At 54.8% G+C, this 55976-nt stretch carries 56 protein-coding genes and 2 tRNA genes (2 of these 58 cut by a window edge); 33 read left to right on the plus strand and 25 right to left on the minus strand.

From position 1 onward, the window contains the following. On the minus strand, positions 1–724 hold the start of the coding sequence (gene gltB / locus ACOTX1_RS15485) for a glutamate synthase large subunit (protein ID WP_003860454.1). The gene continues 3737 nt to the left of window position 1, outside the view; the window shows 724 of its 4461 coding nt (coding positions 1–724); the start codon lies at positions 722–724; its stop codon lies off the left edge, out of view. A 687-nt stretch (positions 725–1411) separates the two neighbouring features. Here gltB and ACOTX1_RS15490 point away from each other — a divergent pair. Then, positions 1412–2353: a TIGR01212 family radical SAM protein gene (locus ACOTX1_RS15490; RefSeq protein ID WP_096888951.1), complete on the plus strand. Its 942-nt coding sequence runs from the start codon at positions 1412–1414 to the stop codon at positions 2351–2353. On the opposite strand, the gene ACOTX1_RS15495 is transcribed toward ACOTX1_RS15490, so the two are convergent. Beyond that, positions 2333–3835, minus strand: coding sequence for a helicase HerA-like C-terminal domain-containing protein (locus tag ACOTX1_RS15495; protein ID WP_022651918.1), 1503 nt, complete (start codon positions 3833–3835; stop codon positions 2333–2335). The two genes, ACOTX1_RS15490 and ACOTX1_RS15495, sit on opposite strands and share 21 nt — an antisense overlap. 137 nt (positions 3836–3972) lie before the next feature. Between ACOTX1_RS15495 and ACOTX1_RS15500 the strand changes: the two genes are divergently transcribed. Continuing rightward, on the plus strand, positions 3973–5619 hold the full coding sequence (locus ACOTX1_RS15500) for a dihydroxyacetone kinase subunit DhaK (protein WP_022651917.1): 1647 nt from the start codon (positions 3973–3975) through the stop codon (positions 5617–5619). Between the two features lie 147 nt (positions 5620–5766). On the opposite strand, the gene ahr is transcribed toward ACOTX1_RS15500, so the two are convergent. The 5 genes from ahr to pepA form a co-directional block, all read right to left on the minus strand. Then, complete coding sequence (ahr, locus tag ACOTX1_RS15505; protein ID WP_003861889.1) at positions 5767–6786, minus strand: NADPH-dependent aldehyde reductase Ahr; 1020 nt, start codon at positions 6784–6786, stop codon at positions 5767–5769. 83 nt (positions 6787–6869) lie between these two features. Further along, positions 6870–7373 carry a GNAT family N-acetyltransferase gene (locus tag ACOTX1_RS15510; protein WP_003861887.1) on the minus strand — a complete coding sequence of 168 codons (504 nt, stop codon included), beginning with the start codon at positions 7371–7373 and terminating at the stop codon, positions 6870–6872. Between the two features lie 123 nt (positions 7374–7496). Next, entirely contained in the window at positions 7497–10352 is a 2856-nt protein-coding gene (locus tag ACOTX1_RS15515; RefSeq protein ID WP_263522393.1) for a valine--tRNA ligase, read from the minus strand. Further along, positions 10352–10795 (minus strand): DNA polymerase III subunit chi, encoded by a 444-nt coding sequence (gene holC / locus ACOTX1_RS15520; protein WP_003861884.1) that lies wholly within the window; start codon positions 10793–10795, stop codon positions 10352–10354. Before holC ends, ACOTX1_RS15515 begins: the two co-directional genes overlap by 1 nt. A gap of 68 nt (positions 10796–10863) precedes the next feature. Then, entirely contained in the window at positions 10864–12375 is a 1512-nt protein-coding gene (pepA, locus tag ACOTX1_RS15525; RefSeq protein WP_023314911.1) for a leucyl aminopeptidase, read from the minus strand. A gap of 265 nt (positions 12376–12640) precedes the next feature. On the opposite strand from pepA, the gene lptF reads away from it, so the two are divergent. The 5 genes from lptF to mtgA all read left to right on the plus strand — a co-directional run bounded on the left by lptF (position 12641) and on the right by mtgA (position 18902). Next, the gene (gene lptF / locus ACOTX1_RS15530; RefSeq protein WP_059288128.1) at positions 12641–13741 is read left to right on the plus strand and encodes an LPS export ABC transporter permease LptF; all 1101 of its coding nucleotides are present in this window, start codon (positions 12641–12643) and stop codon (positions 13739–13741) included. Then, on the plus strand, positions 13741–14823 hold the full coding sequence (gene lptG, locus ACOTX1_RS15535; RefSeq protein WP_001147540.1) for an LPS export ABC transporter permease LptG: 1083 nt from the start codon (positions 13741–13743) through the stop codon (positions 14821–14823). Before lptF ends, lptG begins: the two co-directional genes overlap by 1 nt. A gap of 137 nt (positions 14824–14960) precedes the next feature. Next, complete coding sequence (gene arcB, locus ACOTX1_RS15540; RefSeq protein ID WP_000809803.1) at positions 14961–17294, plus strand: aerobic respiration two-component sensor histidine kinase ArcB; 2334 nt, start codon at positions 14961–14963, stop codon at positions 17292–17294. Positions 17295–17526: 232 nt separating this feature from the next. Further along, entirely contained in the window at positions 17527–18180 is a 654-nt protein-coding gene (elbB, locus tag ACOTX1_RS15545) for an isoprenoid biosynthesis glyoxalase ElbB (RefSeq protein WP_023314910.1), read from the plus strand. Then, complete coding sequence (mtgA, locus tag ACOTX1_RS15550) at positions 18177–18902, plus strand: monofunctional biosynthetic peptidoglycan transglycosylase (protein ID WP_003861874.1); 726 nt, start codon at positions 18177–18179, stop codon at positions 18900–18902. Before elbB ends, mtgA begins: the two co-directional genes overlap by 4 nt. A 39-nt stretch (positions 18903–18941) precedes the next feature. Here mtgA and npr read toward each other — a convergent pair whose 3' ends face one another. From npr to ACOTX1_RS15605, 11 genes are all read right to left on the minus strand, one after another. After that, positions 18942–19214 carry a PTS phosphocarrier protein NPr gene (npr, locus tag ACOTX1_RS15555; RefSeq protein WP_003861872.1) on the minus strand — a complete coding sequence of 91 codons (273 nt, stop codon included), beginning with the start codon at positions 19212–19214 and terminating at the stop codon, positions 18942–18944. Then, positions 19211–20065, minus strand: coding sequence for an RNase adapter RapZ (rapZ, locus tag ACOTX1_RS15560; RefSeq protein WP_003861870.1), 855 nt, complete (start codon positions 20063–20065; stop codon positions 19211–19213). The genes npr and rapZ overlap by 4 nt, the downstream gene beginning before the upstream one ends. A 45-nt stretch (positions 20066–20110) precedes the next feature. Further along, a complete protein-coding gene (ptsN, locus tag ACOTX1_RS15565; protein WP_003861869.1) occupies positions 20111–20602 on the minus strand; it encodes a PTS IIA-like nitrogen regulatory protein PtsN in 492 nt (163 codons plus the stop codon). 82 nt (positions 20603–20684) lie between these two features. Next, on the minus strand, positions 20685–20972 hold the full coding sequence (gene hpf, locus ACOTX1_RS15570) for a ribosome hibernation promoting factor (protein WP_003861866.1): 288 nt from the start codon (positions 20970–20972) through the stop codon (positions 20685–20687). Positions 20973–20994: 22 nt separating this feature from the next. After that, on the minus strand, positions 20995–22428 hold the full coding sequence (gene rpoN / locus ACOTX1_RS15575; protein WP_003861864.1) for an RNA polymerase factor sigma-54: 1434 nt from the start codon (positions 22426–22428) through the stop codon (positions 20995–20997). A 47-nt stretch (positions 22429–22475) separates the two neighbouring features. After that, positions 22476–23201, minus strand: coding sequence for an LPS export ABC transporter ATP-binding protein (gene lptB / locus ACOTX1_RS15580; protein WP_003861862.1), 726 nt, complete (start codon positions 23199–23201; stop codon positions 22476–22478). Between the two features lie 6 nt (positions 23202–23207). Next, entirely contained in the window at positions 23208–23762 is a 555-nt protein-coding gene (gene lptA / locus ACOTX1_RS15585; RefSeq protein WP_003861860.1) for a lipopolysaccharide ABC transporter substrate-binding protein LptA, read from the minus strand. Beyond that, complete coding sequence (gene lptC / locus ACOTX1_RS15590) at positions 23731–24306, minus strand: LPS export ABC transporter periplasmic protein LptC (RefSeq protein WP_003861858.1); 576 nt, start codon at positions 24304–24306, stop codon at positions 23731–23733. The genes lptA and lptC overlap by 32 nt, the downstream gene beginning before the upstream one ends. Further along, the gene (gene kdsC / locus ACOTX1_RS15595; protein WP_003861856.1) at positions 24303–24869 is read right to left on the minus strand and encodes a 3-deoxy-manno-octulosonate-8-phosphatase KdsC; all 567 of its coding nucleotides are present in this window, start codon (positions 24867–24869) and stop codon (positions 24303–24305) included. The genes lptC and kdsC overlap by 4 nt, the downstream gene beginning before the upstream one ends. 14 nt (positions 24870–24883) lie before the next feature. Next, the gene (gene kdsD, locus ACOTX1_RS15600) at positions 24884–25870 is read right to left on the minus strand and encodes an arabinose-5-phosphate isomerase KdsD (RefSeq protein WP_003861853.1); all 987 of its coding nucleotides are present in this window, start codon (positions 25868–25870) and stop codon (positions 24884–24886) included. A 13-nt stretch (positions 25871–25883) separates the two neighbouring features. Continuing rightward, positions 25884–26861 (minus strand): calcium/sodium antiporter, encoded by a 978-nt coding sequence (locus tag ACOTX1_RS15605; RefSeq protein WP_003861852.1) that lies wholly within the window; start codon positions 26859–26861, stop codon positions 25884–25886. Positions 26862–27088: 227 nt separating this feature from the next. On the opposite strand from ACOTX1_RS15605, the gene mlaF reads away from it, so the two are divergent. The 7 genes from mlaF to murA all read left to right on the plus strand — a co-directional run bounded on the left by mlaF (position 27089) and on the right by murA (position 31882). Beyond that, entirely contained in the window at positions 27089–27901 is an 813-nt protein-coding gene (gene mlaF / locus ACOTX1_RS15610; RefSeq protein ID WP_003861850.1) for a phospholipid ABC transporter ATP-binding protein MlaF, read from the plus strand. Between the two features lie 7 nt (positions 27902–27908). Continuing rightward, a complete protein-coding gene (gene mlaE / locus ACOTX1_RS15615) occupies positions 27909–28691 on the plus strand; it encodes a lipid asymmetry maintenance ABC transporter permease subunit MlaE (RefSeq protein ID WP_003861848.1) in 783 nt (260 codons plus the stop codon). A gap of 4 nt (positions 28692–28695) precedes the next feature. Further along, entirely contained in the window at positions 28696–29244 is a 549-nt protein-coding gene (gene mlaD, locus ACOTX1_RS15620; protein WP_003861847.1) for an outer membrane lipid asymmetry maintenance protein MlaD, read from the plus strand. 18 nt (positions 29245–29262) lie between these two features. Beyond that, entirely contained in the window at positions 29263–29898 is a 636-nt protein-coding gene (mlaC, locus tag ACOTX1_RS15625; RefSeq protein WP_003861845.1) for a phospholipid-binding protein MlaC, read from the plus strand. Then, positions 29898–30191, plus strand: coding sequence for a lipid asymmetry maintenance protein MlaB (gene mlaB / locus ACOTX1_RS15630; protein ID WP_003861843.1), 294 nt, complete (start codon positions 29898–29900; stop codon positions 30189–30191). The genes mlaC and mlaB overlap by 1 nt, the downstream gene beginning before the upstream one ends. 126 nt (positions 30192–30317) lie before the next feature. After that, entirely contained in the window at positions 30318–30572 is a 255-nt protein-coding gene (gene ibaG, locus ACOTX1_RS15635) for a BolA family iron metabolism protein IbaG (RefSeq protein WP_003861840.1), read from the plus strand. 50 nt (positions 30573–30622) lie between these two features. Beyond that, positions 30623–31882, plus strand: coding sequence for a UDP-N-acetylglucosamine 1-carboxyvinyltransferase (gene murA, locus ACOTX1_RS15640; protein ID WP_006812128.1), 1260 nt, complete (start codon positions 30623–30625; stop codon positions 31880–31882). Positions 31883–31945: 63 nt separating this feature from the next. Here the strand turns inward: murA and sfsB are convergent, their stop codons facing one another. Together sfsB and ispB are read right to left on the minus strand one after the other, a co-directional pair. Beyond that, positions 31946–32233: a DNA-binding transcriptional regulator SfsB gene (gene sfsB / locus ACOTX1_RS15645; protein WP_017382732.1), complete on the minus strand. Its 288-nt coding sequence runs from the start codon at positions 32231–32233 to the stop codon at positions 31946–31948. A 228-nt stretch (positions 32234–32461) separates the two neighbouring features. Beyond that, the gene (gene ispB, locus ACOTX1_RS15650) at positions 32462–33433 is read right to left on the minus strand and encodes an octaprenyl diphosphate synthase (RefSeq protein WP_023314908.1); all 972 of its coding nucleotides are present in this window, start codon (positions 33431–33433) and stop codon (positions 32462–32464) included. Between the two features lie 257 nt (positions 33434–33690). On the opposite strand from ispB, the gene rplU reads away from it, so the two are divergent. From rplU to cgtA, 4 genes are all read left to right on the plus strand, one after another. Beyond that, entirely contained in the window at positions 33691–34002 is a 312-nt protein-coding gene (gene rplU / locus ACOTX1_RS15655; protein WP_003025032.1) for a 50S ribosomal protein L21, read from the plus strand. A gap of 19 nt (positions 34003–34021) precedes the next feature. Beyond that, positions 34022–34279 carry a 50S ribosomal protein L27 gene (rpmA, locus tag ACOTX1_RS15660; RefSeq protein ID WP_003861831.1) on the plus strand — a complete coding sequence of 86 codons (258 nt, stop codon included), beginning with the start codon at positions 34022–34024 and terminating at the stop codon, positions 34277–34279. Positions 34280–34374: 95 nt separating this feature from the next. Then, positions 34375–35340 (plus strand): DMT family transporter, encoded by a 966-nt coding sequence (locus tag ACOTX1_RS15665; RefSeq protein ID WP_003861826.1) that lies wholly within the window; start codon positions 34375–34377, stop codon positions 35338–35340. A 15-nt stretch (positions 35341–35355) separates the two neighbouring features. Then, entirely contained in the window at positions 35356–36531 is a 1176-nt protein-coding gene (gene cgtA, locus ACOTX1_RS15670) for an Obg family GTPase CgtA (protein ID WP_003861823.1), read from the plus strand. Positions 36532–36564: 33 nt separating this feature from the next. On the opposite strand, the gene pmrB is transcribed toward cgtA, so the two are convergent. From pmrB to dacB, 3 genes are read right to left on the minus strand one after another with little or no spacing between them, the layout of a single operon-like run. Further along, positions 36565–37608 carry a two-component system sensor histidine kinase PmrB gene (gene pmrB / locus ACOTX1_RS15675; protein ID WP_003861821.1) on the minus strand — a complete coding sequence of 348 codons (1044 nt, stop codon included), beginning with the start codon at positions 37606–37608 and terminating at the stop codon, positions 36565–36567. Further along, complete coding sequence (gene pmrA, locus ACOTX1_RS15680) at positions 37605–38267, minus strand: two-component system response regulator PmrA (RefSeq protein ID WP_003861819.1); 663 nt, start codon at positions 38265–38267, stop codon at positions 37605–37607. The genes pmrB and pmrA overlap by 4 nt, the downstream gene beginning before the upstream one ends. Positions 38268–38269: 2 nt before the next feature. Next, on the minus strand, positions 38270–39703 hold the full coding sequence (gene dacB, locus ACOTX1_RS15685; protein WP_003861817.1) for a serine-type D-Ala-D-Ala carboxypeptidase: 1434 nt from the start codon (positions 39701–39703) through the stop codon (positions 38270–38272). 228 nt (positions 39704–39931) lie between these two features. Here dacB and greA point away from each other — a divergent pair, with 228 nt between their 5' ends. Further along, positions 39932–40408: a transcription elongation factor GreA gene (greA, locus tag ACOTX1_RS15690; protein ID WP_003861815.1), complete on the plus strand. Its 477-nt coding sequence runs from the start codon at positions 39932–39934 to the stop codon at positions 40406–40408. Between the two features lie 151 nt (positions 40409–40559). Here the strand turns inward: greA and yhbY are convergent, their stop codons facing one another. Then, a complete protein-coding gene (gene yhbY / locus ACOTX1_RS15695) occupies positions 40560–40853 on the minus strand; it encodes a ribosome assembly RNA-binding protein YhbY (protein WP_003861814.1) in 294 nt (97 codons plus the stop codon). A 127-nt stretch (positions 40854–40980) separates the two neighbouring features. On the opposite strand from yhbY, the gene rlmE reads away from it, so the two are divergent. The 6 genes from rlmE to ACOTX1_RS15725 all read left to right on the plus strand — a co-directional run bounded on the left by rlmE (position 40981) and on the right by ACOTX1_RS15725 (position 46572). Further along, positions 40981–41607: a 23S rRNA (uridine(2552)-2'-O)-methyltransferase RlmE gene (rlmE, locus tag ACOTX1_RS15700; RefSeq protein WP_003861812.1), complete on the plus strand. Its 627-nt coding sequence runs from the start codon at positions 40981–40983 to the stop codon at positions 41605–41607. A gap of 102 nt (positions 41608–41709) precedes the next feature. After that, positions 41710–43644, plus strand: coding sequence for an ATP-dependent zinc metalloprotease FtsH (ftsH, locus tag ACOTX1_RS15705; protein ID WP_003861810.1), 1935 nt, complete (start codon positions 41710–41712; stop codon positions 43642–43644). A 98-nt stretch (positions 43645–43742) separates the two neighbouring features. Then, complete coding sequence (folP, locus tag ACOTX1_RS15710; RefSeq protein WP_023314907.1) at positions 43743–44591, plus strand: dihydropteroate synthase; 849 nt, start codon at positions 43743–43745, stop codon at positions 44589–44591. Continuing rightward, positions 44584–45921, plus strand: a complete 1338-nt coding sequence (gene glmM / locus ACOTX1_RS15715) for a phosphoglucosamine mutase (protein WP_003861804.1) — start codon at positions 44584–44586, stop codon at positions 45919–45921. The genes folP and glmM overlap by 8 nt, the downstream gene beginning before the upstream one ends. 222 nt (positions 45922–46143) lie before the next feature. Beyond that, positions 46144–46476, plus strand: coding sequence for a preprotein translocase subunit SecG (gene secG / locus ACOTX1_RS15720; protein WP_003861803.1), 333 nt, complete (start codon positions 46144–46146; stop codon positions 46474–46476). Between the two features lie 9 nt (positions 46477–46485). After that, positions 46486–46572 (plus strand) — tRNA-Leu (locus tag ACOTX1_RS15725). A gap of 187 nt (positions 46573–46759) precedes the next feature. Here ACOTX1_RS15725 and argG read toward each other — a convergent pair. Further along, positions 46760–48106, minus strand: coding sequence for an argininosuccinate synthase (gene argG, locus ACOTX1_RS15730; RefSeq protein WP_022649518.1), 1347 nt, complete (start codon positions 48104–48106; stop codon positions 46760–46762). 286 nt (positions 48107–48392) lie between these two features. Between argG and ACOTX1_RS15735 the strand changes: the two genes are divergently transcribed. The 8 genes from ACOTX1_RS15735 to pnp all read left to right on the plus strand — a co-directional run. Then, positions 48393–48469 (plus strand) — tRNA-Met (locus ACOTX1_RS15735). Between the two features lie 207 nt (positions 48470–48676). Next, the gene (rimP, locus tag ACOTX1_RS15740; RefSeq protein WP_014833432.1) at positions 48677–49129 is read left to right on the plus strand and encodes a ribosome maturation factor RimP; all 453 of its coding nucleotides are present in this window, start codon (positions 48677–48679) and stop codon (positions 49127–49129) included. A 28-nt stretch (positions 49130–49157) separates the two neighbouring features. Continuing rightward, positions 49158–50660 carry a transcription termination factor NusA gene (nusA, locus tag ACOTX1_RS15745; protein ID WP_003861798.1) on the plus strand — a complete coding sequence of 501 codons (1503 nt, stop codon included), beginning with the start codon at positions 49158–49160 and terminating at the stop codon, positions 50658–50660. A gap of 24 nt (positions 50661–50684) precedes the next feature. Next, the gene (gene infB, locus ACOTX1_RS15750) at positions 50685–53372 is read left to right on the plus strand and encodes a translation initiation factor IF-2 (RefSeq protein WP_003861796.1); all 2688 of its coding nucleotides are present in this window, start codon (positions 50685–50687) and stop codon (positions 53370–53372) included. A gap of 106 nt (positions 53373–53478) precedes the next feature. Next, positions 53479–53883 carry a 30S ribosome-binding factor RbfA gene (gene rbfA, locus ACOTX1_RS15755; RefSeq protein WP_003861793.1) on the plus strand — a complete coding sequence of 135 codons (405 nt, stop codon included), beginning with the start codon at positions 53479–53481 and terminating at the stop codon, positions 53881–53883. Beyond that, positions 53883–54833: a tRNA pseudouridine(55) synthase TruB gene (gene truB / locus ACOTX1_RS15760; RefSeq protein WP_003861791.1), complete on the plus strand. Its 951-nt coding sequence runs from the start codon at positions 53883–53885 to the stop codon at positions 54831–54833. The genes rbfA and truB overlap by 1 nt, the downstream gene beginning before the upstream one ends. A 154-nt stretch (positions 54834–54987) precedes the next feature. Continuing rightward, positions 54988–55257, plus strand: a complete 270-nt coding sequence (rpsO, locus tag ACOTX1_RS15765) for a 30S ribosomal protein S15 (protein ID WP_003861789.1) — start codon at positions 54988–54990, stop codon at positions 55255–55257. Positions 55258–55499: 242 nt separating this feature from the next. Then, positions 55500–55976 carry the 5' portion of a polyribonucleotide nucleotidyltransferase gene (pnp, locus tag ACOTX1_RS15770; protein ID WP_003861786.1) on the plus strand. Its footprint extends 1662 nt past the window's final position, so only the first 477 of its 2139 coding nucleotides appear in the window; it begins with the start codon at positions 55500–55502; its stop codon lies off the right edge, out of view.

The raw sequence follows: 55976 nt of genomic DNA on the forward strand, positions 1-55976 counted from the left end.
TGATCTCACCGTTGTGCGCCAGGTAGCGGAACGGCTGAGCCAGCGGCCAGCGTGGAACGGTGTTGGTGGAGAAGCGCTGGTGGAACAGGCAAATGGCCGATTCCAGACGCAGATCCGCCAGGTCCAGATAGAAGCGCGGCAAGTCAGCCGGCATACACAGACCTTTATAGATGTTCACCAGGTTAGAGAGGCTACAGACGTAGAACTCTTTATCGTCCTGGAGACGTTTTTCAATGCGGCGGCGTGCGATAAACAGACGGCGTTCCATATCACGCGGACGCCAGCCCGCAGGCGCGTTGACGAAAATCTGTTCAATACGAGGCAGCGAGGAGAGGGCGATTTCACCGAGCACCCCTTCGTTGGTTGGCACATCGCGCCAGCCGACAATCGACAGGGTTTCACGCTGAAGTTCTTCTTCAACGATGCGGCGTGACGCGGCAGCTTTTTCTGGATCCTGATTCAGGAACAGCATACCGACAGCGTAGTTTTTGGCTAAACGCCAGCCGCGCTCTTCCGCCACGATGCGGAAGAAACGATCCGGTTTTTGCAGCAGCAGGCCGCAACCGTCGCCGGTTTTACCATCGGCAAGGATGGCGCCACGGTGCTGCATACGGGCCAGTGCGTGAATAGCAGTACGCACTACCTTGTGGCTAGGTTCGCCTTCTATGTGGGCGATCAGGCCGAAACCACAGTTATCCTTCTCAAGGGATTTATCGTACAACATATCAGTGAACCTCCCCAGGCTCGTCGGGCTTCCCACTGAACTTTACCGTGGCGCACAGGCGCAGAAAGAGCATGGCGACGGGGTTAGCGTTTCATACGCGGACCTCGCATTCGCCCTCTTTTTCATCCTTTTGCGCAGGTAAACAAGTTTGAGGACTTGCTTCAGAGGGAATCTCAATTACTGCATAAATATGATGAGCAGGCCGCTCATCCAGAAAGCTTCCAGCGGATTTCCAACTTATCGGGAATTGGTACACAGGTCAAATGGCAATCTTATTTATACAAAAATGTGCTAAAGAGTGATTATCTAATTGTTTTTATTGTGTATTTAACTATTTTTACAACCGCTTAAAGCACCGGGCAGGTGCAGGGGAGTGTGATCTGACTCACTATATGAAAGCGGTATTATCGATGCAGCGTGCTGAAATGCAGATTTATAGCAGAATATTAATCTGGTGTTGCATTCAATGCCGCATAAAATCACTGTTTTTCAGTCCTGGCGCTATAAATGAAAAAAACCATCAGAACATAAGGAAAAGTAATTACGTTCAGGGTGAATGAAATGTCGGTAATCGTGATTATTTATTCAAATAGATAAAAGCCGTCCAGGGCGATTGATCCAGGTCATCGCCGACAGAGGCTAAAAATGGCAGGCTTGTCCCCTTTCTTCGGGACGGTCTATCAGATTATGCAGTTACAGAAATTAGTCAATATGTTTGGTGGGGATCTTTTGCAGCGCTACGGACAAAAGGTTCATAAACTGACGCTGCACGGCGGCTTTAGCTGCCCGAACCGCGATGGCACCATCGGGCGTGGTGGCTGCACCTTCTGTAACGTGGCCTCGTTTGCTGACGAGGCCCAGCAGCATAAATCTATCGCTGAACAGCTCGCCCATCAGGCGAGTCTGGTGAACCGCGCGAAGCAGTATCTGGCCTATTTCCAGGCCTATACCAGCACGTGGGCGGAGGTGCAGGTGCTGCGCTCGATGTATCAGCAGGCGGTTGCTCAAGCGAACATTGTCGGGCTGTGCGTGGGGACGCGTCCGGACTGCGTGCCGGACGCCGTGCTGGATTTACTTAGCGAGTACAAAGAGAAGGGCTACGAGATCTGGCTGGAGCTGGGCTTGCAGACCGCGCATGACAAAACCCTGCACCGTATCAATCGCGGGCATGATTTCGCCTGCTATCAGCGCACCACGCGTCTCGCCCGCGAGCGTGGATTAAAAGTCTGCTCGCATCTGATTGTCGGCTTGCCGGGAGAAGGGCAGCAGCACGGGCTGGAAACGCTGGAAAAAGTCGTTGAGACCGGCGTGGATGGCATTAAGCTGCATCCGCTGCATATCGTGAAGGGCAGCATAATGGCGAAAGCCTGGGAAGCGGGGCGGTTATGTGGTATCGAACTCGACGAGTATACGGTGACTGCGGGGGAAATGATTCGCCATACGCCGCCGGAGATTGTTTACCACCGCATCTCGGCAAGCGCCCGCCGTCCAACGCTTCTGGCACCGCTATGGTGTGAGAACCGCTGGACGGGGATGCTGGAAATCAACCGCTATCTACAGGAGAACGGCGTACAGGGGTCGGCGCTTGGCCGCCCGTGGGTTCCCCCGCTACCGGCGACGGCCGCCTAGCAGACTTCCCAGCATGCCGCGTACTATCTGGTTGGTAATCTGACGCGTCGCGCTTTTTGCCATGGTCTGAACCACGCCATCGCGTTTGCCACCGCGTGGCCCGGTGCTGCCGAACAGAATATCTTTCAGCCCGCCGAGAATGCCGTCGTCCACGGCAACAGATTGCCCTTTTGCGGCAGGCGCATCCTGCGATTCGGCAGTCGCTTGCACCCCTTTTTGCAGCATCTCGAACGCCGATTCGCGATCCACCTCGTCTTCATACTTTCCGTACACCGGGGAGTGGTTAATCAGGCCGTTGCGTTCATCGTCCGTTACCGGACCCATGCGCGAGCAGGGCGCAATCACCATCGCGCGCTCGACAACTGTCGGGCTGCCTTTTGCATCGAGGAACGAAATCAGCGCTTCACCGGTGCCCAGCGCCTGAATGGCGGTTTCGGTATCAAAGGCCGGATTGACACGCATGGTTTGCGCCGCGGCTTTCACCGCTTTCTGATCTTTCGGCGTAAAGGCGCGCAGGGCGTGCTGCACGCGGTTACCCAACTGCCCCAGTACGTTGTCCGGAATATCCGACGGGTTTTGCGACACAAACCAGACCCCGACGCCTTTGGAGCGGATCAGGCGGATAACCTGTTCAATTTTATCCAGCAGCACCTGCGGCGCGTCGTTAAACAACAGGTGCGCTTCGTCAAAGAAGAACACCAGTTTGGGTTTTTCCAGATCGCCTGCTTCCGGCAGTTGTTCGTACAGTTCAGAGAGCATCCACAGCAGGCTGGCGGCGTAAAGCTTCGGCATCTGGTAGAGCTTCTCTGCGCTCAGAATGTTGATGATGCCTTTGCCGCTGCTGTCGGTACGCATCCAGTCTTTGATATCCAGCATTGGCTCGCCGAAGAAGTGTTCGGCGCCCTGTTGCTCCAGCGTCAGGAGCCCGCGCTGAATGGCGCCCACTGAGGCGCTGCTAATATTGCCGTACTGGTTCTGGAAGGATTTGGCGTTATCGCCAATGTACTGGGTGATGGCGCGCAGATCTTTGAAGTCGAGCAGCAGTAGCCCCTGATCGTCGGCGATACGGAAGATAATGTTCAGTACCCCGGACTGCACGTCGTTGAGGTTAAGCAGACGAGCCAGCAGCAGCGGGCCGAGGTCGGAGACGGTGGCACGCACCGGATGCCCTTTTTCGCCGAAGATATCCCAGACCACCACCGGATTACCGTGCGGCGTCCAGTCCGTGATACCGATATTTTTCAGGCGCTCAAGCAGTTTTTCTGACGCTGCACCTTCCTGAGCCACCCCAGTTAAATCGCCCTTCACGTCAGCCATAAAAACCGGCACGCCAGTCTCTGACAACGACTCAGCCAGCTTTTGCAGGGTAACGGTTTTTCCCGTCCCGGTCGCGCCGGTGATCAGGCCATGACGGTTCGCCATCGCGGGCAGTAAAAACAGCTCTTTTTCCAGCGTCCTGGCGATTAACAATGGTGTACTCATGATGCACGTCCTCTCGTAGTCCTGGGTGGAGTATAGGCAACCTGACGGCAAAATGTCTGCGTAAATTCCTCACTTTGCGGCGCATTATCCAGTGCGGACTATGCTTTTGCATACGGTAAACAAAATTTTGGGAAACTATGTCCAGATTCTTTTTTAACGACCGCAAACAGCTTGTCAACGATGCCATTGAAGGCATACTTCTCTCCGCGCCGCACGGTAATCTCGTCAAACTGGATATCGATCCGGCCATCCGCGTGGTGGCTCGCGGCGACTGGGATAAAAGCCGCGTGGCGGTGATCTCCGGTGGCGGCTCCGGCCATGAACCGGCACATGCCGGGTTCGTTGGCAAAGGCATGCTTACCGCAGCGGTGTGTGGCGATCTGTTCGCCTCCCCAAGCGTGGATGCGGTCCTCAATGCCATTGTGGCGGTGACGGGCGACCGTGGCTGCCTGCTGATTGTGAAAAACTACACCGGCGACCGGCTTAACTTTGGCCTGGCGGCGGAAAAAGCCAAACGCTACGGCCTGAAGGTCGAGATGGTTATCGTGGCGGATGATATCGCCCTGCCGGATAACAAGCAGCCGCGTGGTATCGCGGGAACGGCGCTGGTGCATAAAATTGCGGGATATGCGGCAGAGCAGGGGAAATCGCTAAACGACGTGCGGGATATTGCGCAACAGGCCTGCGATAACCTCTGGAGCCTGGGCGTGGCGATGCAAACGTGCAACCTGCCGGGCAGCGATGATGAAGGGGGGCGCATTAAACAAGGCCATGTCGAGCTGGGTTTGGGCATTCACGGCGAGCCGGGAGCTTCCGTCGTGGATACGCAAAACAGCAAAGCCATTATCGACACGCTGGTGACGCCGTTACGCGCGCAGGCGGGGGAAGGGCGTTTTGCGGTGCTGATTAACAATCTTGGTGGCGTATCGGCGTTGGAGATGGCGCTGCTGACCAAAGAGCTGGCGCACTCGGCGCTGAAAGAGAACATTGCGTATCTGATTGGCCCGGCGCCGCTGGTGAGTGCGCTGGATATGAAAGGCTTTTCGTTAACGCTGCTAAAGCTCAACGATTTCTTCGAGAAGGCGATTCACGCCGAGGTCGAGACGCTGGGCTGGCAGAAGCCCGTGGCGTTCGCGCCCCTGCGTACCGTCCCACATAGCGCCCTTCATGATCGCGTGGAATATGCCCCGTCGGACAATACGGAGGTGAGCGAGGCCGTCGCCTCGGTAACGAAAACATTGATTCAGCTGGAAAACCGCCTTAACGCGCTGGATGCCAAAGTAGGCGATGGCGACACGGGCTCCACTTTTGCGCAAGGGGCGCGGGATATTGCGCAGCGACTTGAGGAGAACAACCTGCCCCTTAACGACGTGCCGACATTACTCCTGCTGGTAGGCGAGCGGCTGGCAACGGTGATGGGCGGATCGAGTGGGGTGTTGATGTCGATCTTCTTCACGGCGGCAGGACAAAAGCTTCACGATGGACAGCCGCTACCTGAAGCCTTGCTGAGCGGACTTGCGCAGATGAAGCAGTATGGCGGCGCGGATCTCGGCGATCGTACGCTGATCGATGCGCTGCAACCGGCGCTGGAGGCGTTACAGAAAGGCAATATTCAGGCGGCAGCGCAGGCCGCGCAGCAGGGCGCCGAAGCAACGGCAAAAATGGCGAAAGCCGGCGCGGGACGCTCGTCGTATGTGAATAAAGAGAATCTGGACGGGGTGATGGATCCGGGGGCAGTCGCGGTGGCGGAAGTTTTTAAGACCATGGTAGATGCAAAACGGTAACAACCGTTACCGTTTTTAGTGTTTGCGCCCTCTCCCTGTGAGCTGAGGGATCCCCACAAAATAATGCCTGCACAGACGGCCCCCTCTCCCTTGAGGGAGAGGGTTGGGGTGAGGGCATCAGGCCGCACATTCCCCGGCAATGTCACATCAAAAATCCGCTTTCAACACCACGCGGTAGCGGGCTTTGCCGTCGCGCACGTGCTGGATCGCTTCGTTGATTTTTGACATCGGGTACAGCTCGGTGGTGGGTGCCACTTTTGTGCGTCCGGCAAACTTCATCAGCTTGCGCAGCTCGTACGGTGTACCGGTCGCGGAGCCTGACACGCTGCGATCCCCGCCGATCAGGGTAAACGCCGGAACCGGCAGCGGCTTCATCACCGCACCCACGGTGTGGAAGTTACCGCCGTAGGCCAGCGCTTCAAAGTACGGCTGCCAGTCGAGATCGACGTTTACCGTGTTGATGATCAGGTCAAACTGGCCTGCCAGGGCGGTGAGTGCCTGAGGATCGCGGCTGTTCACCACTTTATCCGCACCCATCGCCAGCACTTCCTGCTCTTTCGCCGGGTTAGAGCTGAACGCCGTCACTTCACAGCCCATCGCATGCAGCAGTTTGATGGCAATATGCCCCAGACCGCCAATACCGATCACGCCCACGCGGCTGGTGGCAGTGATGTGATGCATCAGCAGCGGTTTAAATACGGTGATACCGCCACACAGCAGCGGACCTGCGGATTCAATATCAATGCTGTCCGGCAGCGGGATAACCCATTGCCAGTCGGCGCGCAGCTTATCGGCGAAACCGCCCTTGTTAAGGATGGTCGGCGTTGCGCCCTCAAGGCAGTTGATCTGGTTGCCGCTGATACAGGCATCGCAGTGACCGCAGCTGCGTGCCGTCCAGCCGATACCCACGCGCTGGCCCACTTTCAGCCCTTTGTCCTGCGCGGCGCTGCCGAGCGCCACGACGCGGCCAATGACTTCGTGCCCGGCAACCAGCGGATAGCTGGAAAAGCCCCATTCATTGTCGATCATCGAGAGATCCGAGTGGCAGATCCCGCAGTAATCAACCTGTACTTCGACGTCTTCCGCTTTTAGTTCGCCCGCATCGTACTCGTACAGCTCAAGTTCTGCACCCGCCTGCGGTGCGGCGTAGCTTTTTATCTTCGACATCGCGTTTCCCCTGTTTTGGTGTGAACTGTGAGTGTAGAGCATTCAGTTTACAGACGCTTAACAGAAGACGGCAGGAACGAAACTTACAGACTTTTCAGCATCCTGACTTCGCAGTCCACGTGGCCCGTGCAGCCCAGTGGCGCATCGATATGCTCAAAGCCCAGATGCTCATACAGGCCAATGGCCTCTTTAAGGAAAGCGGTGGTTTCGAGGTAGCAACGTTTAAAGCCCTGTGAGCGTGCATGTTCCAGGGCGACCAGCGCCAGCTTTTTCGCCAGGCCTTGTCCGCGTATCGTTGGCAGGAAATACATTTTCTGAAGTTCACAGATATCCGGCTCGCTGCAAAGCAGTGGGGCAATGCCGCCGCCGCCCACGACCTGGCCGTCCTGTTCAATGACCCAGTAGGCATGACCCGGCTGGCTGTACAGCTGAAAAAGTTCGTCCAGATTGGGGTCGGCCACGGTGTAGCCTTTGTCGGCGGTCAGGCCATATTCGGCAGAAACCGTGCGGATAACTGCGGCGATAGCCGGGTTGTCCTGCTCAGTGATCCGACGCATTGTCGTCGCGACGGGGGTAATCACGCTCATAGCTTTACTCATGACAAAAATTGACACACAACTGCTGTTAATAGCACCGCAGAAAGGGGAGTGCAAGCGAGGAGTTTTCAGGAAGGATACCCCTTACGCCCTGAAGCGTAAGGGGTAAAAGCATTACAGGGCTGCGATAACCGCCTGCTGCTCGATCAGTTTGGTCTTCGCATCGGCGAAGGCAACCAGACGCTCACGCTCTTTGGCGATGACCGCTTCCGGCGCGCGGGCCACAAAGCCCTGGTTCGCCAGTTTGCTTTCGATTTTGCCAATTTCCACGTCGACTTTCGCCACTTCTTTCGCCAGACGCGCCAGCTCCGCGTCTTTGTCGATCAGGCCCGCCATCGGGATCAGCAGCTCCGCGCCGTCGATGATTTTGGTCACGGAAACCGGACCTTTGTCATCGGCAGGCAGCACGGTGATGCTTTCCAGACGCGCCATGGTTTTCAGGAATGTGTTGTTCTCGGTGACGCGACGAACGGCAGCTTCGCTGCAACCGCGCAGCAGCAGTTCCAGTGGTTTACCCGGAGCGATATTCATTTCCGCGCGGATGTTACGTATCGCAACGATCGCCTGTTTCAGCCACTCGGTATCCGCAGACGCGGCTTCATCCACTTTCGCGGCGTCGAATGCCGGGAACGGCTGGAGCATGATGGTATCGGCATTAATACCGGCAATCACCTTCACGCGCTGCCAGATGGTTTCGGTGATGAATGGAATGATCGGGTGCGCAAGGCGCAGCAGACCTTCCAGAACGGTAATCAACGTATTACGCGTGCCGCGCAGTTCCGCTTCAGAACCACCGTTCATGACCGGCTTCGCCAGCTCCAGGTACCAGTCGCAGAACTGGTTCCAGGTGAATTCGTACAGGATGCCTGCCGCGATGTCGAAGCGGTAGCTGTCCAGCGCGTCGCGGAACGCTTTCACCGTCTGGTTAAATTCCGCCAGGATCCAGCGGTCTGCCAGGGAGAGGGTCATCTCGCCGCCATTGAAGCCGCAATCCTGATCTTCGGTGTTCATCAGCACGAAGCGGCTGGCGTTCCACAGCTTGTTACAGAAGTTACGGTAACCTTCCAGACGCTTCATATCCCAGTTGATGTCACGGCCGGTGGAGGCCAGCGCCGCCAGGGTGAAGCGCAGGGCGTCGGTACCGTGAGATTCGATCCCGTTCGGGAACTGCTTCTCGGTACGCTTGCGGATTTTCTCCGCCAGCTGCGGCTGCATCATATTGCCGGTACGTTTTTCCAGCAGCTCTTCCAGAGAGATACCGTCCACCATATCCAGCGGGTCGATAACGTTACCCTTGGATTTGGACATCTTCTGGCCTTCGTCGTCGCGGATCAGGCCGGTCATGTAAACGGTATGGAACGGAACCTGCGGCTTGCCGTCTTCGTCTTTGATGAAATGCATGGTCATCATGATCATGCGGGCGATCCAGAAGAAGATGATGTCGAAGCCGGAGACCATCACGCTGGTTGGGTGGAACTGACGCAGCGCGTCGGTGTTTTCCGGCCAGCCGAGGGTAGAGAAGGTCCACAGCGCGGAGGAGAACCAGGTATCCAGCACGTCTTCGTCCTGGCGCAGGGCAACGTCAGCGCCCAGGTTGTTTTCCTGACGCACTTCCTCTTCGGTGCGGCCAACGTAGACATTGCCTTCGTTGTCGTACCACGCCGGGATACGGTGACCCCACCACAGCTGACGGGAAATACACCAGTCCTGAATATCGCGCATCCAGGAGAAGTACATGTTTTCGTACTGCTTCGGCACGAACTGAATGCTGCCGTTCTCAACCGCTTCCACAGCCGGTTTCGCCAGCACGTCGGCACGCACGTACCACTGGTCGGTCAGCATTGGTTCGATAACTACGCCGCCACGGTCGCCGTACGGCACGGTCAGATCGTGAGGCTTAATCTCTTCCAGCAGGCCGAGCGCGTCAACGGCGGCTACGATGGCTTTACGCGCGGCAAAGCGCTCTAGCTTCTGGAACTCAGCCGGGATGTCGCTGGAATAAACGTCGGACTCGTTGCCTTTGGTGTCATACACTTCTGCGCTTTCGCGGATATCGCCGTCGAAGGTCAGAATGTTGATCATCGGAAGTTGATGACGACGACCGACTTCATAGTCGTTGAAGTCATGCGCTGGGGTGATTTTCACGCAGCCGGTGCCTTTTTCCATGTCGGCGTGTTCGTCGCCCACAATCGGAATACGGCGGTTCACCAGCGGCAGCACCACGAATTTGCCGATCAAATCTTTATAACGCGGATCTTCCGGGTTAACGGCCACGCCGGTATCGCCCAGCAGGGTTTCCGGACGGGTGGTCGCCACCACCAGGTAATCTTTACCGTCGGCGGTTTTCGCACCGTCTGCCAGCGGATAGCGGATGTGCCACATGGAGCCTTTAGACTCGCGGTTTTCCACTTCCAGGTCAGAGATGGCGGTACGCAGTTTCGGGTCCCAGTTGACCAGGCGTTTGCCGCGGTAAATCAGGTCTTCTTTGTACAGACGGACGAAGACTTCTTTCACGGCGTTGGACAGGCCTTCGTCCATGGTGAAGCGCTCGCGCTCCCAGTCCACGGAGTTGCCGAGGTGGCGCATCTGACGGGTAATGGTGCCGCCGGATTCTGCCTTCCACTGCCAGATTTTGTCGATGAACGCGTCGCGACCGTAGTCGTGGCGGGTTTTACCCTCTTCAGCGGCAATTTTACGCTCAACCACCATCTGGGTCGCGATACCTGCGTGGTCAGTCCCCGCCTGCCACAGGGTGTTTTTACCCTGCATGCGCTGGTAGCGGATCATGGTATCCATGATGGTCTGCTGGAAAGCATGCCCCATATGCAAACTGCCGGTGACGTTCGGCGGCGGGATCATGATGCAGAAGGACTCTTTGCTTTCGTCGCCGTTAGGCTTGAAATAGCCCTGCTGTTCCCAGTGCTCGTAAAGCGGCTGTTCGATATCGCGTGGGTTATATGTCTTTTCCATTATTTCCAGGTTGCCGTATTCAGGTTAAAACCGGCCAGGCGGTACGCTTTGTAGCGTTCGCGCGCCAGTTGTTTCAAAGATTCTTCGTAAGGGACAAAGTCTACCACTTCTGTGAAAGCGGTGGCAAAATCTGCAAAGTCTGTCCGCAGGCTAATGAGAATGTCGCGCGCGCTGCTGTTGCGTTTTTGCGGCCAGGCAATCTCCACCGGTGCCCCACCGCGTGGACCTTCGCCCGACAGGTTATGCGGAACAAAACTCTCCGGCGGGCGCGCCCATAGCGCTTCATCCAGGCGAATCGCTTGCTGCTCATCTTCACAGGCAATCAGGACGCGTTTACCTGCGCGCCAACGTTCTGCGGCAATTTCACACACCAGTTGTTCAACGGCGCTGAGGCCATCCTGATGGGTGTCATTGTCCAGAAGGTAGAACGTTGCATTCTTCATATATGGGGTTTCTTGTCGTGGATTTAAATGCAAAGCCGGGTAAGCGTAGCGCCACCCGGCGTTTATCATTACTCGTCGCCGTTAAAACCCGCACGATTGAGCAGGAACTGCGACAGCAGCGCCACCGGACGTCCGGTCGCGCCTTTGGCTTTACCGGAGCGCCATGCGGTCCCCGCGATGTCCAGGTGCGCCCAGTTGTACTTGCGGGTAAAGCGCGCCAGGAAGCAGCCCGCGGTAATCGCCCCGCCAGGACGACCGCCGATGTTTGCCATGTCTGCGAAGTTAGACTCCAGCTGTTCCTGGAACTCGTCCCCCAGCGGCAGACGCCACGCGCGGTCGCCGGCCTGTTCGGACGCGCCGATCAGCTCATGCGCCAGCGGGTTGTGGTTCGACATCAGGCCGGTGATGTGATGCCCCAGCGCAATCACGCAGGCGCCGGTCAGTGTAGCCACGTCAATCACCGCTTCAGGTTCGAAACGCTCAACGTAGGTCAGCACGTCGCACAGTACCAGACGACCTTCGGCGTCGGTGTTCAGCACCTCAACGGTCTGGCCGGACATGGTGGTCAGCACATCACCAGGACGATAAGCGCGGCCGCCAGGCATGTTTTCGCAGCCCGCCAGCACGCCGATCACGTTGATGGGCAACTGAAGTTCCGCGACCATGCGCATAACGCCGTAAACCGCCGCCGCGCCGCACATGTCGTACTTCATCTCATCCATGCCTTCTGAAGGCTTGATGGAGATACCGCCTGAGTCGAAGGTCAGCCCTTTACCAACGAGCACGATCGGACGCGCATCTTCAGACGAATTGCCCTTGTACTCAATGACTGACATCAGGGATTCGTTCTGGGAGCCGTTACCGACCGCCAGATAAGAGTGCATCCCCAGCTCTTTCATCTGCTGTTCGCCGATAACGCGGGTGATAACGTTCTTGCTGTAGGCGTCAGCCAGCTGGCGCGCCTGAGACGCCAGGTACGCGGCGTTACAGATGTTTGGCGGCATATTGCCAAGATCTTTTGCCGCTTTGATACCGGCGGCAATGGCCAGACCGTGCTGAATGGCGCGCTCGCCGCTGGTCAGCTCGCGACGGGTTGGCACGTTAAAGACCATTTTACGCAGCGGGCGACGCGGCTCGCTTTTGGTGGTCTTCAGCTGATCAAAGCTGTAGAGGCTCTCTTTTGCGGTTTCGACGGCCTGGCGCACCTTCCAGTACGTGTTGCGGCCCTTAACGTGCAGCTCCGTCAGGAAGCAGACGGCTTCCATCGAACCAGTATCATTCAGTGTATTAATGGTTTTCTGAATAACCTGCTTGTACTGGCGCTCATCAAGCTCACGTTCTTTACCACAGCCAATCAGCAGAATACGCTCGGACAGGACGTTCGGAACATGGTGCAGCAACAAGGTCTGCCCTGGTTTGCCTTCCAGTTCGCCACGGCGCAGCAGGGCGCTGATATAGCCGTCGCTGATTTTATCGAGTTGCTCGGCGATCGGGGAGAGTCGGCGTGGTTCAAAGACGCCCACAACGATGCAGGCACTCCGCTGTTTCTCCGGGCTACCGCTTTTTACACTGAACTCCATGCACTACGCTCCTGAATCTTAAAGACAACGGCGGCGGCTACGGATAGAATTGAAACCTTTCGTAACTCATGTCCGCCGTTGTGGTGACTTCGTGTTAATCTTACGTTACTACGGTTTCGACACGTCAATAAATGTCATGAAGCGCGAATCCGCCGGGTTTTTTAATCTTAGCGATGATTTCGACGACTCAAGAGAATAAATGACGTTTAAGCCATGAAACAAGCTAAATTCCTGCATAAGACGAGTTTTAACGGGCGTATTTAAAGTGATAATCATAAGATATCTGGTTCGGGAGACGCTGAAGAGCCAACTGGCGATCCTCTTTATCCTCCTTCTGATCTTTTTCTGTCAGAAGCTGGTCAGGATCCTCGGCGCGGCGGTTGATGGCGAAATCCCAACGAATCTGGTGCTTTCCCTGCTCGGGCTTGGCGTGCCGGAAATGGCGCAGCTTATCCTGCCGTTAAGCCTGTTCCTTGGTCTGCTGATGACCCTGGGTAAGCTCTATACCGAAAGTGAAATCACCGTGATGCATGCCTGCGGCCTCAGTAAAGCCGTACTGGTAAAAGCAGCCATGGTGCTGGCGCTGTTTACGGGCATTGTTGCCGCGGTTAACGTCATGTGGGCGGGGCCGACCTCCTCTCGTCATCAGGATGAGGTGCTGGCGGAAGCAAAAGCTAACCCGGGGCTGGCGGCGCTGGCGCAGGGGCAGTTCCAGCAGGCGACCGACGGTAACTCCGTGCTGTTTATCGAAAGCGTCGATGGCAACCGCTTCAATGACGTGTTTCTTGCTCAACTGCGCCCGAAAGGTAACGCTCGGCCTTCTGTGGTGGTGGCGGACTCCGGTCAGCTGTCTCAGCGTAAAGACGGCTCTCAGGTTGTCACGCTGAACAAAGGAACGCGTTTCGAAGGCACGGCTATGCTGCGCGACTTCCGTATTACCGATTTCCATAACTACCAGGCCATCATTGGTCATCAGGCCGTCGCGCTCGATCCAACGGATACTGAGCAGATGGATATGCGCACCTTAATGAATACCGATACCGATCGTGCGCGTGCTGAACTGCACTGGCGTATCACGCTGGTATTCACCGTATTTATGATGGCGCTGATGGTGGTTCCGCTGAGTGTGGTGAACCCGCGCCAGGGCCGCGTGCTGTCGATGCTGCCAGCGATGCTGCTGTATCTGGTGTTCTTCCTGCTGCAAACCTCAATCAAGTCTAACGGCGGGAAAGGAAAAATTGACCCGATGATCTGGACCTGGGTCGTGAATGGTTTGTATCTGCTGCTGGCAGTCGGACTCAACTTGTGGGACACGGTGCCTGTGCGTCGTCTTCGTGCCCGGTTTACGCGTAAAGGAGCCATCTAATGCAGGCGTTTGGCGTACTTGACCGCTATATCGGTAAAACGATTTTCACCACCATCATGATGACCCTGTTCATGCTGGTGTCGCTCTCGGGCATTATCAAATTTGTCGACCAGCTGAAAAAAGCCGGGCAGGGGAGTTACGATGCGTTGGGTGCCGGGATGTACACCCTGCTCAGCGTACCAAAAGATGTGCAGATCTTCTTCCCGATGGCGGCCCTGCTGGGGGCGTTGCTGGGCCTGGGGATGCTGGCTCAGCGTAGCGAGCTGGTGGTGATGCAGGCATCTGGCTTTACCCGTATGCAGGTTGCGCTGTCGGTAATGAAAACCGCGATCCCGCTGGTGCTGTTGACCATGGCGATTGGCGAATGGGTCGCGCCGCAGGGCGAACAGATGGCGCGTAACTACCGTGCTCAGGCTATGTACGGTGGTTCGCTGCTCTCCACGCAGCAGGGGTTATGGGCGAAAGATGGTCAGAACTTCGTCTATATCGAACGCGTGAAAGGGGACGATGAACTGGGCGGCGTGAGCATCTACGCCTTCAACAACGATCGTCGTTTGCAGTCGGTGCGTTATGCCGCCTCCGCTAAATTTGATGCGAACAACAAGCTGTGGCGGTTATCCCAGGTTGATGAATCTGACCTGACGAACCCGAAACAGATCACCGGTTCGCAGACCGTAAGCGGTACCTGGAAAACCAACCTGACGCCGGACAAGCTTGGCGTGGTAGCGCTCGATCCCGATGCGCTCTCCATCAGCGGTCTGCATAACTACGTGAAGTATCTGAAATCGAGCGGACAGGATGCGGGGCGTTACCAGCTCAACATGTGGAGCAAAATCTTCCAGCCACTGTCCGTGGCGGTGATGATGCTAATGGCGCTGTCGTTCATCTTTGGACCGCTACGTAGCGTGCCGATGGGGGTCCGCGTGGTAACTGGTATCAGCTTTGGTTTCGTGTTCTACGTCCTCGATCAGATTTTCGGTCCGCTGACACTGGTGTATGGCATTCCGCCAATTATCGGCGCGCTGTTGCCGAGCGCCAGTTTCTTCCTGATCAGCCTCTGGATGCTGCTAAAACGCTCCTGATAAAACGTCTTCCTCGCTCCCGCTAGCCCGGGGGCGAGGCTAATCTCCTGTTTCACCCCGCACTTTTTCTCACAACCTTCAACGCCTCGCCGTGAATTTGAGTATTATTGAGCGATAAAGTCGTGAAGGGATCCTCTATGAAGCAAATTCGAATGCTGGCCCAGTACTACGTCGACCTGATGATGAAGCTCGGGCTGGTGCGTTTTTCCATGCTGCTGGCGCTGGCGCTGGTCGTTCTGGCCATTGTCGTGCAAATGGCCGTGACCATGGTTCTGCATGGTCAGGTCGAGAGCATCGACGTGATCCGCTCTATTTTCTTTGGCCTGCTGATCACCCCATGGGCGGTCTATTTCCTCTCCGTGGTGGTTGAGCAGCTGGAAGAGTCCCGACAGCGTTTATCGAAACTGGTGGATAAGCTGGAAGAGATGCGCGAGCGCGATCTTAAACTCAACGTTCAGCTCAAGGACAACATTGCCCAGCTGAATCAGGAAATTTCAGACCGTGAGAAGGCGGAAGCCGAGCGTCAGACCACGCTTGAGCAGCTGAAAATTGAGATGAAAGAGCGTGAAGTCACGCAGATCCAGCTTGAACAGCAATCCTCTTTCCTGCGCTCGTTCCTCGATGCGTCGCCGGATCTGGTGTTCTACCGTAATGAAGATAAAGAGTTCTCCGGCTGTAACCGGGCCATGGAACTGTTGACCGGGAAAAGCGAAAAACAGCTGATCCACCTGAAACCTCAGGATGTCTATTCCGAAGAGGCGGCAGCAAAAGTGATGGAGACGGATGAAAAGGTCTTCCGCCATAACGTTTCGCTGACCTATGAGCAGTGGCTGGACTATCCTGACGGGCGCAAAGCCTGCTTTGAGATCCGCAAAGTGCCTTATTACGACCGGGTGGGGAAACGTCATGGTCTGATGGGCTTTGGCCGTGATATCACCGAGCGTAAGCGCTATCAGGATGCGCTGGAACGCGCCAGCCGGGATAAAACCACCTTCATCTCCACCATCAGCCATGAACTGCGCACCCCGCTGAATGGCATTGTGGGGCTGAGCCGCATTCTGCTGGATACCGAGCTGACCAGCGAGCAGGAAAAATACCTCAAAACGATCCACGTCTCGGCGGTCACGCTGGGCAATATCTTCAATGATATTATCGACATGGATAAGATGGAGCGCCGTAAAGTTCAGCTCGACAACCAGCCGGTTGATTTTACCGGCTTCCTCGCAGACCTGGAGAACCTGTCAGGTTTGCAGGCCCAGCAAAAAGGGTTGAGCTTTGTGATGGAGCCGACGCTGCCGCTGCCGCATAAAGTGGTGACGGACGGCACGCGGCTGCGGCAGATCCTGTGGAACCTCATCAGCAATGCCGTGAAGTTTACCCAGAAGGGGCAGGTTGCGGTGCGCATTCGCTATGACGAAGGCGACATGCTGCACTTTGAAGTTGAGGACTCGGGTATCGGCATTCCTCAGGAAGAGCAGGATAAGATCTTCGCCATGTATTATCAGGTTAAAGACAGCCACGGCGGTAAACCGGCGACCGGTACGGGCATTGGCCTGGCGGTGTCGAAACGTCTGGCGAAAAGTATGGGCGGGGATATCACCGTTGCCAGCCAGCCGGGTAAAGGCTCCACCTTTACGCTTACCGTCCATGCGCCTGCCGTAGCGGAAGAGGTGGAAGATACGTTTGAGAACGATGATATGCCGCTGCCAGCCCTGCACGTCCTGCTGGTGGAAGATATTGAGCTGAACGTCATTGTCGCCCGGTCGGTACTGGAAAAACTCGGTAACAGCGTGGATGTGGCGATGACCGGCAAAGCCGCGCTGGAGATGTTCACGCCGGGCGAGTACGACCTGGTGCTGCTCGATATTCAGCTACCGGACATGACCGGACTGGATATCTCCCGCGAGCTGACGCGCAAATATGCTCCTGACGAGCTGCCGCCGCTGGTGGCGTTGACCGCAAACGTGCTGAAAGATAAAAAAGAGTACCTCGAGGCCGGAATGGACGATGTGCTCAGCAAGCCGCTGGCGGTACCTGCCCTGACGGCGATGATCAAGAAGTTCTGGGATACCTGTGATGAAGAGGAGAGCACCATGACGTCTGTTGATAGCGCCAAAGCCCAAACGATACTGGATACCGCCATGCTGGAGCAGTATATCGATCTGGTAGGACCAAAACTGATCACCGATGGCCTGGCCGTGTTCGAAAAAATGATGCCGGGCTATCTGAACGTGCTCGAATCCAACCTGACGGCGCGTGACCAGAAGGGCATCGTCGAAGAGGGACATAAAATCAAAGGCGCGGCAGGATCGGTCGGGTTACGTCATCTCCAGCAACTGGGCCAACAGATTCAGTCGCCTGATTTACCTGCCTGGGAAGATAATGTAGGTGATTGGGTCGAAGAGATGAAACAGGAGTGGCAAAACGATGTGGCAGTGCTGAAAGCCTGGGTAGATGCCAGAAAAAAATGACCCCGGCTATACCGGGGTGCGCGAATACTGCGCCAACACCAGGGAAATCGTGGCTGCGCCTGATTTTTGTGGGTTGTTTTCGCATGGACGCCGCCTGAAAATTGAGGCCGCACGCAGATAAGATAGCAAATCTTAAACAGTTTGTTACATGAATCAGTGAAATGTGTGAAGCATAGCGTTTTAATCAGAATTTTTAATGTGCTTCAGCGAGTTGCTTAGAAGGATCGTCAGAATGAAGAAAGTGGGTGTCGTGCTGAGCGGATGTGGCGTTTACGATGGTTCAGAGATACACGAAACCGTATTAACGCTGCTGGCATTATCGCGGCAGGGGGCAGACGTTATCTGCTTCGCGCCGGATAAAACTCAAGCAGACGTAATGAATCATCTTACCGGCGAGCCAATGGCGGAAAGCCGTAACGTGCTGATTGAAGCAGCACGTATTGTGCGTGGAGATATTCATCCGCTGGCACAGGCCGATGCCGCTGAACTTGATGCGCTCATCGTGCCGGGCGGCTTTGGCGCGGCAAAAAACCTGAGCACGTTTGCAACAGAAGGCGCGGCGTGCCATGTCGATCCCGATTTGAAAGCGCTATCGCTGGCGATGCATGCGGCAGGTAAGCCGCAGGGCTTTATCTGCATTGCGCCAGCCATGCTGCCGAAAATTTTTGATTTCCCGCTGCGGCTCACGATCGGAACCGACATTGATACCGCTGAAATTATCGAGGATATGGGCGGCGAGCACGTGCCATGCCCGGTCGACGACATTGTGGTGGATGAGGACAACAAAATCATCACCACGCCGGCGTATATGCTGGCGCAGAATATCGCTGAGGCTGCCGCAGGCATTGAAAAGCTGGTGGACAGAGTGCTGGTTCTTACCGAATGAGTCGTAAATTATCCCCTGGCGGGTGGTTAAAACGGATCCTGCTGCGTATTGTGCTGGTCCTGGCCGTTTTTTGGGGCGGAGGCATTGCGCTGTTCAGCATCCTGCCCGTCCCGTTCTCCGCCGTGATGGCAGAGCGGCAGATTAGCGCCTGGCTCTCGGGTGATTTTGGCTATGTTGCCCACTCAGACTGGGTCGGCATGGATGAAATCTCCCCGTGGATGGGGCTGGCGGTCATTGCGGCAGAAGATCAGAAATTCCCGGAGCACTGGGGTTTTGACGTGGCGGCTATCGAGAAGGCGCTGGATCATAATGAACGTCATGAAAACCGCGTCCGCGGCGCGTCGACGCTTTCTCAGCAGACGGTAAAAAATCTGTTCTTATGGGACGGTCGCAGCTGGGTAAGAAAAGGGCTGGAGGCCGGGCTGACGCTGGGCGTCGAGACGGTGTGGAGCAAAAAACGCATTTTGACCGTCTACCTGAATATCGCGGAGTTTGGTGACGGCGTGTTTGGCGTCGAAGCAGCATCGCAGCGCTATTTTGGCAAGCCCGCGAGCAGGTTGACTATGTCCGAAGCGGCACTCCTTGCCGCCGTGCTGCCGAACCCGCTGCGTTTTAAGGCCAGCACCCCGTCAGGCTACGTGCGAAGCCGCCAGGCGTGGATTATGCGCCAGATGCGTCAGTTGGGTGGGGAAGGGTTTATGGAGCGAAATAATCTTATGTAAGGCGGGTAAGCGCAGCGCTACCCGCCGACATGGCGAACGTTAGTCTTCGTCAAACCCGGCGTTAAACAGGGCAATCACTGCCGCCAGCGCTTCTTCTTCCTGCGGGCCGGTGGCTTCAACTTCAATCTGGCGGCCTTTGGCAGAATCCAGCATCAGCAGGGCGATCACGCTATTGGCTTCTGCCTCGGTTCCCTCGTCGTTGCGCAGCAGCACCTCAGCATCAAAACCCTGCATCAGCTCAAACAGCTTCATCGCCGGGCGCGCATGCATGCCCAGCTTATTGGTGATTTCGACGGTCTGTTTTACGGTCATGTTTTGCGTTTTTCCAGCGTGCGATGACGGGACTGAACGTTCTTTCCGCGTGAGCGGAAGTAATCGGCCAGCTGTTCGGCAATATAGACCGAACGATGTTTACCGCCGGTACAACCAATCGCCACCGTCAGGTAGCTGCGATTGTTTGTTTCCAGCATAGGTAACCATAGCTCAAGGTAGCTTCGCGTCTGGTAGATAAAATTGTGTACTTCTGTGTGTCGGTCGAGGAACGCCGCCACCGGCTTATCCAGACCGGTCATCGGACGCAGTTTCGGATCCCAGTGCGGGTTCGGCAGGAAACGCACATCAAAAACGTAATCCGCATCGATAGGTATGCCGTGCTTAAAGCCGAAGGATTCAAACACCATCGTCAGTTCACGCTCGCGCTTGCCGAGTAAGCGCGTACGCAGCATTTCCGCCAGCTCGTGGACGGACATTTCAGAGGTGTCGACAATCAGGTCGGCCCGCGAACGCAGCGGCTCAAGCAGATCGCTCTCTTTATCGATGGCGCTTTCCAGCGAAAGATTTTTACTGGAGAGCGGATGCAAACGACGTGTATCGCTGTAACGGCGGATCAGCGTGTTGCGGTCAGCGTCCAGGAACAAGAGCTGAGGCGAGAAGCATTCCGGCAGGCTGTTCATTGCCTGCTCGAAGATTTCCGGCGATTCCGGCATGTTACGCACGTCAATACTGACGGCGGCAGAGATTTGCCTGTCCGCCAGCGTCCGCGCCAGATCGGGTAACAACACTACCGGCAGGTTATCTACACAGTAAAATCCCATGTCTTCCAGCGCGCGCAGGGCCACGGACTTCCCGGACCCCGAACGACCGCTGACGATCATCAGCACCATGTTCCGTTTCTCCTCAGGGCAGCCGTTCTGAAGGCCCTTTCCCGATTATGCCTCATCCTGATTGCCTTCTGCTTCAGTGATAATTTGATAAAGCTCTTCATCACTTTGGGCTGAGCGCAGTCGACGACAAATGGTTTTATCCGCCAGACGTTTGGCAACCAGCGACAGCGTGTGCAGGTGGGTCTTGGTCTGATCGGCAGGAACCAGCAGCGCGAAGAGCAGATCCACAGGCTGGTTATCAATGGCGTCAAAAGCGATAGGCGTTTCCAGTTGCACAAACACCCCCACGGCACGCAGCGTATCTTCTTCCAGCTTGCCATGCGGGATCGCAATGCCATTGCCGATGCCGGTACTGCCCATTTTTTCACGAGTCAGAATGGCTTCAAACACGATCTGCGGCGGCAGACCCAGCTGTTTTGCGGCCAGCTCACTGATGATTTCCAGCGCACGTTTTTTGCTCTGGCAGTGAACGCCACTGCGGGTACAATCCTGGTTAAGGACATTGCTCAGTTGAAGAGCGGAATCGTTGTTTATCATAATTTCACCTAAGCGCTAACTGTACAAATGGCCTGTTGTGTTTCACAACAGGCCGTCCTGCACCCGTTAACTGCCCGGACAATTAGTGTTGTTTCAGTTTATCTTTATGTTTATTGAGCTGTCTCGCAAGCTTATCAATCAAGCCGTCGATAGCCGCGTACATGTCTTGCCCTTCCGCACTGGCATGGAGTTCCCCTCCGTTGACGTGCAGGGTCGCATCCGAGATATGCGTCACTTTCTCCACTTTCAACACAACATAGACCTGGTTGATCCTCTCGAAATACTGCTCGAGTTTCGCAAACTTAGTGTTTACAAAATCGCGTAAAGCCTCAGTAATCTCGACGTTATGTCCGGTGATATTGAGCTGCATAATGTCTTCCTTATCGGTTGTGTCAAACCAGTTGTTTACGCTGGTTAGACGGCGGAATGGATAAAGACTCTCGATACTTCGCGACAGTACGACGTGCCACCATAATACCCTGATCGGACAGCATGGTGGTTAACTTACTGTCACTGAGTGGCTTCGCGGGGTTCTCCGCGGCGATCAACTTCTTCACCAGTGCGCGAATGGCCGTCGACGAGGCTTCGCCGCCGCCTTCGGTGTTCACGTGGCTGGAGAAGAAATACTTAAGCTCAAAAATACCGCGTGGGCTGTGCAGATACTTCTGCGTGGTCACGCGGGAAATGGTTGATTCATGCATCTCGACGGCCTGGGCTATGTCCGCCAGCACCATCGGTTTCATAAACTCTTCGCCCTGCTCAAAGAATGCCTGCTGCTGTTCGACAATACAGCGGCTGACGCGCAGCAGCGTGTCATTACGGCTCTCCAGACTCTTAATCAACCAGCGTGCTTCCTGAAGGTTGCTGCGAATGTATTGATTATCAGCGTCGTTACGGGCGCTGGTGCACATGGAGGCGTATTGCTGGTTGATTTGCAGGCGAGGAATGCTGTCGGCGTTCAGTTCAACGACCCAGCGGCCATTGTGTTTTCTCACCAGCACATCGGGAATGACATATTCCGGTTCGCTGGTCTGAATCGACTGCCCCGGACGCGGATCGAGCGACTGGATCAGATTCACCGCTTCCTTCAGCACCTCTTCTTTCAGGCGCGTGACGCGCATCAGGGTGCGGAAGTCGTGGTTCGCCAGCAGATCCAGATGATCGCTGATGATGAGCCGGGCTTCGTCAATCCACGGTGTCTCTTTAGCAAACTGCGAAAGCTGGATCAGAAGGCAGTCACGCAGATCTTTCGCAGCGACGCCAATCGGGTCGAAACGCTGAACGCGTTTCAGGACGGCTTCGATCTCTTCCAGTTCAATCTCGTCATCGCCGATGCTTTCAAGAATCTCGTCCAGCGTCACGGTCAAATAGCCCGTGTCGTCAACGGCATCGACAATCGAGGTGGCAATGGCGCGATCGGTATCGGAGAAAGGCGTCAGCTCCACCTGCCACATCAGGTAGTCCTGAAGCGATTGGGTAGTTTCGCCCTGGTAGACCGGGAGTTCATCGTCCTGGTAGTCTGCACGCGTCCCGGAAGGGGTACCCGCGGTGTAGATTTCATCCCAGCTGGCATCCAGCGGCAGTTCGTCCGGCATCTCTTTCTGTTCGAGTGCATCTACGGAGTCGAGCGTTTCTGTGTCCTGCGTCTGCTGGGCGTCTACCTCGTCATGAAGATCGGTCTGCTCCAGCAGCGGATTGCTGTCCAGCGCCTGCTGGAGCTCCTGCTGGAGTTCTAACGTGGACAGCTGCAACAGACGGATTGCCTGCTGGAGCTGCGGCGTCATGGCCAGTTGCTGGCTGAGCCGTAATTGCAAACCTTGCTTCATGTTCAGAGCGTTTTTCTCCGGTTCGGCGTGACTTAACCTCTACCCTATCAGAGTCTGAAGTCTTCCCCAAGGTACACGCGCTTAACATGCTCATCTTCGAGGATTTGCTGCGGCGTACCGTGGGCAATCAGATGGCCCTGGCTCACTATGTAGGCGCGCTCACACACCGCCAGCGTTTCACGAACGTTGTGGTCCGTGATCAGTACGCCAAGCCCGCTGTCGCGCAGGTGTTCAATGATACGTTTGATATCGATAACGGAGATGGGGTCAACGCCCGCAAACGGTTCATCCAGCAGGATAAATTTCGGGTTTGCTGCCAGCGCGCGCGCAATCTCAACGCGGCGGCGTTCACCACCGGACAGCGCCTGACCGAGGCTGTCGCGAAGGTGTTCAATATGAAACTCTTCCATCAGCTCGTTCGCACGGTCAGTGCGCTGCTCGCTGGTCAGATCGTCACGGATCTGGAGCACGGCCATCAGGTTGTCGAACACGCTTAAGCGGCGGAAGATAGACGCTTCCTGCGGCAGATAGCCGATGCCACGACGCGCGCGGGCATGCAGCGGCAGCAGGCTGATATCTTCATCATCGATAATGATGTTGCCGGCGTCACGTGGGACGATGCCCACTACCATGTAGAAGGTCGTAGTTTTACCCGCGCCGTTAGGGCCAAGCAAACCCACGATTTCGCCGGAGTTGACGGTCAGACTGACATCTTCGACGACGCGGCGGCCCTTATACGCTTTCGCGAGGTTTTTTGCAGTTAAAGTTGCCATAACGAATTAGTTACTCTTTTTCTTTGCCGGAGCCTGACCGTTGTTCTTGTCCTGCAACTGCGAAGGCACAAGCACGGTCGTGACGCGTTTGCCTTTTTCGCTGGAGGCCTGCATTTTCTGCTCTTTCACCAGATAAGTGATCTTGTCGCCTTTGATATTGCTGTCCAGCTGTTCCAGGTAAGCATTACCGGTCAGGATGACCAGATCCTTCGCCAGTTCATAGTGCATATGCGAGGCATGGCCTTTCACCGGCTTGCCGTTGTCCTGCATCTGGTAGAAGGTGGCCGGGTTGCCATAACCATCGATAATCTCTTTCCCCTGCTCGCCGCCCGGACGGGTAACGACCACTTTGTCGGCGTTGATTTTGATAGTGCCCTGGGTCACAACGACGTTGCCGGTAAAGGTGACGACGTTACCCTGCATATCCAGAGACTGGGTATCGGATTCAATATGAATCGGCTGTTCGGTGTCGCCAGTCACAGCAAGCGCGGGAAGACTGGCCGCCAGCAGCGCGCTGGCGATAACAACTTTAAGGCTGAGTTTGTTTGTTTTGAATTTCATAGGAGGTTCTAACCTTTTCAATCAGCTCGGCGTTTTTGCTGCGTAAGTTCCCGCGCATTCTTAAACCGCTGGAATTAAATGTTGTGCCATACAGGGTGACTAAATCCTGCGACGTGACATCCTGGGTGACCAGGTTGATCTGGGCGTTATCCGTCGTAATTTTTCGCAGTTGCGCGTCAGCGGTCAGGGCGTTGACTTCAACGTGACCATACAGGTAAAGCATACGGTCATTTGTCAGTTTTGCCCGGTCAGACTTGATTGACCACGTCGGCACTTTGTCCGTATCAAAGGTGGTCAGGACCGGCTGGGTAAACCACGAGGTGCCGTCATCTGAAAAATATTCTACATGCTGAGCAACGAGGCGATAGTTCAGCGCACCTTCCGGGCTATAGACCACGGTGTCGCTGTGATCGCTTTTATAGGTCGGGTCGCTCGTGTTAACCACTTCCGCTTGCGTATCATCGCGGTCAGCGAGATTTACGCCAATCAGTATCAGGGCGACAAGCGCAAGCAGAATGATAACCCAACGTCTGGTTTTACTCATATCGATTGCCCTTTCGCCTCATCAAGCTTGCCCTGCGCCAGCAGAAGCAGATCGCAGACTTCACGGACGGCGCCACGGCCACCGTGAATATGGGTAACGTAATCAGCACGCGGGATCAGCAGCGGGTGCGCGTCAGCCACGGCGATGCTCAGACCCACCTCCGCCATGACTGGCCAGTCGATCAAATCATCCCCGACGTATGCCACATTCTCTGGCGCAATGGCCAGTTTTCCCAGCAAATCCCGGAAGGCTACCATCTTATCAGACTGTCCCTGATAGAGATGCGTAATGCCCAGCGTTTCACACCGATCTTCTACCAGTTTAGCTTTCCGCCCGGTGATGATTGCAACTTCAATACCGGACGTGAGCGCACAGCGGATACCGTAACCGTCGCGAACGTTAAAGGCTTTCAGCTCTTCGCCGTTATTGCCCATATAAATCAGACCGTCGGAGAGCACACCATCCACATCGAGGATCAGCAGGCGGATATTTTCCGCCTTTGACATCATGTGGGCGCTCACCGGGCCATAACAGGTTGCAAGGGATGCACCCGCATTACTCATTGTCTTATCCTTCATTACACTACGCCAGCGCGCAGCAGATCATGCATATGTACCACACCCAGCAGTTGGTCGCCATCGGCAACCATCACTGAGGTAATATGACGGGACTGCATCAGGTTCAGTACATCTACCGCCAGCGTACCCGGACGGACGCGGATCCCTCCTGGTGTCATTACATCAGCGATGCCCAGCGTTCGGACATCCACACCCATATCGAATACCCGGCGCAGGTCGCCGTCGGTGAAAATGCCCTGAATCTTCATCAGATCGTCGCAGATAACCGTCATGCCCAGGTTTTTACGGGTGATCTCCAGTAACGCGTCGCGCAAAGAGGCCTCTTTGCTGACGTGCGGGATCTCATCCCCGGTGTGCATAATATCGTTAACCCGCAGCAGCAGTTTGCGCCCGAGCGCGCCGCCGGGGTGAGACAGGGCGAAATCTTCTGGCGTAAAACCGCGGGCTTCCAGCAGCGCAACGGCAAGGGCATCGCCCATCACCAGCGCGGCGGTTGTGCTGGAGGTCGGCGCCAGCCCCAGCGGGCAGGCTTCTTTAGGCACCTTCACGCACAGGTGAATATCCGCCGCGCGCGCCATGCTGCTTTCCGGGCGGCTGGTCATGCAAATCAGCGGTACGTGCAGACGCTTCAGCACCGGGATCAACGCCAGGATTTCATTCGATTCCCCGGAGTTGGACAGCGCAATAACCACGTCCTGCGGCGTAACCATGCCGAGGTCACCGTGCGCGGCTTCACCGGGATGAACGAAGAATGACGACGTGCCGGTACTGGCAAAGGTCGCCGCCATTTTGCGCCCGATATGGCCGGATTTGCCCATCCCCATCACCACGACTTTACCGGCGCAGTAGAACATCTTCTCACAGGCCAGACTAAAATCCTGATTAATGTACTGATCTAACTGCGCCAGACCTTCACGTTCAATCTCCAGAACGTCTTTGCCTGCTTTCTGAAAGTCAAAACCCGGCTGCAATTCTATTTGCGACATAATGCGTTTCCGTTTACCCAGAGAGAAGTGGCGAGAGCCAGTACAGCATCGCCAGCCATACGATAAATCCACCCGTCAGCAGCGCGCCTGCGCCTTTGCCGATCTGCTCTTTTCGCCGCCAGCAGAGCAGGGCGAAAATTACGCTGACCAGCAGCATTACACCGTAATCGCGCGTGAAGACCATAGGGTTAAACGGCCCCGGTGAGATTAATGCCGGCAGCCCCGTCACGATCGCGATATTGAAAATATTCGAGCCAATGATATTGCCGATGGCGATATCATCTTCCCCTTTACGCGCCCCGGCGATGGCGGTAGCCAGCTCTGGCAGGCTGGTGCCGATAGCGATGACCGTCAGACCGATTGTCAGTTCGCTCATCGCAAACGCGTTCGCCAGCACCGTCGCGTTATCGACCACCATCCGCGTGGCCATTGGCATGATAATCAGCGCGACGCCCAGCCACAGCAGGGCGACGGGTAAGGTCCCTTCCCGGGGCAGCTCGGCGAGGTGCTCACGCGTGAGGCTATCGTTACCCTGTTTTTCCGCCAGACGTGCGATCTTCACGCTGTAAAGCAACCAGATCACGGCCAGGGCGAGCAGGAATATACCGTCACCGACGCTCAGCACCCCGTCATAAAGCACATAGCCCGCCAGCAGACTGACGACTAACATTAGCGGCAATTCACGACGCAAAACATCGGAATGTACGCGAAATGGATGCAGTAATGCGGCTAAGCCTAAAATCAGCAAGATATTGACGATGTTAGAGCCAATCGCGGTGCCGATAGCGAGGTCAACCTGGCCATGCAACGAGGCTGAAACAGAAACGATGATTTCAGGAAGCGATGTGCCTACACTGACCACCGTCATGCCGATAATGATGGGCGGCATGCCAATGAGTCGACAGAGAATGGATGCGGCAAAGACCAAACGGTCAGCACTGTAGACCACCAACAGTAAACCAATTATTAACAGTGCTGTTGCTAAAAGCATCAAAAGTCCTTTCTTCAGGTATACTCGCTGGTCCACTGCGCACGAATTTTAGCGCCAGATGAAGTCTGAGACGTGACGAATTCCTAATTTTGACTTTATGCGCCGGAAAAGTAAAACAAATGCCAGCTTTCGCTAACCCCAATAGTGAATATTCTGTAAAAATGCGGGGTTTAGGGCTGATTTACGCTTCATGCCAGCCGTGAAGCAAGGTAAGTAAGGAACCATAAATGAGCCAAACGATGGCGAATATAGTCGATGTCCGGGGCGTCAGTTTTTCTCGTGGCAACCGGTTAATATTTGATGATATTTCGCTGACCGTGCCGCGCGGTAAAATCACCGCCATCATGGGGCCGTCAGGGATCGGTAAAACCACGTTGCTGCGTCTTATCGGCGGGCAAATCCCCCCTGACAGCGGCGAAATTCTCTTCGACGGCGAAAACGTCCCGGCGATGTCTCGCTCGCGCCTCTACACGGTTCGCAAACGGATGAGCATGCTCTTTCAGTCGGGTGCGCTGTTCACCGATATGAACGTTTTTGACAACGTGGCCTATCCGCTGCGTGAGCACACCCATCTTCCTCCTGCGCTGTTGCACAGCACGGTGATGATGAAGCTTGAAGCCGTGGGGCTGCGGGGGGCTGCGAAACTCATGCCGTCCGAACTCTCGGGTGGGATGGCGCGCCGCGCCGCGCTGGCGCGTGCTATTGCCCTGGAACCCGATTTAATCATGTTCGATGAACCGTTCGTCGGGCAGGACCCCATCACCATGGGCGTGCTGGTGAAGTTAATTTCGGAGCTGAACAGCGCCCTTGGCGTCACCTGCGTGGTGGTTTCCCACGACGTGCCGGAAGTGCTGAGCATTGCTGATTACGCCTATATTGTGGCTGACAAAAAGATCGTCGCCCACGGCAGCGCCCAGGCGTTGCAGGAGAATGGCGATCCGCGCGTGCGGCAGTTCCTGGACGGTATCGCAGATGGGCCGGTGCCTTTCCGCTATCCGGCGGGCGACTATCATGACGATTTACTGGGAATAGGGAGTTAAGCCACTCATGCTGTTAAATGCGTTGGCGGGTCTTGGACACCGTGGCCTAAAAACCATCAGTACGTTCGGGCGTGCCGGATTAATGTTGTTCAACGCGCTGGTCGGCAAACCGGAGTTCCGCAAGCATGCGCCGTTACTGGTGCGGCAGCTTTATAACGTCGGCGTGCTGTCGATGCTTATCATCATCGTGTCGGGTCTGTTTATTGGCATGGTGCTGGGGTTGCAGGGGTATCTGGTACTGACAACCTACAGCGCGGAAACCAGCCTTGGCATGCTGGTGGCGCTCTCGCTGCTGCGTGAACTCGGGCCGGTGGTTGCCGCGCTGCTGTTCGCCGGGCGTGCCGGGTCAGCGTTGACGGCGGAAATTGGCCTGATGCGCGCCACCGAGCAGCTCTCCAGTATGGAGATGATGGCAGTCGATCCGCTGCGCCGGGTGATCTCGCCGCGCTTCTGGGCCGGGGTTATCTCCTTGCCGTTACTGACTATCCTCTTTGTGGCGGTAGGTATCTGGGGAGGCGCGCTGGTTGGCGTTAACTGGAAAGGCATTGATGCCGGATTCTTCTGGTCTGCCATGCAGGACGCCATCGATCTGCGGATGGATCTGGTGAACTGTCTGATCAAGAGCGTGGTTTTCGCTGTGACGGTTACCTGGATTGCGTTGTTTAATGGTTACGATGCCATTCCGACGTCGGCGGGCATTAGCCGTGCAACGACGCGTACTGTCGTACATTCGTCGCTGGCCGTTTTAGGTCTGGATTTTGTGCTCACCGCACTGATGTTTGGGAATTGAGTTCATGCAAACGAGAAAAAATGAAATTTGGGTTGGCGTGTTTCTGCTTCTGGCGCTGCTGGCCGCGCTGTTCATCTGCCTGCGAGCGGCGGACATCACCTCTGTTCGCGCCGAGCCGACGTACCGTATCTACGCGACTTTCGATAACATCGGCGGCCTGAAAGCGCGCTCACCGGTGCGTATTGGTGGCGTCGTTATCGGACGTGTCGCCGACATTACGCTTGATGAGAAAACCTATCTGCCACGCGTGGCGATGGATATCGAAGAGCGCTATAACCACATTCCGGACACCAGCTCGCTTTCTATCCGCACCTCTGGCCTGCTGGGGGAGCAATATCTGGCCCTTAACGTTGGTTTTGAAGATCCTGAGCTGGGAACGACTATCCTTAAAGACGGTAGCGTAATCCAGGATACCAAGTCAGCGATGGTGCTGGAAGATATGATTGGTCAGTTCCTTTACAACAGTAAAGGGGATGATAAAAAGTCTGACGATGCCCCTGCGCAGAGTGAAGACCACACCAACGTCGAACCGACGCCAGGCGCGACGAATTAATTTCAGGAGAAGTTATTCATGTTTAAACGACTGTTAATGGTTGCCATGCTGGTCATTGCCCCTCTTACCGCGGCGCACGCTGCGGATCAGAGTAACCCGTACAAACTGATGAATGAGGCCGCAAAGAAAACCTTCGACCGTCTTAAAAACGAACAGCCAAAAATCCGTTCTAACCCTGATTATCTGCGTGATGTGGTGGATCAGGAGCTGCTGCCGTATGTGCAGATCAAGTACGCGGGCGCACTGGTGCTGGGCCGTTACTACAAAGACGCGACCCCGGCGCAGCGCGAGGCTTACTTTGCGGCGTTCCGTGAATACCTGAAACAGGCTTACGGCCAGGCGCTGGCGATGTATCACGGGCAGACCTATCAGATTGCCCCTGAACAGCCGCTGGGCGATGCCACTATCATTCCTATTCGCGTGACGATTATCGATCCAAACGGTCGTCCACCGGTTCGTCTGGACTTCCAGTGGCGTAAAAACAGTCAGACCGGAAACTGGCAGGCGTACGACATGATCGCTGAAGGCGTCAGCATGATCACCACTAAACAGAACGAGTGGAGCGATCTGCTGCGCACTAAAGGCATCGATGGCCTGACGGCTCAGCTTCAGTCCATCTCTCGTCAGAAAATTACCCTGGACGAGAAGAAGTAATGTCACAGCAGCTTAGCTGGGCGCGTGACGGCGAGACGTTGACGCTGACGGGAGAGCTGGATCAGGATCTGCTTAACCCGCTGTGGGACGCTCGCCATAACGCGATGCAGGGCGTGACGCTGATTGATCTCCATGGCGTCACGCGGGTAGATACCGCCGGTATCGCCCTGCTGGCGCACCTGGTGGCCACGGGCAAAAAGCAGGGGAGTAGCGTCACCCTGACGGGGGTAAGCGATAACGTGATTACCCTTGCACAGCTTTACAATTTGCCCGAAGACGTATTACCTCGCTAATTTTTTCAGTACGTTACTTCTGAAAGCCCCGACAGTTTACGCGTCGGGGCTTTTTGCTTGTTTAAGACCGCGCCACTTTGCTCTAAGATGTTGAGCTTGTTTTCACTATCAGATGATGTAGACCCCATGGAAAATAATGAAATCCAGACTGTGCTGATGAATGCACTCTCCCTTCAGGAAGCCCACGTCTCTGGCGATGGCAGTCACTTCCAGGTTATTGCTGTGGGTGAGATGTTCGACGGAATGAGTCGCGTGAAGAAACAGCAGGCTGTGTACGCGCCGCTGATGGAATACATTGCGGATAACCGCATCCACGCCCTGTCGATTAAAGCGTTCACCCCACAGGAGTGGGCACGCGATCGCAAACTAAACGGTTTTTGAGCTGAGGGCGAAACGCCCGCAGCACGGTTGAATTTATAAGAGAGCAAACGATGGATAAATTTCGTGTACAGGGACCTACGCGTCTCCAGGGCGAAGTCACAATTTCTGGCGCTAAAAACGCCGCGCTGCCCATTCTTTTCGCTGCGCTGCTCGCAGAAGAGCCGGTAGAGATCCAGAACGTACCGAAGCTGAAAGATATCGACACGACCATGAAGTTGCTCGGCCAGTTGGGCACCAAAGTGGAGCGTAACGGTTCCGTCTGGATCGATGCCAGCAACGTGAACAACTTCTCAGCGCCGTATGAGCTGGTGAAAACCATGCGTGCGTCCATCTGGGCGCTTGGTCCGCTGGTGGCGCGCTTCGGTCAGGGACAGGTTTCACTGCCGGGCGGATGCGCTATCGGCGCGCGTCCCGTTGACCTGCATATCTTCGGCCTGGAAAAACTCGGCGCGGAGATCAAGCTGGAAGAGGGTTACGTTAAAGCATCCGTCAATGGTCGTCTGAAAGGCGCGCACATTGTCATGGACAAAGTGAGCGTGGGCGCAACGGTCACCATCATGTCGGCTGCTACGCTGGCAGAAGGCACTACCATCATCGAAAACGCCGCCCGTGAGCCGGAGATCGTGGATACTGCAAACTTCCTGGTCGCGCTGGGAGCGAAGATCAGCGGGCAGGGCACAGACCGTATCACCATCGAAGGCGTTGAACGTCTGGGTGGCGGTGTGTATCGCGTACTGCCAGACCGTATCGAAACCGGCACTTTCCTGGTGGCCGCGGCCATTTCTGGCGGTAAGATTGTCTGCCGTAACGCCCAGCCGGATACCCTGGATGCGGTGCTGGCGAAGCTGCGCGATGCGGGTGCGGACATTGAAATCGGTGAAGACTGGATCAGCCTGGATATGCACGGGCAGCGTCCTAAAGCCGTTAACGTGCGTACTGCGCCACATCCGGCATTCCCGACGGATATGCAGGCACAGTTCACGCTGTTGAACCTGGTGGCCGAAGGCACGGGCTTCATCACGGAAACCATCTTCGAAAACCGTTTCATGCACGTACCGGAACTGATCCGTATGGGTGCGCATGCTGAGATTGAAAGCAACACGGTAATTTGCCACGGCGTTGAAAAACTGTCCGGTGCGCAGGTGATGGCGACCGATCTGCGCGCATCTGCGAGCCTCGTACTGGCAGGTTGTATTGCGGAAGGGACTACCGTTGTCGATCGTATCTACCACATCGATCGTGGTTACGAGCGTATTGAGGATAAACTGCGCGCGCTGGGTGCAAATATCGAGCGTGTGAAGGGCGAGTAATCATTCCGGCACCCCCCTGCCAGAACAGGCCGGGGGATTGCTGTTCTTGTCAATTCTGGTGCATCAGTCCTGATGCGCTTTCTTCGTTTTGCTCTGGCGCATCATGCGCGTTCTGTCGATAAATTCATGGGTGATGGGATCGTGGTAGCGTGACGGCCATATCACCCACGGATGCGTATCCAGCGCCGTCGCGATAATCAGTTCCCCCTTCGGCCATGGGCGGGTCAGGGCGTTTGCCAGCGTCGACGAGCTCAGCCCATGACGACGTGATTCGGCAGCCAGCGAAGTTCCTTTTTTACGCAGTGCCGCAATAATGTCAGCAGAATGCCAGTCGATGAATTTTGTATCCATAATGCTGTCCTTGTGTTCGTTATCGTCCACGTCGTTTCGTGTGAAAAGACAGCATTACTATACTCACTTCGAACATCTGTTCTAAAAAGTTCATGTTACGAGAAGCAATATTCAGAATAAGGCACGGCTTTATACATACGGCCTGTAACCCGATGGGCTTACGCGTAAATGTAATTTACTGGAGCGTACTGGAGTCTCCCTGCGTAGGGGCAGGGAGATGATGAGGGATTAACGGTCGCGCTGGACGGCGATGTGCGCGAGGCCGATTAGCGCATCACGCCATGGGCTGTCGGGAATGATCTGAATAGCGGCGATGGCTTTGTCCGCTTCTTCTTCAGCGCGCTGACGCGTCCATTCCAGGGAGCCGCAGATTGCCATTGTTTCCAGTACCGGTTCCAGAAGATGGCGTCCATTTCCCTGCTCGATAGCCTCCCGGATCATTTTCGCCTGCTCTGGTGTACCATTGCGCATCGCGTGGAGCAGCGGCAGCGTTGGCTTGCCTTCGTTCAGGTCATCGCCGACGTTTTTACCGAGCGTTTCGCCATCCGCGCTGTAGTCCAGCAAATCATCAATCAACTGGAACGCGGTGCCGAGGTAACGGCCATAGTCCTGAAGGCCTTTTTCCTCCGCTTCGCTACAGCCAGCCAGAATGCCAGAGCACTGCGCGGCGGCTTCGAACAGACGTGCGGTCTTGCTGTAAATCACCCGCATATAGTTTTCTTCGGTGATGTCCGGGTCGTTGACGTTCATCAGCTGTAGGACTTCACCTTCAGCGATAACGTTCACGGCTTCTGACATCACTTCCAGCACCTTCAGCGAGCCAAGGCTTGTCATCATCTGGAAGGCTCGGGTATAGATAAAATCGCCTACCAGAACGCTTGCCGCATTACCAAACGCGGCGTTGGCGGTGGCTTTGCCACGACGCATGTCTGATTCATCCACAACATCGTCGTGAAGAAGGGTGGCGGTGTGGATAAATTCGATCAGCGCCGCGATCGTGACATGGGCATTTCCCTGATAGCCAACCGCGCGTGCGGCCAGAATGGCAATCATCGGACGAATACGTTTACCGCCGCCGCTGACGATGTAATAGCCCAACTGATTGATCAGCTGAACGTCAGAGTTGAGTTGCTCCAGGATTGCTGCATTCACACCCGCCATATCTTGCGCGGTTAACTCATTGATTTTTTCTAAATTCATCGCAAAAGCCGGGCTTTTTATCCTGTTTATCCCACACGAGATGGGTACACAAAGGGTTTCGGTTTATAAATAGTATTGCTGATTGTACTGAAAAAACGGCTCAGATAAACGTTACCGTACGTGTTGTGTTTTTTTTCTTCATGTATTGATGGTAGCACTTGTCAAAGGCTCGCGTTTTGCGTAATATTCGCGCCCTATTGTGAATATTTATAGCGCACTCTGAATCATACGAGGATGTGCGCGGAAGCGGAGTTTATATGTACGCGGTTTTCCAAAGTGGTGGTAAACAACACCGAGTAAGCGAAGGTCAGACCGTTCGCCTGGAAAAGCTGGACATCGCAACTGGCGAATCTGTTGAGTTCGCTGAAGTTCTGATGATCGCAAACGGTGAAGAAGTCAAAATCGGCGTTCCTTTCGTTGATGGCGGCGTTATCAAAGCTGAAGTTGTTGCTCACGGTCGTGGCGAGAAAGTTAAAATCGTTAAGTTTCGTCGTCGTAAACACTATCGTAAGCAGCAGGGCCACCGTCAGTGGTTCACTGATGTGAAAATTACTGGCATCAGCGCCTAAGACCTGAGGAGAGATTTAAATGGCACATAAAAAGGCTGGCGGCTCCACACGTAACGGTCGCGATTCAGAAGCTAAACGCCTGGGCGTTAAGCGTTTCGGTGGCGAATCCGTTCTGGCGGGTAGCATCATCGTTCGTCAGCGTGGCACCAAGTTCCACGCGGGTACCAACGTAGGTTGCGGTCGTGACCACACTCTGTTTGCTAAAGCAGACGGTAAAGTGAAATTTGAAGTTAAAGGCCCGAACAACCGTAAATACATCAGCATCGTTGCTGAGTAAGGTTTTCTCGGTCCGGTAACGGATTAAAGCCCCGCAACGTGTTGCGGGGCTTTTTACATTGGAAACCCGGAAAATTTTCTGTAGGGAAAACGGGCATGAAGCAGCAGGCCGGCATTGGTATTCTTTTGGCGCTCACTACCGCAATGTGCTGGGGTGCGCTGCCAATTGCAATGAAGCAGGTACTGGAAGTCATGGAGCCACCGACGGTGGTGTTTTATCGCTTCCTGATGGCAAGCATAGGCCTGGGCGCCATTCTGGCCGTCAAAGGTAAGCTGCCACCGCTGCGCATCTTTCGAAAACCGCGTTGGCTGGTGTTACTGGCTATCGCGACGGGCGGTCTGTTCGGTAACTTCATTCTGTTCAGCTCTTCCCTGCAATATCTTAGCCCTACAGCGTCGCAGGTGATTGGTCAGCTTTCACCGGTCGGCATGATGGTCGCCAGCGTATTCATCCTCAAGGAGAAGATGCGCGGCACGCAGATCATCGGGGCAAGTATGCTGCTTTGCGGGCTGGTGATGTTCTTTAACACCAGCCTGATTGAGATTTTTACCCGCCTGACGGATTACACCTGGGGTGTCATTTTTGGGGTGGGCGCAGCAACGGTCTGGGTGAGTTATGGCGTCGCGCAAAAGGTGTTATTGCGCCGTCTTGCCTCACAGCAGATCCTCTTTTTGCTGTACACTTTGTGTACACTGGCATTATTGCCTTTAGCGAAGCCGGGTGTAATTACCCAGCTCAGCGACTGGCAACTGGCGTGCCTCATTTTTTGTGGGCTGAATACGCTGGTCGGTTATGGCGCGCTGGCTGAAGCCATGGCGCGCTGGCAGGCAGCACAGGTGAGCGCCTTAATCACGCTTACCCCGCTGTTTACGCTGTTATTTTCAGATTTATTATCAATGGCCTGGCCCGATGTCTTCGTCAAGCCGATGCTCAACCTGTTGGGTTATCTCGGTGCGTTTGTCGTGGTTGCGGGCGCGATGTATTCCGCCATTGGTCATCGTCTCTGGGGGCGTTGGCGCAAAAATGAAGCGGTTGTAATAGTCCCCCGCTCAGGCGAATGAGTTACGGAGAGTAAAATGAAGTTTGTTGATGAAGCGACGATCCTGGTCGTGGCAGGTGATGGCGGTAACGGTTGTGTAAGCTTCCGCCGTGAAAAATATATTCCTCGTGGCGGTCCTGACGGCGGTGACGGTGGGGACGGTGGCGACGTGTGGCTGGAGGCGGATGAAAACCTCAACACGCTGATCGACTACCGTTTCGAAAAATCTTTCCGCGCCGAGCGTGGCCAGAACGGCCAGAGCCGCGACTGTACCGGTAAACGCGGTAAAGACGTGACGATCAAAGTGCCGGTGGGTACGCGTGTCATCGATCAGGGTACGGGCGAAACCATGGGTGATATGACCAAACACGGTCAGCGCCTGATGGTGGCGAAAGGCGGCTGGCACGGTCTGGGTAACAGCCGTTTCAAATCGTCCGTTAACCGTACCCCGCGTCAGAAAACCATGGGTACCCCAGGTGATAAGCGCGACCTGCAACTGGAACTGATGCTGCTGGCGGATGTGGGGATGCTGGGCATGCCAAACGCCGGTAAATCGACGTTTATCCGTGCGGTCTCTGCGGCGAAACCAAAAGTGGCAGATTATCCGTTTACGACGCTGGTACCGAGCCTGGGCGTTGTCCGTATGGATAACGAGAAGAGCTTCGTGGTCGCTGACATCCCGGGTCTGATTGAAGGGGCTGCAGAAGGCGCCGGTCTGGGTATTCGCTTCCTGAAGCACCTTGAGCGTTGCCGCGTACTGTTGCACCTCATCGACATCGATCCAATCGACGGTTCCGATCCGGTTGAAAACGCTCGTATCATTATCGGCGAGCTGGAGAAATACAGTGAAAAACTGGCGCAAAAACCGCGCTGGCTGGTATTCAACAAGATCGACCTGATGGACAAAGCGGAAGCTGAAGCGAAAGCTAAAGCGATTGCCGAAGCGATGGGTTGGGAAGATAAGTACTATCTGATCTCTGCCGCCAGCCAGGTTGGCGTGAAAGATCTCTGCTGGGATGTGATGACCTTTATCATCGAGAATCCGGTTGTTCAGGCAGAAGAGGCGAAACAGCCTGAAAAAGTCGAATTCATGTGGGATGACTACCACCGCCAGCAGCTCGAAGAGCTGGAAGCGGAAGAAGATGATGAAGACTGGGACGATGACTGGGATGAAGACGACGAAGAAGGCGTCGAGTTCATCTACAAGCACTAACCCCTGTATAAAGCCCCTTAACGGGGCTTTTTTTTATCCTATTTTCGTCGGTAACCAACAGCTGGCGATGAGGCCGCCCTCAGCGCCGTTCTCCAGCGTTAAATGACCATGATGGAGCTGTACGATACGCTGTACGATGCTCAGCCCAAGGCCGCTGCCGCCGTAGCGCTGGTCGAGACGTCGGAAAGGTTCGGTGATCGACTGGCGGTGCGCCTCATCAATACCCGGCCCCTGATCGGTAACGCTCACCCGGGTACCCCCCTCCGTCGCTGTTAATGCCACTTCAATGGTTGTGCCTGCCGGGCTGTAACGGGCGGCATTCTCCAGAAGGTTCCTTAGCATCAGACGTAACAGGACGGCGTCCCCCTGTACCGTCAGCGTGCTGTGGGCCGGCCATAATACCGTATGCTCTTTGGCTTCATGCTCCAGGCTAAGCGGAGCAATGATCGACTCAGTCCAGTTCACGGTATCGTAATGGCCGCTGGCCATCGCCTGTCCGGCACGCGCCAGCATCAGCAGCTGTTCCACCGTGTGCATCAGCTGATCGATCCGGTTTATCAGTGGCGTGGCCTGCGGGGAACCGGACTGAGCCATCAGTTCCAGATGGAGCCTAATCCCCGCCAGCGGCGTACGTAACTCGTGTGCCGCATCGGCGGTAAACAGGCGTTCCTGTTGAATAGTGTGGTCCAGCCGGGCGAGGAGTTGGTTGAGGGACGTGGTTACTGCGCCTATCTCTTCCATATCAGAATACATCGGCAGGGGAGTCAGATTATCCGCCGAACGGTTCGCAAGGCTGGCGCGAAGTTTGTTGAGTGGTCGGGTGATCCATGTGACTGCCCAGAATGAGAAGAGCAGGGTAAAACCGACCATCACCAGTGAAGGGACCAGCAGGGAGGCAATGGCTTCGCGGATCTCTTTTTCGACATGGTTGTTGCGTGCTTTAGCGGACAACGTTTCATTCACCAGAAAACCGATCTGCTCGCGGCTCTCATGCCATAGCCAGACTACGCTAATGAGTTGAAAAAATAGCAGAATAACCGCCAGCAACACCATTAATCGCCGGCGCATACTGTTCATTTCTGACTCTCCAGACGGTAACCCACGCCGCGTACGGTTTTGATGCGATCTTTACCGAGCTTGCGGCGCAGATTATGAATGTGAACTTCAAGCGTGTTTGATCCTGGATCGTCCTGCCAGGAGTAGATGTCCTGTTGCAGCGTTTCGCGGTGCACGGTCTGCCCGCTGCGCATGATCAGGCGCGTCAGCAGAGCGAACTCTTTTGGCGTCACTTCCACAGGCTGAGACTGGCGCAGCACCTGCTGAGTTTGCAGATTGAGGGTGATATCTCCGTCCGTCAGCAGGTTGTCGCTGTGGCCCTGATAGCGGCGGATCAACGCCCGCACGCGAGCCTGTAGCTCGGCAAGGGCGAAGGGTTTTACCAGATAATCGTCAGCGCCAGAATCCAGCCCGTTAATTCTGTCTTCAATGGCATCGCGAGCAGTGAGAATCAATACGGGATTCTCCACCCCGCGACGACGCCACTGGCAGAGCAGCGTCGCGCCGTCTTTATCCGGCAGCCCCAAATCCAGGATCACCAGGCTGTATTCACCGCTCTGGATCAGGGCATCTGCTTCAGCGGCCGTGGCGGCACAATCCAGGGCGTAGCCTTCATTCCCCAGCGCCAGCGCTAACCCTTCCTGCAATAACAGATCGTCTTCAACTATCAGTAGTTTCATCGCTAGTTATTCTGGTAGATGTCCTTATAGAGCCTGCTTTCGAAACGCACCAGTGGAATACGGCGATTGCGCTGGTCAGCCGGTTCGACGGCATAGCCGGAAAGATACTGCACAAATGCCATGCGTTGTCCGCTGGCGGTGGTGATAAAACCGGCAAGGTTGTAAACGCCTTGCAGGGAACCCGTTTTGGCTGACACTTTGCCATCCACGCCCGCAGCGTGAAGGCCCGCGCGGTACTGAAGAGAGCCGTCGTGTCCGGCAAGCGGCAGCATCGTAATAAAGTTTAGCTCAGCGTCATGCTGAGCAATGTACTGCAACACCTGCATCATGGTGGCCGGCGAGATCAGGTTATGACGCGATAAACCGGAACCATCAACGGCGATCGTATTGCCCAGATCGATACCCGCCTGCTGGCGCAGGATCTGACGTACGGCATCAGAACCGGCCCGCCAGGTGCCCGGCACACCAAAGCGCGCGTGCCCGATCATGCGGAACACCGTGTCGGCAATCATGTTATCCGACTTTTTCAGCATAATCTTAAGCAAATCATGCAGTGGCGCGGACTGTTTGCTGGCAATCACCGTGCCTGGCTCATTCACCTGCGTCTGGCGCAGCAGCGTTCCGGTGTAGGTTATGCCCGCCTGCTTCAGTTCATCTTTAAAAATGGCACCGGCATAACCTGCGCCATCCTGAATGGCAAAGGCCAGCGGGAGTGGATCGGCCCGCTGGGTCAGGCAGCCGGTGAGCGTATAGCGGTTGAGATCGCCCGGTACCACGTCCAGCTCGCAATACTGTGCCTCCGGGGAGCCTTTCGCCAGCGTCCGCACCTGGCTGAACATCGTGACCGGGTAGTAAGACGCCACGCGGATAAACGCTAAGTCATTTGGTTTTGGCGCGCTGTAAAGCGATACGGAGAAGCAGTTACGGTCAACGATGGCGGCGGCTGGCGGGGCGCTAAAACACTGCGTCATGTCGTTCCATGGCCAGCCAGGCGCTTTATCGTGGCTGGCGAAAATGGAGGTGTCGATCAGCACGTTGCCATCAATTTTTGTTACGCCGGATTTTTTCAGTACCGCCACCATGTTGCGGACATCCTGGCGCTTAAAGGTGGGATCGCCACCAAAACGGGCGATAAGATCGCCTTTCAGTTCGCCACCCTCAACGTTACCTCTGGTTTCAAGGGTGGTAGTAAAACGGAAGTCAGGCCCGAGCTGGAGCAGAGCGGCGAGGGCGGTGATCACCTTCTGGGTACTGGCAGGCAGCGCCATCTGTTGACTGTGATAGTCAATCTCGGGAGCCTGCGCGCCAACCTTCTGCACCATCAGGGCAAGGTTCGCGCCGGCGGGCAGTTGATTAATGTACTCATCAACATTCGCGGCCTGAACGGTGAACGTTATACTGGTAGTCAATCCGATGATAAAACTGGAAAATCGCATAATCTCGCGCTAACAACCCGAAAACAAACCGTCATACTACGGTGCATGGCACTGTAAAGTAAACGATGACCCATAGTGAACTTCGCGGTAAAATGCGTATCAAATTGAAAAATTGCTGCTGACCTGGGGCGTTGCTCCCGGGTCGGTTTTCTTTTTGCTTCTGGCCTGTTCAGGTGGGCTGGAGCAGGGAACACTGCTCCCAACAGGAATGTTTAAGAGGTATAACAAATGCAAGCTATTCCGATGACCTTACGTGGTGCCGAAAAACTGCGCGAAGAGCTGGATTTTCTGAAATCCGTGCGTCGCCCTGAAATCATCGCCGCTATCGCGGAAGCGCGTGAGCATGGCGACCTGAAAGAGAATGCTGAATACCACGCGGCGCGTGAGCAGCAGGGTTTCTGTGAAGGGCGTATTAAAGATATCGAAGCAAAATTGTCCAATGCACAGGTTATCGATATCACCAAAATGCCGAATAATGGCCGTGTGATTTTTGGTTCAACCGTTACCGTGCTGAACCTGGACAACGACGAAGAGCAGACCTATCGCATCGTGGGTGATGATGAAGCTGACTTCAAACAGAACCTGATTTCGGTGAACTCGCCAATTGCTCGTGGCCTGATTGGCAAAGAGCAGGACGATGTGGTCACCATCCGCACCCCTGGTGGTGAAGTGGAATACGAAATTATTAAGGTTGAATATCTGTAATTCGCTTCTCTACTAAGATGTTGATACATTGTAAAGAAAAGAAAAAGGCCGCATAGCGGCCTTTTATCAACTCACGGAGCATGGCATTTTGCTCGCCTGCTGAAAGAAATCCCTCGTTTCACACAGAAAATGTGTTCGATTCAGGATATCCTTAACGTGGCAGCGAGATTTTGCGCTCTTTAGATGGGCGATAGAGCACCAGCGTTTTACCGATGACCTGTACATTACAGGCGCCGGTTTCGCGCACGATGGCTTCCACGATCAGGTTTTTAGTGTCTCTGTCTTCAGAGGCGATTTTCACCTTGATCAGCTCGTGGTGTTCCAGCGCTTGTTCAATCTCGGCAAGCACCCCTTCGGTCAAACCATTGTTGCCAAGCATCACTACAGGCTTGAGCGGATGTGCCAGACCTTTAAGGTGCTGTTTTTGTTTAGTACTCAGATTCATCGTATATTTTTGCTTACGTTGGGATTGAAAACGGTTCATTCTACCGCCATCTCCCTAATATCGCCAAATAGCTGCGTAGAAATTTACGTCACAGGCAAGCAACGATGAACCAGGACGGAAATGTTAAATGACAGGTAAAAAGCGTTCTGCCAGCTCCAGCCGCTGGCTTCAGGAACACTTTAGCGATAAATATGTTCAACAGGCGCAGAAAAAGGGGTTGCGTTCCCGCGCCTGGTTTAAACTTGATGAAATACAGCAAAGTGACAAACTTTTTAAACCGGGAATGACGGTGGTCGACCTCGGTGCGGCACCTGGCGGATGGTCCCAGTATGCGGTTACGCAGATCGGCGGAACGGGCCGAATCATCGCATGCGATCTTTTACCAATGGATCCCATCGTCGGTGTCGACTTCCTTCAGGGCGACTTTCGTGATGAATTAGTGCTTAAAGCATTACTTGATCGTGTAGGTGACAGTAAGGTCCAGGTTGTCATGTCGGATATGGCGCCAAATATGTGTGGAACACCGGCGGTGGATATCCCCCGCGCCATGTATCTGGTGGAACTAGCGTTAGAAATGTGTCGTGATGTACTAGCGCCTGGTGGTAGTTTTGTTGTGAAGGTGTTTCAGGGCGAAGGTTTCGAGGAGTATCTTAAGGAAATTCGCTCCCTGTTTGCGAAGGTCAAAGTTCGTAAGCCGGACTCTTCCCGGGCCCGTTCCCGTGAAGTGTATATTGTAGCGACCGGGCGAAAATGATAACCGGTAGATTTCAGGCGAAAGTTTGAATGAAACTGGATATAGAGTATCCTGACGCTGTTTTTAACACAGTTGTAATATGAGGTTAATCCCTTGAGTGACATGGCGAAAAACCTAATACTCTGGCTGGTCATTGCCGTTGTGCTGATGTCAGTATTCCAGAGCTTTGGGCCCAGCGAGTCGAATGGCCGCAAGGTGGATTATTCTACCTTCCTGCAAGAGGTCAATCAGGACCAGGTTCGCGAAGCGCGTATCAACGGACGTGAGATCAACGTTACCAAGAAAGATAGTAACCGTTACACGACTTACATCCCGGTGAACGATCCTAAGCTGCTTGACAACCTTCTGACCAAAAACGTCAAAGTGGTAGGCGAGCCGCCGGAAGAACCAAGCCTGCTGGCTTCTATCTTCATTTCCTGGTTCCCGATGCTGCTTCTTATCGGCGTCTGGATCTTCTTTATGCGCCAGATGCAGGGCGGTGGTGGCAAAGGTGCCATGTCGTTCGGTAAGAGCAAGGCGCGTATGCTGACGGAAGACCAGATCAAGACCACGTTTGCTGACGTAGCAGGTTGTGACGAAGCAAAAGAAGAGGTGGGTGAACTGGTTGAATACCTACGCGAGCCGAGCCGTTTCCAGAAACTGGGCGGTAAGATCCCGAAAGGCGTCCTGATGGTCGGCCCTCCGGGTACGGGTAAAACCCTGCTGGCAAAAGCCATCGCGGGTGAAGCGAAGGTGCCGTTCTTTACTATTTCAGGTTCTGACTTCGTTGAAATGTTCGTGGGTGTCGGTGCATCTCGTGTGCGTGACATGTTCGAGCAGGCTAAGAAGGCAGCACCGTGCATCATCTTCATCGATGAAATCGATGCCGTAGGCCGCCAGCGTGGCGCAGGCCTGGGTGGTGGTCACGATGAACGTGAGCAGACGCTGAACCAGATGCTGGTTGAGATGGACGGCTTCGAAGGTAACGAAGGTATCATCGTTATCGCGGCAACTAACCGTCCGGACGTACTTGACCCTGCGCTGCTGCGTCCAGGCCGTTTCGACCGCCAGGTTGTGGTCGGTCTGCCGGATGTTCGCGGTCGTGAACAGATTCTGAAAGTGCATATGCGTCGCGTACCGCTGGCGCCAGATATCGACGCGGCAATCATCGCGCGTGGTACTCCAGGCTTCTCCGGTGCGGATCTGGCTAACCTGGTCAACGAAGCAGCCCTGTTTGCCGCTCGCGGTAACAAGCGCGTGGTGTCCATGGTGGAATTTGAGAAAGCGAAAGACAAAATCATGATGGGTGCGGAACGTCGCTCCATGGTGATGACGGAAGCGCAGAAAGAGTCCACGGCATATCACGAAGCGGGCCACGCGATTATCGGTCGTCTGGTGCCGGAACACGATCCGGTACACAAGGTGACGATCATTCCACGCGGTCGTGCGCTGGGTGTGACCTTCTTCCTGCCTGAAGGCGACGCGATCAGCGCCAGCCGTCAGAAGCTGGAAAGCCAGATTTCAACCCTGTACGGCGGTCGTCTGGCTGAAGAGATTATCTACGGTGCGGAACATGTTTCCACCGGTGCGTCGAACGATATTAAAGTGGCGACAAACCTGGCGCGTAACATGGTGACTCAGTGGGGCTTCTCCGACAAACTCGGTCCGCTGCTGTATGCAGAGGAAGAGGGCGAGGTGTTCCTGGGCCGCTCCGTGGCAAAAGCGAAACATATGTCCGATGAAACGGCACGTATCATCGACCAGGAAGTGAAAGCGCTGATTGAACGTAACTACGCTCGCGCCCGTCAGATCCTGAACGACAATATGGACATCCTGCATTCGATGAAAGATGCGCTCATGAAATATGAGACCATCGATGCACCACAGATTGACGACCTGATGGCGCGCCGCGAAGTGCGTCCGCCGGCAGGCTGGGAAGACCCAGGCGCGTCTAACAATTCTGACAACAATGGCACCCCGCGTGCGCCGCGTCCGGTCGATGAACCGCGTACGCCAAACCCGGGCAACACCATGTCAGAGCAGTTAGGCGACAAGTAAGTCACTGCTGTTGAAGCGTTTGTCTGTATCTCAAACCCTGGAGCTTGCTCCGGGGTTTTTCTTATCTGTTTAACCACATTAATCCCAGGGACTTCACCATGAAACTATTCGCCCAGGACTCGCATCTCGACCTTTCACATCCCCATGTGATGGGGATCCTGAATGTCACGCCTGATTCCTTCTCTGACGGCGGCACGCATAATTCGCTTATCGACGCGGTTAAACACGCGAATTTAATGATTAACGCGGGTGCCACCATCATTGACGTTGGAGGGGAGTCAACGCGGCCTGGCGCGGCGGAGGTTTCGGTGGAAGAAGAGCTGGCGCGCGTGGTGCCGGTGGTGGAGGCTATCGCCCGGCGCTTTGAAGTGTGGATCTCTGTTGATACCTCCAAACCCGAAGTGATCCGTGAAGTGGCGAGAGTGGGCGCTCACATTATCAATGATATCCGCTCGCTGACCGAGCCGGGCGCGATTGAAGCCGCCGCAGAAACCGGGCTACCGGTGTGTCTGATGCATATGCAGGGCCAGCCTAAGACAATGCAGGAGGCGCCAAAATATGAAGACGTGTTTGCCGACGTCACCCGCTTCTTTATTGAGCATATCGAACGCTGTGTACGTGCGGGTATCGCAAAAGAGAAATTGCTGCTCGACCCGGGCTTCGGTTTCGGTAAAAATCTCTCACACAATTACGCGTTGCTTGCGCGCTTATCAGAGTTTCATCAGTTCGGCCTGCCACTGCTGGTGGGAATGTCGAGAAAATCGATGATTGGTCAGTTGTTGAATGTCGGGCCGAGCGAACGTCTGAGCGGCAGTCTGGCCTGCGCGGTGATTGCCGCGATGCAAGGTGCACACATCATTCGCGTCCATGACGTAAAAGAAACAGTAGAAGCCATGCGTGTGGTGGAAGCCACACTGGCAGCGAAGGAAAACAAACGCTATGAGTAATCGTAAATATTTTGGTACCGATGGCATCCGTGGGCGCGTAGGCGATGCGCCAATTACCCCTGACTTTGTCCTGAAGCTGGGCTGGGCAGCGGGGAAAGTGCTGGCGCGTCATGGCTCCCGTAAGATCATTATTGGGAAAGATACCCGTATTTCGGGTTATATGCTGGAATCCGCGCTGGAAGCCGGGCTGGCGGCGGCGGGGCTTTCAGCTTCCTTTACGGGGCCAATGCCGACTCCTGCTGTTGCCTATCTGACCCGCACCTTCCGTGCGGAAGCGGGCATCGTCATTTCCGCTTCCCATAACCCGTTCTATGACAACGGTATCAAATTCTTCTCCATCGACGGCACTAAACTGCCGGATGACGTGGAAGAGGCGATTGAAGCGGAAATGGAAAAAGAGATCACCTGTGTTGACTCCGCTGAGCTGGGTAAAGCCAACCGTATTGTCGATGCCGCAGGCCGCTACATTGAATTCTGCAAAGGCACTTTCCCGAATGAACTGAGCCTGGCACACCTCAAAATTGTGGTGGACTGTGCAAACGGTGCGACTTACCACATTGCGCCGAATGTGTTCCGCGAGCTGGGTGCGAAAGTGATCACTATCGGCTGCGAGCCGGACGGTCTGAACATCAACGAAGAAGTTGGCGCGACAGACGTGCGTGCCTTGCAAGCGCGTGTCCTGGCTGAAAAGGCCGATCTGGGTATTGCCCTGGATGGCGATGGTGACCGTGTGATCATGGTTGATCACGAAGGTAACAAGGTCGATGGCGATCAGATCCTCTACATCATTGCGCGTGAAGGCCTGCGTCAGGGGCAACTGCGCGGTGGCGCGGTGGGCACTTTGATGAGCAATATGGGTCTGGAGCTGGCGCTGAAACAGCTGGGCATCCCGTTTGTTCGTGCGAAAGTGGGTGACCGCTACGTGCTGGAAAAACTCCAGGAGAAAGGCTGGCGTATTGGCGCGGAAAACTCCGGCCATGTGATCCTGCTCGATAAAACCACCACCGGTGACGGCATTGTGGCGGCGCTTCAGGTTGTTGCCGCGATGGCGCGTAACCATATGAGCCTGCACGATCTGTGCAGCGGCATGAAAATGTTCCCGCAGATCCTGGTCAACGTGCGTTTCACCGCGGGTAAAGGTGACCCGCTGGAAAATGATAACGTGAAAGCGGTGATGGCAGAGGTGGAAGCGACGCTTGGCAGCCGTGGGCGCGTCCTGCTGCGTAAGTCGGGTACCGAGCCGCTGATCCGCGTGATGGTGGAAGGCGAAGACGAAGCGCAGGTGACTGAATTTGCGCACCGCATTGCGGATGCAGTCAAAGCTGCATAATCTTTCAGAATAAGTGTTTAAAAAGGCGGCGTTTGCCGCCTTTGTTTTAAACAATTAATGGCTTTTTGCTGTTTTTTTCCGCAGTTGATACAATGCCTCGAAAATGCCCTTGCGAAGGTGATTCGCTTTGGTTAGTATTCACACCCGCTTCAGTGGGAAACAAAATCCTGCTAATTGGTCGAAGCATTGGTATGCGGCAAATCCGCAAGGAACAGGTTGATTATGTACGAAGCTCTTTTAGTTATTTTCCTTATTGTAGCCATCGCTCTCGTAGCGCTGATTATGCTACAGCAAGGTAAAGGCGCTGATATGGGAGCCTCCTTCGGAGCAGGCGCTTCTGGTACGCTGTTCGGTTCAAGTGGTTCTGCGAACTTCATGACCCGCACGACGGCGATTCTGGCTACGCTGTTCTTCATTATCAGTCTGGTGCTGGGCAATATCAACAGCAACAAGACCAGTAAAGGAAGCGAGTGGGAAAATCTGAGCGCGCCAGCAAAAACTGAGCAAACTCAGCCAGCTGCACCGGCTAAGCCAACCAGCGATATCCCGCAGTAAGTATTCCGTACCGAGGTGGTGGAATTGGTAGACACGCTACCTTGAGGTGGTAGTGCCCTAACGGGCTTGTGGGTTCGAGTCCCATCCTCGGTACCAATATTCCAGAAGAAAGACGTCGCAAGACGTCTTTTTTTTCGTCTTTATATTCTGTGTTTCCGATCTATTGTAGGGCGGGTAAGCGCAGCGCCACCCGCCGTTTTGCCCGGTGGCGCTGCGCTTACCGGGCCTACGAAGACCACAAAAAAGGCGCCCATTGGGCGCCTTTTGCATGTCTTGCTGTCGATTACTTCTTATCGCTGTGTTCCAGGTTCTCAACCTGCGGCAGACCATTACCGGAATTCGCGGAGAGCAGGCCATTCTCAACATAGTTGAACAGCTTCTCACGGGTATCGGTGATGTCCAGGTTACGCATGGTCAGCTGGCCAATACGATCGTCCGGAGAGAATACTGACTCACCTTTCTCCATGGTCAGACGCTCTGCTTTATAGGTCAGGTTGTCAGACACGGTGTTCAGGATGGAGTAGTCGTTACCGCGACGCAGTTCCAGGGTCACTTCGCCGGTGATGGCGCTTGCCACCCAACGTTGCAGGGCGTCACGCAGCATCAGCGCCTGTGGATCAAACCAGCGACCCTGATACAGCAGTTTGCCCAGCTGACGGCCATGAGCGTGATACTGCTCAATGGTGTCTTCGTTGTGAATACCGGTCAGCAGACGCTCATAAGCGATGTGCAGCAGCGCCATACCTGGAGCTTCGTAAATGCCGCGGCTTTTTGCTTCGATGATACGGTTTTCGATCTGATCGCTCATACCCAGCCCGTGACGACCGCCGATGCGGTTTGCTTCCAGCATCAGTTCAACATCGTCGGAGAACGTTTTACCGTTCAGGGCAACCGGATGACCACGTTCGAAACGCACGGTCACTTCTTCCGCCGGGATCTTCACGTTCTCATCCCAGAACTTCACGCCCATGATCGGGTTAACAATTTTTACGCTGGAATTCAGGAATTCCAGGTCTTTCGCTTCATGCGTCGCACCCAGCATGTTGGAGTCGGTTGAGTAGGCTTTCTCAACCGACATCTTGTAGTCAAAGCCGCAGGCAATCATAAACTCAGACATTTCATGACGGCCACCCAGCTCGTCGATGAAGTCGGTATCCAGCCACGGTTTGTAGATCTGCAACTCGGCGTTGGTCAGCAGGCCATAACGATAGAAACGTTCAATATCGTTGCCTTTATAGGTGCTACCGTCCCCCCAGATGTTCACGCCATCTTCTTTCATGGCGGCGACCAGCATAGTGCCGGTGACGGCACGACCCAGCGGGGTGGTATTGAAATAGGTCAGGCCGCCGGTAGTGTTATGGAAAGCACCGCACTGGATCGCGGCAATCCCTTCGGCGACCAGCTGCTTACGGCAGTCGATCAGACGTGCGTTCTCTGCGCCATATTCCATGGCACGACGAGGGATCGCGTCATAATCTTCCTCGTCCGGCTGACCCAGGTTCGCAGTATATGCATAAGGAACCGCTCCCTTCTGGCGCATCCACAGCAGTGCAGCGCTGGTATCCAGGCCGCCAGAAAAAGCGATGCCAATACGTTGTCCTACCGGGAGATGCTTGAGAATCGTCGTCATATAATAAAACCCTGCTTGATTGACTGATTAGAGACCGCTTTCGCTCTCGATGCATGTTTATGCAAAATAAGTGAGTATTCATTTAATCATCTTTTATCGACGACCGAAAGAGACGTGTGCGTTTTTTGTAAAAATTTCCCTTTTATTGCCCTGGCCGAAGTTGGGTTGACAGGTGGGGTCAACTATCAATATACTGAATGCCGATTTTACGTCCCGTCTTCGGTACCAAATCCCAGCATTATTTGCAAATTCTGTCCAAAACGCGTAGAATTTGCCACGTTTCAGGCGCGGGGTGGAGCAGCCTGGTAGCTCGTCGGGCTCATAACCCGAAGGTCGTCGGTTCAAATCCGGCCCCCGCAACCACTTTCCCATAAAGTTCTTTTTCAAATATACTGTGAAGACTTAGAGCCTTCGTAGCTGGATTTGAAAAAATGCTTTCGGAGAGTGCTCCAGGCCACAGTTGTGGCTATAGGGTTCAGTTATCTAAAGCCCCGATTTATCGGGGTTTTTTGTTATCTGACTACAGAATAACTGGGCTTTACGCCCTTTTTTTATGTCTTGGGGGTGGGCTTGTCCACATTAGAGCAAAAATTAACAGAGATGATTACTGCGCCGGTCGAAGCACTGGGCTACGAACTGGTCGGCATCGAATTCGTTCGCGGCCGTACATCCACACTGCGCATCTATATTGATAGTGAAGATGGCATCAATGTTGATGATTGTGCTGATGTCAGCCACCAGGTGAGTGCGGTTCTTGATGTTGAAGATCCGATTACCGTTGCGTACAACCTGGAAGTTTCCTCACCTGGCCTCGATCGTCCGATGTTCACGGCCGAGCACTACGTGCGCTTTACCGGTGAAGAAGTGGCTCTCGTTCTGCGTATGGCCGTACAGAACCGCCGTAAATGGCAGGGAATTATCAAAGCCGTTGATGGTGAAATGATCACGGTGACAGTCGAAGGCAAAGATGAAGTGTTCGCGCTGAGTAATATCCAGAAGGCGAACCTGGTTCCCCACTTTTAACAGTCTGGATTGAGGTGAAAAGCCCGCGATGAACAAAGAAATTTTGGCTGTTGTTGAAGCCGTCTCCAACGAGAAATCACTGCCGCGTGAGAAGATTTTCGAAGCGCTGGAAAGTGCACTGGCTACAGCAACCAAGAAAAAATACGAACAAGAGATCGATGTTCGCGTAGAAATCGATCGTAAAAGCGGTGACTTCGATACATTCCGTCGTTGGGTAATCGTTGAAGAAGTGACCCAACCGACCAAAGAGATCACCCTGGAAGCGGCACGTTTTGAAGACGAAAGTCTGAACGTGGGTGACTACGTTGAAGATCAGATTGAATCTGTTACCTTCGACCGTATCACCACCCAGACCGCGAAGCAGGTTATCGTGCAGAAAGTTCGCGAAGCCGAGCGCGCGCTGGTTGTCGATCAGTTCCGCGATCAGGAAGGCGAAATCATCACTGGCGTGGTGAAGAAAGTGAACCGCGACAACATCTCTCTGGAGATCAAATCCGAAGGACTGCCGGGTAACGCTGAAGCCGTCATCCTGCGCGAAGACATGCTGCCGCGTGAAAACTTCCGCCCAGGCGATCGTATTCGTGGTGTGCTGTATGCCGTACGTCCTGAAGCGCGTGGTGCACAGCTGTTCGTGACGCGTTCTAAACCAGAAATGCTGGTTGAACTGTTCCGTATCGAAGTGCCGGAAATCGGCGAAGAAGTTATCGAAATCAAAGCGGCGGCCCGCGATCCGGGCTCCCGTGCGAAAATTGCGGTGAAAACCAACGACAAGCGTATCGACCCGGTCGGTGCTTGCGTCGGTATGCGTGGCGCACGTGTTCAGGCGGTTTCTACCGAACTGGGCGGCGAGCGCATTGATATCGTTCTGTGGGACGACAACCCGGCGCAGTTCGTGATCAACGCAATGGCACCGGCTGATGTGGCGTCTATCGTTGTTGACGAAGACAAACACACCATGGATATCGCTGTAGAAGCGGGCAACCTGGCGCAGGCGATTGGCCGTAACGGTCAGAACGTACGTCTGGCGTCACAGCTGAGCGGCTGGGAACTCAACGTGATGACCGTTGATGACCTTCAGGCCAAGCATCAGGCTGAAGCCCACGCGGCGATCGATACCTTCACCAAATACCTGGACATTGACGAAGACTTCGCCACTGTGCTGGTTGAAGAAGGTTTCTCTACGCTGGAAGAACTGGCCTACGTGCCAATGAAAGAGCTGCTGGAAATTGACGGTCTGGATGAACCAACCGTTGAAGCCCTGCGTGAACGCGCTAAAAACGCACTGACCACCCTGGCGCTGGCTCAGGAAGAAAGCCTTGGCGATAAGAAGCCGGCTGATGACCTGCTGAATCTGGAAGGTCTTGATCGTGCGATTGCGTTCAAGCTGGCTGCCCGTGGTGTTTGTACGCTGGAAGATCTCGCTGAGCAAGGCGTTGATGACCTGGCCGATATCGAAGGTTTAACCGACGAGAAAGCCGGCGAACTCATCATGGCCGCACGTAATATTTGCTGGTTCGGCGACGAAGCGTAATAAACTGTAGCAGGAAGGAACAGCATGACTGATGTAACTGTAAAATCGCTGGCTGCTGAGATTCAGACCTCCGTGGACCGCCTGGTACAGCAATTTGCTGATGCAGGGATCCCGAAGTCCGCTGATGACTCGGTGACCGCGCAAGAAAAACAAACCTTGTTAGCGCACCTGAACCGTGAACACGGCTCTACGCCTGACAAGTTAACGCTACAGCGTAAAACGCGTAGCACGTTGAACATCCCTGGTACCGGTGGCAAAAGCAAGTCGGTACAAATTGAAGTCCGCAAGACGCGCACCTTTGTAAAACGTGATCCGCAAGAGGCAGAACGCCTTGCCGCGGAAGAGCAGGCACAGCGTGAAGCGGAAGAACAAGCTCAGCGTGAGGCAGAAGCCACTGCCAAACGTGAAGCAGAATTAAAAGCTGAACGTGAGGCCGCAGAAAAAGCGAAACGCGACGCCGGTGAAAAAGCGAAGCGTGACGCTGCGGAAAAAGACAAAGTGAGCAATCAACAGACCGACGAAATGACCAAAACTGCCCAGGCTGAAAAAGCCCGCCGTGAAAATGAAGCTGCCGAGCTGAAGCGTAAAGCGGAAGAAGAAGCCCGCCGCAAGCTTGAAGAAGAAGCTCGCCGCGTCGCCGAAGAAGCGCGTCGCATGGCAGAAGAAAACGAGAAGAATGGTGTGAATACCGCTGAACCAACTGAAGATACCAGCGATTATCACGTCACCACGTCTCAGCATGCGCGTCAGGCAGAAGACGACAACGACCGCGAAGTAGAAGGTGGTCGTGGTCGTACTCGCAGTGCAAAAGCTGCGCGTCCTGCGAAAAAAGGTAACAAACACGCTGAATCAAAAGCTGACCGTGAAGAAGCGCGTGCAGCGGTTCGCGGCGGTAAAGGTGGTAAGCGTAAAGGTTCCGCTCTCCAGCAGGGCTTCCAGAAGCCTGCTCAGGCCGTTAACCGTGACGTTGTGATCGGCGAAACCATCACCGTTGGCGAACTGGCTAACAAGATGGCGGTGAAAGGCTCTCAGGTCATCAAAGCGATGATGAAACTGGGCGCAATGGCCACCATCAACCAGGTCATCGACCAGGAAACCGCACAGCTGGTTGCCGAAGAGATGGGCCACAAAGTTATCCTGCGTCGTGAAAACGAGCTGGAAGAAGCAGTCATGAGCGACCGTGATACGGGCGCAGCGGCTGAACCGCGCGCACCGGTTGTGACCATCATGGGCCACGTTGACCACGGTAAAACCTCTCTGCTTGACTACATTCGTTCTACTAAGGTTGCCTCCGGCGAAGCGGGTGGTATTACCCAGCACATCGGTGCTTACCACGTAGAAACCGAAAACGGCATGATCACCTTCCTGGATACCCCAGGCCACGCAGCGTTTACCTCAATGCGTGCTCGTGGTGCTCAGGCAACGGATATCGTTGTTCTGGTTGTTGCTGCCGACGATGGCGTGATGCCGCAGACCATTGAAGCTATCCAGCACGCGAAAGCGGCGCAGGTGCCTCTGGTTGTTGCAGTCAACAAAATCGATAAGCCAGAAGCCGATATGGATCGCGTGAAGAACGAACTGTCCCAGTACGGCGTTATGCCGGAAGAGTGGGGCGGTGAAGCACAGTTCATCCCTGTATCTGCAAAAGCGGGTACCGGTATCGACGACCTGCTGAACGCCATCCTGCTTCAGGCTGAAGTTCTGGAGCTGAAAGCGGTTCGTAAAGGTATGGCGAGCGGCGCGGTAATCGAATCCTTCCTGGATAAAGGTCGTGGTCCGGTTGCAACCGTTCTGGTTCGCGAAGGTACTCTGCACAAGGGCGACATCGTTCTGTGTGGTTTCGAATACGGTCGCGTTCGCGCGATGCGTAACGAACTGGGTCAGGAAGTGCTGGAAGCGGGTCCGTCCATTCCAGTGGAAATCCTGGGGCTGTCCGGTGTTCCGGCTGCCGGTGACGAAGTAACCGTCGTACGTGACGAGAAGAAAGCGCGTGAAGTCGCTCTGTATCGTCAGGGTAAATTCCGTGAAGTGAAGCTGGCTCGTCAGCAGAAATCTAAACTCGAGAATATGTTCGCCAACATGACCGAAGGCGAAGTTCACGAAGTGAACGTTGTTTTGAAAGCGGACGTTCAGGGTTCTGTGGAAGCGATCTCCGACTCCTTGCTGAAACTGTCTACCGACGAAGTGAAAGTGAAGATCATCGGTTCTGGCGTAGGTGGTATCACCGAAACCGACGCAACTCTGGCAGCAGCGTCCAACGCGATCCTGGTTGGCTTCAACGTTCGTGCTGACGCATCTGCGCGTAAAGTGATTGATGCTGAAAGCCTGGATCTGCGTTACTACTCCGTCATCTATAACCTGATTGACGAAGTGAAAGCAGCGATGAGCGGCATGCTGTCTCCTGAGCTGAAACAGCAGATCATCGGTCTGGCTGAAGTACGTGACGTGTTCAAATCACCGAAATTCGGTGCGATCGCGGGCTGTATGGTTACCGAAGGGACCATCAAGCGTCACAACCCAATCCGCGTACTGCGTGACAACGTGGTTATCTACGAAGGCGAGCTGGAATCCCTGCGCCGCTTTAAAGATGACGTTAACGAAGTCCGTAACGGCATGGAATGTGGTATCGGCGTGAAGAACTACAACGACGTTCGCGTTGGCGATATGATCGAAGTGTTCGAGATCATCGAAATTCAGCGTACCATCGCGTAATCTTCGTCAACTGAAGATTAATTAGCGTAGGCCGGGTAAGCGAAGCGCCACCCGGCAGTAATTTTAAAAAGGGGCTTAAGCCCCTTTTTTGTCTGGAGAATTTATTATGGCGAAAGAATTTGGTCGCCCACAGCGCGTCGCGCAGGAGATGCAGAAAGAGATCGCTCTCATTCTGCAACGTGAAATCAAAGATCCACGCGTGGGTATGATGACCACCGTGTCTGGCGTGGAAATGTCCCGCGACCTGGCGTACGCCAAAGTGTTTGTAACTTTCCTGAATGACCAGGATGAAGACGCTGTGAAGAACGGCATTAAAGCGTTGCAGGAAGCCTCTGGTTTCATTCGCTCTCTGCTTGGCAAAGCGATGCGCCTGCGTATCGTGCCAGAGCTGACCTTCTTCTACGACAACTCGCTGGTTGAAGGTATGCGTATGTCCAACCTGGTGACCAGCGTGGTGAAACATGACGATGAGCGTCGTGTTAACCCGGCGGACGACAGCAAGGAGGACTGATGAGTCGTCCTCGTCGTCGCGGTCGTGACGTGCATGGCGTGCTCTTGCTGGATAAACCACAGGGCGCATCCAGCAACGACGTGCTGCAAAAAGTGAAGCGTATTTATAACGCCAACCGAGCAGGGCACACCGGCGCGCTGGATCCGCTGGCAACCGGCATGCTGCCGATCTGCCTGGGGGAAGCGACAAAGTTTTCCCAGTACCTGCTGGATTCCGATAAGCGCTACCGCGTGATTGCCAAACTGGGCCAGCGCACGGATACCTCCGATGCAGATGGCCAGGTGGTGGAAGAGCGCCCGGTGACCTTCAGCGCAGAGCAACTTGATGCGGCGCTGGACAGCTTCCGTGGTGATACGCTACAGGTGCCGTCGATGTATTCGGCGCTGAAATATCAGGGCAAAAAGCTCTACGAATATGCACGTCAGGGCATTGAGGTTCCGCGCGAAGCTCGTCCGATTACCGTGTATGAGCTGCTGTTCATTCGTCACGAAGGTGATGAACTCGAGCTGGAAGTACACTGTTCGAAAGGGACCTATATCCGCACCATCATTGATGACCTCGGTGAAAAGCTGGGCTGCGGCGCGCATGTGATTTATCTGCGTCGTCTGGCGGTCAGCAAATATCCGGTCGAACGCATGGTGACGCTTGAGCATCTGCACGCCCTGATTGAGCAGGCGCAAGCGCAGGGCGTTGCGCCGGCCGATCTGCTGGACCCGCTGCTGATGCCAATGGACAGTCCGGCAGTGGACTTCCCGGTTGTTAATCTTCCTTTAACATCGTCCGTTTACTTTAAGAACGGAAACCCGGTTCGCACAACGGGGGCACCGCTTGAGGGCCTGGTACGCGTGACGGAAGGTGACGAAGGGAAATTCATCGGTATGGGCGAAATGGACGGCGAAGGGCGTGTGGCGCCGCGTCGTCTGGTCGTCGAATATCCGGTCGAAGCGTGACGGTGATAACGCCTTACCTTGCGATAAGCAGGGGAGACGAGTAGAATATCGCCGCTTAACGCCTGGTAAATTGTTTAACAATCTGCGGGGCGTACATGGGATAGCTGAATTAGAGATCGGCATCCTTACATTCTTTATACTTTGGAGTTTGAAAATGTCTCTAAGCGTTGAAGCTAAAGCTAAAATCGTTTCTGAGTTTGGTCGTGGTACTAACGACAGCGGTTCTACCGAAGTTCAGGTTGCACTGCTGACTGCACAGATTAACCACCTGCAAGGTCACTTTGCAGAGCACAAAAAAGATCACCACAGCCGTCGTGGTCTGCTGCGTATGGTTTCTCAGCGTCGTAAACTGCTCGACTACCTGAAGCGTAAAGATGTTGCACGCTACACCGCGCTGATCGAGCGTCTGGGTCTGCGTCGCTAATTCTTGCGAGTTTCAGAAAAGGGGGCCTGATGGCCCCTTTTTTCAACCAGACGGCAGCAATTCAATGGAAACTATTGTATTGTTGCTATAAATGATCTTCATTGCAGAGGTTCGCGCGGCTAATGAGAGGCTTCACCCATGGGGGTGTCGGTTGTCATTAGTCGCGAGGATGCGAAGAAGGTCGGGTTAAATCGTCAGCACACCTGAGGTGTGCTTTCAAACATTTAAGAAAGGACAGAACTTTGCTGAATCCGATCGTTCGTAAATTCCAGTATGGTCAGCATACCGTCACGCTGGAAACCGGCATGATGGCGCGTCAGGCTACTGCTGCCGTTATGGTAAGCATGGATGACACTGCTGTATTCGTTACCGTAGTTGGCCAGAAAAAAGCTAAACCAGGTCAGGACTTCTTCCCGCTGACCGTTAACTACCAGGAGCGTACCTACGCTGCCGGTAAAATCCCAGGTGGCTTCTTCCGTCGTGAAGGCCGTCCAAGCGAAGGCGAAACCCTGATCGCGCGTCTGATTGACCGCCCGGTTCGTCCGCTGTTCCCGGAAGGCTTCGTGAACGAAGTGCAGGTTATCGCAACCGTTGTTTCCGTTAACCCGCAGGTTAACCCGGACATCGTTGCGATGATCGGTGCGTCTGCTGCCCTGTCACTGTCTGGTATTCCATTCAATGGTCCAATCGGTGCTGCGCGCGTGGGTTACATCAATGAT

Origin of the sequence: Enterobacter cloacae complex sp. IR5401 (genome assembly GCF_049238425.1) — a bacterium.
GTDB lineage: Bacteria > Pseudomonadota > Gammaproteobacteria > Enterobacterales > Enterobacteriaceae > Enterobacter > Enterobacter hormaechei_C.

What these genes read in the sequence shown, in the direction of transcription:
- lptG (WP_001147540.1), top strand. Translation starts at nt 13,741, where the DNA reads ATGCAGGCGTTTGGCGTACTTGACCGCTATATCGGTAAAACGATTTTC.
- rbfA (WP_003861793.1), top strand. Translation starts at nt 53,479, where the DNA reads ATGGCGAAAGAATTTGGTCGCCCACAGCGCGTCGCGCAGGAGATGCAG.
- cgtA (WP_003861823.1), top strand. Translation starts at nt 35,356, where the DNA reads ATGAAGTTTGTTGATGAAGCGACGATCCTGGTCGTGGCAGGTGATGGC.
- npr (WP_003861872.1), bottom strand. Translation starts at nt 19,214, where the DNA reads ATGACCGTAAAACAGACCGTCGAAATCACCAATAAGCTGGGCATGCAT.
- ACOTX1_RS15500 (WP_022651917.1), top strand. Translation starts at nt 3,973, where the DNA reads ATGTCCAGATTCTTTTTTAACGACCGCAAACAGCTTGTCAACGATGCC.
- glmM (WP_003861804.1), top strand. Translation starts at nt 44,584, where the DNA reads ATGAGTAATCGTAAATATTTTGGTACCGATGGCATCCGTGGGCGCGTA.
- nusA (WP_003861798.1), top strand. Translation starts at nt 49,158, where the DNA reads ATGAACAAAGAAATTTTGGCTGTTGTTGAAGCCGTCTCCAACGAGAAA.
- holC (WP_003861884.1), bottom strand. Translation starts at nt 10,795, where the DNA reads ATGAAGAATGCAACGTTCTACCTTCTGGACAATGACACCCATCAGGAT.
- rpsO (WP_003861789.1), top strand. Translation starts at nt 54,988, where the DNA reads ATGTCTCTAAGCGTTGAAGCTAAAGCTAAAATCGTTTCTGAGTTTGGT.
- rapZ (WP_003861870.1), bottom strand. Translation starts at nt 20,065, where the DNA reads ATGGTGCTGATGATCGTCAGCGGTCGTTCGGGGTCCGGGAAGTCCGTG.
- rlmE (WP_003861812.1), top strand. Translation starts at nt 40,981, where the DNA reads ATGACAGGTAAAAAGCGTTCTGCCAGCTCCAGCCGCTGGCTTCAGGAA.
- murA (WP_006812128.1), top strand. Translation starts at nt 30,623, where the DNA reads ATGGATAAATTTCGTGTACAGGGACCTACGCGTCTCCAGGGCGAAGTC.
- truB (WP_003861791.1), top strand. Translation starts at nt 53,883, where the DNA reads ATGAGTCGTCCTCGTCGTCGCGGTCGTGACGTGCATGGCGTGCTCTTG.
- ACOTX1_RS15665 (WP_003861826.1), top strand. Translation starts at nt 34,375, where the DNA reads ATGAAGCAGCAGGCCGGCATTGGTATTCTTTTGGCGCTCACTACCGCA.
- ispB (WP_023314908.1), bottom strand. Translation starts at nt 33,433, where the DNA reads ATGAATTTAGAAAAAATCAATGAGTTAACCGCGCAAGATATGGCGGGT.
- mlaE (WP_003861848.1), top strand. Translation starts at nt 27,909, where the DNA reads ATGCTGTTAAATGCGTTGGCGGGTCTTGGACACCGTGGCCTAAAAACC.
- mtgA (WP_003861874.1), top strand. Translation starts at nt 18,177, where the DNA reads ATGAGTCGTAAATTATCCCCTGGCGGGTGGTTAAAACGGATCCTGCTG.
- lptB (WP_003861862.1), bottom strand. Translation starts at nt 23,201, where the DNA reads ATGGCAACTTTAACTGCAAAAAACCTCGCGAAAGCGTATAAGGGCCGC.
- lptA (WP_003861860.1), bottom strand. Translation starts at nt 23,762, where the DNA reads ATGAAATTCAAAACAAACAAACTCAGCCTTAAAGTTGTTATCGCCAGC.
- ACOTX1_RS15495 (WP_022651918.1), bottom strand. Translation starts at nt 3,835, where the DNA reads ATGAGTACACCATTGTTAATCGCCAGGACGCTGGAAAAAGAGCTGTTT.
- secG (WP_003861803.1), top strand. Translation starts at nt 46,144, where the DNA reads ATGTACGAAGCTCTTTTAGTTATTTTCCTTATTGTAGCCATCGCTCTC.
- ptsN (WP_003861869.1), bottom strand. Translation starts at nt 20,602, where the DNA reads ATGATAAACAACGATTCCGCTCTTCAACTGAGCAATGTCCTTAACCAG.
- dacB (WP_003861817.1), bottom strand. Translation starts at nt 39,703, where the DNA reads ATGCGATTTTCCAGTTTTATCATCGGATTGACTACCAGTATAACGTTC.
- rpmA (WP_003861831.1), top strand. Translation starts at nt 34,022, where the DNA reads ATGGCACATAAAAAGGCTGGCGGCTCCACACGTAACGGTCGCGATTCA.
- infB (WP_003861796.1), top strand. Translation starts at nt 50,685, where the DNA reads ATGACTGATGTAACTGTAAAATCGCTGGCTGCTGAGATTCAGACCTCC.
- sfsB (WP_017382732.1), bottom strand. Translation starts at nt 32,233, where the DNA reads ATGGATACAAAATTCATCGACTGGCATTCTGCTGACATTATTGCGGCA.
- mlaD (WP_003861847.1), top strand. Translation starts at nt 28,696, where the DNA reads ATGCAAACGAGAAAAAATGAAATTTGGGTTGGCGTGTTTCTGCTTCTG.
- ACOTX1_RS15510 (WP_003861887.1), bottom strand. Translation starts at nt 7,373, where the DNA reads ATGAGCGTGATTACCCCCGTCGCGACGACAATGCGTCGGATCACTGAG.
- pepA (WP_023314911.1), bottom strand. Translation starts at nt 12,375, where the DNA reads ATGGAGTTCAGTGTAAAAAGCGGTAGCCCGGAGAAACAGCGGAGTGCC.
- ftsH (WP_003861810.1), top strand. Translation starts at nt 41,710, where the DNA reads ATGGCGAAAAACCTAATACTCTGGCTGGTCATTGCCGTTGTGCTGATG.
- folP (WP_023314907.1), top strand. Translation starts at nt 43,743, where the DNA reads ATGAAACTATTCGCCCAGGACTCGCATCTCGACCTTTCACATCCCCAT.
- ibaG (WP_003861840.1), top strand. Translation starts at nt 30,318, where the DNA reads ATGGAAAATAATGAAATCCAGACTGTGCTGATGAATGCACTCTCCCTT.
- kdsC (WP_003861856.1), bottom strand. Translation starts at nt 24,869, where the DNA reads ATGAGTAATGCGGGTGCATCCCTTGCAACCTGTTATGGCCCGGTGAGC.
- mlaC (WP_003861845.1), top strand. Translation starts at nt 29,263, where the DNA reads ATGTTTAAACGACTGTTAATGGTTGCCATGCTGGTCATTGCCCCTCTT.
- ahr (WP_003861889.1), bottom strand. Translation starts at nt 6,786, where the DNA reads ATGTCGAAGATAAAAAGCTACGCCGCACCGCAGGCGGGTGCAGAACTT.
- rpoN (WP_003861864.1), bottom strand. Translation starts at nt 22,428, where the DNA reads ATGAAGCAAGGTTTGCAATTACGGCTCAGCCAGCAACTGGCCATGACG.
- yhbY (WP_003861814.1), bottom strand. Translation starts at nt 40,853, where the DNA reads ATGAATCTGAGTACTAAACAAAAACAGCACCTTAAAGGTCTGGCACAT.
- pmrA (WP_003861819.1), bottom strand. Translation starts at nt 38,267, where the DNA reads ATGAAACTACTGATAGTTGAAGACGATCTGTTATTGCAGGAAGGGTTA.
- greA (WP_003861815.1), top strand. Translation starts at nt 39,932, where the DNA reads ATGCAAGCTATTCCGATGACCTTACGTGGTGCCGAAAAACTGCGCGAA.
- hpf (WP_003861866.1), bottom strand. Translation starts at nt 20,972, where the DNA reads ATGCAGCTCAATATCACCGGACATAACGTCGAGATTACTGAGGCTTTA.
- mlaF (WP_003861850.1), top strand. Translation starts at nt 27,089, where the DNA reads ATGAGCCAAACGATGGCGAATATAGTCGATGTCCGGGGCGTCAGTTTT.
- ACOTX1_RS15605 (WP_003861852.1), bottom strand. Translation starts at nt 26,861, where the DNA reads ATGCTTTTAGCAACAGCACTGTTAATAATTGGTTTACTGTTGGTGGTC.
- elbB (WP_023314910.1), top strand. Translation starts at nt 17,527, where the DNA reads ATGAAGAAAGTGGGTGTCGTGCTGAGCGGATGTGGCGTTTACGATGGT.
- pmrB (WP_003861821.1), bottom strand. Translation starts at nt 37,608, where the DNA reads ATGAACAGTATGCGCCGGCGATTAATGGTGTTGCTGGCGGTTATTCTG.
- arcB (WP_000809803.1), top strand. Translation starts at nt 14,961, where the DNA reads ATGAAGCAAATTCGAATGCTGGCCCAGTACTACGTCGACCTGATGATG.
- argG (WP_022649518.1), bottom strand. Translation starts at nt 48,106, where the DNA reads ATGACGACGATTCTCAAGCATCTCCCGGTAGGACAACGTATTGGCATC.
- lptC (WP_003861858.1), bottom strand. Translation starts at nt 24,306, where the DNA reads ATGAGTAAAACCAGACGTTGGGTTATCATTCTGCTTGCGCTTGTCGCC.
- ACOTX1_RS15490 (WP_096888951.1), top strand. Translation starts at nt 1,412, where the DNA reads ATGCAGTTACAGAAATTAGTCAATATGTTTGGTGGGGATCTTTTGCAG.
- ACOTX1_RS15515 (WP_263522393.1), bottom strand. Translation starts at nt 10,352, where the DNA reads ATGGAAAAGACATATAACCCACGCGATATCGAACAGCCGCTTTACGAG.
- kdsD (WP_003861853.1), bottom strand. Translation starts at nt 25,870, where the DNA reads ATGTCGCAAATAGAATTGCAGCCGGGTTTTGACTTTCAGAAAGCAGGC.
- rplU (WP_003025032.1), top strand. Translation starts at nt 33,691, where the DNA reads ATGTACGCGGTTTTCCAAAGTGGTGGTAAACAACACCGAGTAAGCGAA.
- mlaB (WP_003861843.1), top strand. Translation starts at nt 29,898, where the DNA reads ATGTCACAGCAGCTTAGCTGGGCGCGTGACGGCGAGACGTTGACGCTG.